Origin of the sequence: Pseudoflavonifractor phocaeensis, from assembly GCF_016901735.1 — a bacterium.
Classification (GTDB): Bacteria; Bacillota; Clostridia; order Oscillospirales; family Oscillospiraceae; genus Pseudoflavonifractor_A.
Genome location: NZ_JACLZC010000015.1, coordinates 1 through 51,377 on the forward strand (window position 1 = coordinate 1; position 51,377 = coordinate 51,377).

Consider the following 51,377-nt stretch of genomic DNA (forward strand, 5'->3'; position numbering starts at 1 on the left):
CTCCCCGCCCTCGTTCACCGGCCGGACCTCCACCCCCAGCGCCGGGAACACTTCCTCCAACAGCGCGCAGGTCTCCACCCAGTCCCGTCCCAGCCGGGACAGGTCCTTCACCACCACACAGTCGCCCTTCCCCTGCCGGAGGTAGGCCATCATCCCCTGAAACCCCGGCCGCCGGAAATGGACGCCGGACACCCCGTTGTCCCGGAACACCGCCGCCTCCTCCAGCCGGTCCCGATGCCCGTCCAGATAGCCCCGCAGCAGCGCCACCTGCACCTCCAGGCTGTCCCCCGCCGCAAGGCCGTTATCCGCCGCCGACAGCCTGGCATAGAGCACCGCTCTCCTCCGCCGCTCCGCCGGAGGTTCCGCCTCCGCCGTCCTTCTCCTGCTTTTTCGCGCCATTGTCACCCCTCCTTATCCGATGCAACAGTCTATTCCCCGCCTTTCCCGCATAGACTGCCGGGAAAGGTGGGATGTGAAGTGGAACCTATCACCCTGGAGGAGCTGGAACGCCGGCTGGACGGCGGCGAAGAGGGGCGCCGGCTGGCGGCGGAGCGGCTTGGCGTGGACGGCCGGCTGTGCTGGGACGGCGTGACGGTGACCCTGGTCTTTGACCCGGAGGGCCCCACCCTGGAACAGCTTCTGGAGGACGCCGGTGGACCGGCCTGAAAAAATCTGGCGGTGCGCCTCCTACCTGCGTCTCTCCCGGGAGGACGGCGCCCCGGGAGAGAGCGAGAGCATCGCCGGACAGCGGGCGCTGATCGACTGTTTCCTGGCCCAACGGCCTCAGCTGCGCCTTACGGCGGAGTTCGTGGACGACGGCTGGAGCGGCGTGCGCTTCGACCGCCCCGGCTTGCAGGCCCTGCTGGACCAGGTCCGCGCCGGCGCGGTGGACTGCGTCGTGGTCAAGGACCTCTCCCGCTTCGGGCGCAACTACATCGAGACGGGCCGCTATCTGGAGCGTATTTTCCCCGCTCTGGGGGTGCGCTTTCTCTCGGTGACGGAGGAATATGACAGCCTCGCCTGCCGCCGGTCGGGAGACGGTCTGCTGCTGGCCTTCCGCAGCCTCATCAACGACGCGTACAGCCGGGACCTGTCGGTCAAGGCCAGGGCACAGCGGAGCGTCCGCCGTCAACAGGGGGTCTATCTGGGCCCCTGCCCCCTCTACGGCTATATCCGGGACCCGGCCTGCCCCCAGCGCCTCGCCCCCGACCCGGAGGCCGCCGCCACCGTGGCCCTCCTCTTTTTCTGGAAGCTGTGCGGCGCCAGCGAGGGCGCCATGGCCCGCTGGCTGGAACATCTGGGCGCCCCCTCCCCCCTGGAGTATCACCGCCTCATGGGCCGCAGCCTGTACACTCCCTTCCAGCGCCGTCCCCGGGCGGCCTGGTGTCCCCAGACGGTGGGGCGTATCCTGCGGGAGGAGACCTACGCCGGCGTTTTGTCCCAGGGCCGGTCCTATACCCCCAATTATAAACTCACCCGCCGTCTCTCCCGCCCGCCGGAGGCGTGGAGCCGCACGGAACACGCCCACCCGCCCCTGGTATCCCCCGCTCTTTTTGCCCGGGTCAGCCAGCTTTTGGGCCGGGATACCCGAGCCGCCCCGGGACGGTCCGCCCTCTATCTCCTCTCCGGCCTGCTGCGCTGTCCCTGCGGGCGGTGGATGGTCCGCCGGCCGGTCCAATCGGGCGGACGGCGCTACGTCTACTGGGTGTGTCCTGTCTGCGCCGGCGTGCGGCGGCGGGAATCCGCCCTGCTGGATCTGCTGGGCCGGGTGTTTGCCCTGCTCTTCCGGCTGTGGAGCGTCTCTCCCCCCGCGCCCATGACCATGCCCGCCGGGCACTGGTGGGAGGCCCAGCGGGCCGCCAACCGGCGGCGCATCGGCCAGTACCGGCAGCTGGACCGCCGTCTGGCGGAGGACCTGGCCGCGGGGCGTCTGACCGCCGGCGGGGCGGAGCCCATCCTGACCCTCAACCGCCGCCTGGCGCGGGAGGCCGCGGAGGCCCTGGACCGCCTGGCCGCACCCTCCCCGCCTCCCTGGACGGCGGAGCTTCCTGTCCTCCCTCTGCCCGGCGGCGGGCAGCTCTCCCGGGCGGGGCTGGCCCTGCTCCTGGACCGGGCCGAGCCGGCGGAAGGAGGCGGATGGGTGCTCCGCCTGCGCTGCCGCCGATAACAAAAAAGCGTCTCCACAGACGATCTGTCCGTGGAGACGCAATTTTTTACTGTGTCAGAGGGTCAGGGAGCGACTCAGTCCGCCTGTTGGAGCGACTCAGGCACCTTGTCGATCTTCATGGCTTCTTCCACGCTCATGCCTTTGGCGATGGCTTCCTTACGCATGGCGTTGATGATACGGATCTCCTTCATGCGCTCGCCGGTGAGGGAGTAACCCTTCATCGCAATGAGGGTGGCGGCCCAGGCAATCATGGGGATGACACAGAAGAGGACGATGACCACCACGTTCATGCCCTCGGTATAGGGCGTGGCCTTGGTGGGCAAGGTCTCAAGGCCGATGAAGGACACCGCAACGCCCACCACCGTGGCCGACAGGGAGGACACCAGCTTGTCCACCAGTGAGAAGAGGGTGCCCATGATGCCGGGCACGAAGTTGCCGGTGCGGTAGGTCTCGTAGTCGGCGCAGTCGGCCACCATGGGAATGGGCATATCGGCGGTGGCGTAGTAAGCGCCGTAGCCCACACCAAAGAAGAGGATAAACAAGATGGTATAGAGGTTGATGGTCAGGTGGAACCCGCCCTCAGTGGAGTAGAGAGACAGGGCGAAGGGGTTTTCGGCCTCGGGATCGTTCACAAGGCCCACGCCCTTACACTCGGGACAGGCCACGGTGCCCTCACCCTTACACTCCTTACACTCCGCGCCGTCCACGGCGCCGGTTCCGCCGCAGTCCACACACTGGACCACACCGCTGCCGGCGCACTCCGTGTTGGGACAGGTAATCTGAGGCGTGCGCTGCCACATCATCAGCAGCACAAACACACCGATATAACACACCAGAGCCACCGCCACATAGCGCATCAGGGAGGCCCGCTGGCCGTGCTTCTGAGAGGTGCGGACCGTCAGGCCGAAGAAGGGCACAGCGCACACATAGCCCAGCACCATCATGGGCAGGTAGAGCACGTCGTAGTTGCCCATCATGCAGGAGTAGAGCATGGCCAGCACGGTGAGGTTGGTGGCGATAGACAGCGCCAGCTTGCAGCCGCCGCCGGCAACCATCAGGCGCTGAAGGGGCTTGTTGGAGCGGATGATGGCCAGATACTCGGAGACCTTGACCTTCTCGCTCTTGGAGGCGCCCAGACCGAAGTACTTGGGCTGGTCCTTCTCCCAAATGCCGATGATGGCCAGGACGGTCAGAATCACGGAAACCACGATGCCGATGGGGGTCATGGCGGCGAACCAGCTCTGGTTGTAGTCGCCGAACATGGTGTCACCGGCCAGGATGGGACCGATAAACTGCATCACGCCCATGCCGGCCAGAGAACCCACGGTGTTGAAGATGGTGAACAGGGGGCGCTGCTTGGGGTCGTCGGTCAAAACGGCTTGGGCGGCGCGGGTAACGGAGGTCTGGAAGGTATAGCCGATGACCCACACCGCGTACAAAAGCACGAAGGCCACATAGCGCAGCCACATCATGCTCTCCGGGATAAAGGGGGTCAGGATATAGAGCGCAATCACGGACACCGCCATGGTGATACAGCCGATGGCCATAAACGGGCGGAATTTACCGAATTTACCGTTGGTACGGTCCATCAGCGCGCCGATGATGGGGTCGGTGATGGCGTCAAAGATGCGCATGCCGGTCACCATGAAGGACGCAAAGACCATGCCCAGACCCAGGACCACGTTGCCGAAGGTGGCAATATAGGTCAGAATCAGAACGTAATAGACGTTGGTGGCGCCGTTATTCAGCGGGAACAGCACCAGCTGATAGGGCTTTGCCCGGTTCAGGGTTCCTCCCGGACTTCCGGAAGGAGCGGACTCTTTTTTCATCGATAACTCTCCTTTTCCTCTCTGGCGGGTTATGAATACGGCAAGCTCCCCCACCCCGTCCTGGGGCGGGGGAGCGCTCAGGTTTTTGCTTTGGCCGGAAGCGCAGTGGAACTGCTGCCTCAGGCGGTTTCCTTCACGGACTTGGTGAAGCTACCGATGATGAGGAACACAATGCCCACCAGCAGGCAGACCCACGCGGCCACGCTGACATAGAAGATGTTCCAGCCAGCGGTGTTGTTGGCGTTGTAGGAGAACAGACCGGCAATCAGCATGACGCGCTGAATGGCGGCGCCGCCCAGGGTGTACATATAGAGGGCGATGGCGCCCAGCACGGCGGCGGCGGAGATCAGGTCGGAGTTGCCGCGGCGGTTGGGGAGATAGGCGGCCACGGCCACCAGGATGACGCCGATGATGCCGGCCACCGCCAGAACGGTGATGTTGGGCAGGGCGTTGTCCACGGTCATGGTGCTGCTGACGATGGTGAGAATCACACCGGCGATGCCCAGGATCGCGGCAAGCACATTGCAATAGAAGGCAGGTCCTTGATTCTTGATATTCATATCATTCCCCTCCTTACTTCTTCTTGCCCTTGGAGGACAGGACGTACATAGCGGCACTGGCCACCATCAGCACGGCGGAGATGCCGCCCACGGCGTAATAAGTGGCACGCCACCAGGTCATCTGGCTCTCAGTGTGGGTGGTGGCATTGTAGCGGTTCATCAGATGGCTCTCGGTCCAGGCATAGATGTTCTTGTGGACCGCATCCTTCAGCTTGAGCTGCAGGTTGGCGTCGCCGTCGATCAGGTGGGCGTTCAGGCCCACGCCCTCGATCAGGTTCTGGAACAGGTTGGAGCTCTCCAGGGTGGTGGCGCCGTAGAAGCCGGACTGGCCGCGGGTGTCGAAGCAGGTGGTGCCGGAGTTCAGCACGGCAGTCCACAGGTCCACGTCGTCATAGATGTCGGTAACAGCGTAGCCGATGAAGCCCCACTCGTTGGCCAGGATCTCGGTCATCAGGCCCTCGCTGGTGGTGCACTCGATGGAGCCGATCTTAGAGAAGGAGGTCATCAGGCCGCGCATGCCGGCGTCATACTCCTCGGTATCGTACTTGGTGGCCTCAAAGGCGATCTGATAGGCGCGCAGCTCCACCTCGCGGGCACGCTGCTCGGTCATGTAGGGGGACACGCCGCCGCGCTCGGACTCCTGGTCGTTGAAGGCAAAGTGCTTGGGGGCGGCGACCAGGCCATACTCCAGCGCGCCGATGGCAAACTCCATGGCGGCCACGCCGGACAGGACGGGATCCTCGGAGTAATACTCGCCGTTACGGCCGTTGTAAGCGTGACGGTGGGTGTTCAGGCCGGGGCCCCACAGGATGTTGATGCCGGTGAAGAGGGACTCGATGCCGGTGAAGACGCCCAGCTCGTACATGAGCTCGGGGTTAAAGGTAGAGGCGCCGATGGGGGCGTTGGCAAACACCTCGGGATGCCAGCTGCCGTTGACGTCGCTGGCGGGGATGGCCCAGGGGGCGTTGGGGTCCTTGGAGGCGTTGAGGGCCACGGCGATGCCGTTACCGGCGTTTTCCGTCATGTAGGTCTCCACGGTGCCGATGGAATCCGCGCCGGGGATGGACGGGCCGCCGAAGCTGAAGATGTACATGGCCTCTTCCAGCGTCAGCTGATCCAGCAGCTGATCCCACTTGGGATCGTCATAGGGCACGCCGTACATCTCGTAGAACTGGATGCCGTTGTCCGCGCCCCAGACAATGTCGGAGGTGTCGTCGCTGGTCTGGAGGGTATAGGTCTTGCCGTTGAGGTTGTTGATGAGCTCCTCATTGGTGAGGGTCATGGCGTCATAGGACTTGGGGTAAGTACCGGCCCAGTCGGTACGGGACAGGTAGGTAACCTCGCCGGGCTGATAGTAGTTCCAGTCGGCATAGGGCAGCTGGTTGTGGATGGGATAGCCGGTCTTGGACACGGAGAACATGGTCTTGGAGATGAAGTCCTCGGTGATGTTCACCATGTAGGCCTGCTGGGCATTGCCGACGCCCACCATGCGGGTGGCGTCCATGCCCTGGGCGGCCATGATGTGGTTCAGGGCGTCGTGGGCGCCGTTGCCCACGGAGAAGTAGTAGTCGCCGGGATCCATGATGTAGGTGCCGGTGGTGCCGTCGCCGTTGTCATAGGTCTCGTCATAGCTGGCGATGTACTGGAGGTCCACCTTCACGGGGATGACCTCGGACTCGCCGGGCTGCAGCTCGCTGCTCTTCTCAAAGTTGAGCAGCTGGATGGCAGACTTCTCTACACCGCCGGGGGTGTAGGGCGCCTGGCCGTAGATCTGAACGGGGGTCTTGCCGGCCACGTCGCCGGTGTTGGTCACGCGGACGTTGAAGGTGGCATAGGCGTTGGGCGCGCCGGTCTCGGGATCGGTGCTGATGTCAAACTGGGGCTCGCCCTCAAAGGCGAAGGAGAAGTCGGTGTAGCTCATGCCGTAGCCGAAGCCGTAGGTGACCTCGTTGTCGTAGTTCCACTCGGTGGTGGAGGCATAAGCGCCGGTGGGATCGGTGGCGTTGCCGGTGCCGGCCACGGCGTCATAGTAGCGGGTCTCGTAGTAACGGTAGCCCACGTAGATGCCCTCGGCCTCGATGGTGTAGGCGCCGGGCACGAAGCCCAGCACGCCGCCGGTACGGGTGATCTCTTCGGCAGTGTTGGTGTAGTACATCTTGCCCATGTTCTGCATAGCGGGGGCAGACATATTGTAGGTGGTGAAGATGTCGAACAGGCCGCCGGAGGGGCTGACACGGCCGCAGAGGATGTCGGCCACGCCCAGCATGCCGTAGCAGCCGGGGGCGCCGATCCACATGATGGCGTCAACCTCGGGGTCGTTCTTCAGCGTGCCGATCTCTACGGAGGAAGAGCTGGAGATCAGGACGATGACCTTGTCGGAGCACTGCTTGGCCAGCTCCACGGCGTCCAGCTCGTTCTGAGTCAGGGAGAGGGGCTCGTCATGCTCGAAGTCCAGGCCCTCGGCGATGCCGCCGGGCAGGAAGTCCTTGGACTCGGCGCTGGGACGGCCGAGCACCACGATGGCGGCGTCGCCATACTGGGCAAAGCTGTCCTGATAGCTGCCGTTCACGGCGGCGATCTCCTCCACGGAGGGCTCGCCGGGGTTGTAGACCTCTTCGGCGTTCTCGTTGTTGGCGTGGTTGTAGGTCTCGTTCAGCTTGTCATAGATCTCAACCATGGTGGGGTTAACATTGAAGCCCGCGCCCTCAAAATCGAACTCCTCACCGGTCCAGGACTCCATGGTCTTGTTGACGCTGGTGGCGACCTCACGGGAGGTGGCGTTGGTGTTCTGGGTGGTGGTGATGGTGTTGGCAAAATCCGTCCGGTTCTGGCTCAGCGCCTGCTCCAGGCTGATGTAGGGGCCCTGGGCCTTTACACCAAAGCTGGAACCCAGCAGGTTTACGTGGGAGCGGATGCCCAGCAGGGTGACATTGGAGCCACTGGACAGGGGCAGGACGTTGTTGTCGTTCTTCAGCAGCACCGCGCCCTCGGCCACCTCACGGCGGTTGAGGTCCATGGCGGCCTGGATGAGAGCGGTGGAGTTGCCGGTGCCGTCCTCATTGAGGAGCTCGGCCGGCGGAGCAAACTTGTCGTACAGAGGGTTCTCCTCGGTGTTCTCGGAGACGGTCACCTCGCTGAGGGTGCCCAGGTAGGTGTCAATGGTGCCTGCGTTGGCCTCCAGGATGTTGCCCAGAAGGATGGAGAAAGCCAGGATGAAGCACATCAGGCTGCTCAGGCCCCGCCACAACGCTTTTCTTTTCTTCTTTTCCATAATTACGAAATTCCTCCTCTTTAACTCTGATTTTTTCTTCTTCCGCTTCGTCGGGCAGGCATCAGCTCCTCTCTCATGTCCCGTTTGGCGTGTCCTTTGGATCACACCCAGTTCTGGCTCTTGCTCTTCCCCTTCTGGAGGGTATAGGCGGGGTTGGGGGTATCCACCTTGCGGATGAAGGAGGTGTCGCGGCAGTCGCCTGCCACAGCCTCCAGATTGTTCTCCCCTTCCAGCTTCACCTGGAATTTGAAGATCCGCTGTCCGGTCTGCTCGCCCACCAGCTTTCCGTTCTGGTAGAGGGCCACCTTGGGCTGGTTGGAATAGACCTTCACCTCGGTCACCGCCTCGGGACGGTCCACATAGCGGCTGCCGCACAGGTGGACGAAAGGCTCGTCGCTCCACCAGGCCTTGTAGATATAGAAGCTGTCCTTCTTGATCTTCCGGTCAAAGGTGACCAGGCCCTTGTGGTTCATGCCGGGTTCGCCGCCCTGATCCCGGGCGTCGGCGGCAAAGTCGTACATGTTCCACACATGGGTGGCCCACAGATAGGGATGCCGCTCGAAGCACTCCAGCATATACTCGTGATAGATGGCCTGATACTCCTCGGTATGATCGCCCCGCTTGGGGTGGGAGGAGTGGAGGTTGGTCATGGCCTCGGCGCCGTACTCGGAGTAGCCCAGACAGCGGTTGGGGTACTTCCAGTGGAAGAACTCCATCCACAGATCGTTGAGCTTCAGGCCGGGTACATACCAGCCCAGGTACAGGTTCCAGGAGACGATATCGGAAATATGAGCCACCTTATTGAAGGGACCGCACATGGCGTAGCAGGCCAGGGTGGTGGGCCGGGTGGGGTCCATCTTGTGGCAGAAATCGTTGAGCTTGCGGTGGTTGTCCAGCATGTCGGCCTTGTCCTTGGTGGAGATGGTGATCTCATTGGACAGGCCCCAGGTCACGATACAGGGGTGGTTGTAGTTCTGGACGATGAGCTCCCGCATCTGGTCAAAAGTGTTCTGCCGGCCGTTGTTCATGTGGGAGGAGATATAGGGGATCTCGGCCCACACCACCAGGCCGTACTCGTCGCACAGGTCATAGAAGAACTGATCGTGCTGATAGTGGGCCAGACGGATGGTATTGGCGCCGATCTCGCGGATCAGGTCCATATCCTCCTGGTGCTCGGCCTTGGAGATGGCGTTGCCCATGTCCCGGCGGTCCTGATGGCGGCAGACACCCCGCAGGGGATAGGACCGGCCGTTGAGGAAAAAGCCCTTGTCCGGGTCCATCCGGAAGGTGCGCACGCCAAACCGGGCGCGGACCTCGTCCTTTACCGCGCCGTCCCGCTCCAGACGGGCCACGGCGGTGTAAAGATAGGGGTCATCCAGACCGTCCCACAGATGGACCTTCGGAATGGTCAGGGTCACGTTGGTCCCCGCTCCGGCGGCCACCCGCTTTCCGGCGGCGTCCAGCAGCTCCACGGTCACCTTGGCGCCATCCGCGCTGTGGAAGGTCTCCACCTGGACCTTACCGTCCTTGCCGTCCACGGTGGGGGTGATCTTCAGACCCTCGCTGCCCCAGTAGTCCATATCAAAGTGGTCCTTGTTGACCGTCACCAGCAGCACGTCACGATAAATGCCGCCGTAGAAAGTGAAATCGGCCACCTGAGGATAGACGGTGTCGTTCTTGCTGTTGTCCACCGCCAGGCGCAGCTCGTTCTGCTCAGCCAGCAGATCGGTCACGTCCGCCCGGAAGGTGGAGTAGCCGCCGTCGTGGTGGCAGACCCGCTGTCCGTTGAGCTCCACGTCGGCGCTGGCGTTGACGCCCCGGAACTCCAGGTAGACCCGCTCCTCACCGGCCTGGAACGCCGGCTTGGCAAAGGTCTTGCGGTAGTGGCAGGTACCGCGGTAGTAGTCATTTCCGCCGTCCTGTCCGTCAAAATTGTTCCAGGTATGGGGGATGTTGACAGGAATCTCCTTCCCGTCCCGACCGGTAAAATGCCAGTCCTGATTCAAATTGACAATTGTCCTCATGGTACGCTCTCCCACCTTTTCACACACTCCATCTCGTTTCGCCGCCGCGTCCTCTGTGGCTTTTCACAAGTTTGCGGGGCCATAATGCAGTTTTATTGTAGGGTTTTTTTCCGAAAAACGCAAGTGATTTGACTTAAGTGGTCATCATTCGTGCCTAAGTGGTCAACAGCAAATTCTATGCCAAAACAGAAACCGGACCATACGGTCTCCATATGGTCCGGTTTTGATTTTTCCCATTCTACCCGCACTTTATCCTATCTTTTTGCCCATCTCTCCCTCTTTTATCGGTCTTTTATACAAAAGAAAAGTTGTTTTTTCGTCATTATGACGGTGTTCCCCCTCCATCCGTCCCGTTGAGCGGAATGAGAATCCGCAGGTGAAAACACCCGTCCTCCGCCTCCACCGTCAGGCAGCCGCCGTACTTCCTGGCGGTGTGCCGGATGCTCTTGAGGCCGAAGCCGTGGTAGCCGTTGTTGGGCTTGGTGCTCACCGGCAGTCCGTCCTGGAAGGTGAGGGAGTGGCGGAGGGGATTGGACACATGGATGATGAGAAACTGCCGCTCGGTATAGACCTGGACGTCGATGAAGCGCAGACCCGGGTCCTGAAAATCCTTGATGCTTTCGATGGCGTTGTCCAGGGCGTTGCCGAAGATGGCGTACAGATCCACCGGGTCCATAAAGCGCAGACGGCTGCCGTCCGCCACACAGTTGACCTTGATATGCTTTGCCTCGCACAGCAGGCTTTTCTCCGTGAGGACGGTATCCAGCACCTCATTGCCGGTCTGGACGATGGCCTCATAAATGCGCACCGAATCCTCCACCTCCCGCAGGTATTTTTCCCGCTCCTCCGGTCCGGCAATGGTGCGCATGGCGGCCACCTGATGCTTGAGGTCATGACATTTGCGGTTGATGAGGGCGATGTTCTCCTTGGCCAGGCTGTACTGCTCCTTTTGCTGGTGCCACAGCCGGTCCAGCGTCTCCAGCTCGTGGCGCATGGCGCTTTTTTTGAAAAGCTCGTTTTGCAGATAGAGCACCGTCACGCAGTAGCACTGGACCAGCAGCACGGTGACCGTCCGTCCGCTGTCCACCGGCTGGTATTTGACGGTAAACATCATGTTGAACAACAGCTCAAAAATCACCAGTAGGAACAGCGCCGAGATAAACTGCCTGGGGCCCACGTCGTAGTGTCCCTTATGGGGCATCCAACGGGCGATGGTAAAACCGATGGCTCCATAGAAAACAAGACCCGCCAAAAGGCCGGTCAACGGCCCCGCCGGCGAGGGCAGACGGATATACTCCGCGCCGTCCTTGACCAGCAGCATCAGCTCGGTGCCGACCTGCTGAATAATCAGCGACCAAATGCCGCAGTACATGGCCTCCTGGGCCCGGAGTTCGCCGCAGGCGAGGAAAAAAAGGCTGGCAAAGAGATAGTAAATGGCAAGGTCCAGCAGGCTGGCCTGGGGGATGAGCCGCCCCAGGGTCACGGATACCGCGATTACCGCCGTCACAAAGACCGCCGCCCGGAGTCTTGGCCGTTCCCGCCGCTCCAGCGGCAGGCAGAAGAGCATGCAGCAGACCATCAGCGTGACGGAGGTCCATGCTCTTCCCATGGTAAAGCCTTCCAGCTTCATTGCGCGCCCGCACCTCCCATGTAGTTGGTCAGCGCCGTCAGAAAGGCGGTCTTGCTCCGCCGGCTGATCTCCAGCTCTTCGCCGGCCACCAGGACCGTGTCCCTGCGGATCTCGGAGACGTGGCGGAGGTTGACCAGGTACCAGTGATTGCAGCGGACAAAATGGTGGGGTTCCAGCTCCTTTTCCGCACTCTGCATGGTGCCGCGCAGGGAAAAAATCCCCTCGTCGGTATGGTAGTGGAGCACCCGGTTCTGGACCTCCACATAATAGATCTGCCGGGTATCCAGCCGTTTGACCCCCTCGTGGAGGGCCAGCAGGATCTGCCCCCGCTCCCGCTGCCTGGCCTTGCTGATGGCCCGTTTGAATTTTAAGGAAAAGGTGGTATAGTTGACCGGCTTGAGGACAAAATCCAGCGCTCCCACCGAGTAGCCCTGAATAGCGTATTGCGCCATATTGGTGACAAACAGAAGGACCACGTCGCTGTCAAACTTCCGGATCTCCTGGGCGGTGGACATACCGTCGGTGCCGGGCATCTCGATATCCAGAAGGATGATGTCATAGATGGGCCGATAATGATGCAGGATCTCCGTACCGTCCCGAAATATGGCGACTTCGATCTCTTCGCCGTTCTCCTCGCCGTACCGTCGGATGAAGTCCTGCATCTGTCCGAGATAAAGTTCCTCGTCCTCAACCACAGCGATCTGGAGCATGGCGTTTCCTCCTTCGGCTGCGCCGGAGCGCGGCACTGTTTTTCTGTTCCAGCCGTGCCCCAACAGGAGAGCACGGTGTAATTTGTTATCTATTATAACAAATAAACCCTCTCAGGTAAAGTATCCTTTGCGCATTTTGTCTCTATTATCGCAGCTGAGTAGGACCGTGAAATGCCGCAGCGGGCAGCCACCTCCCGCTGGGTCAGGGGTTTGGCGCCGTTGAGTCCGTAGCGCAGAACCACCACCGTTTTTTCCCGCTGGTCCAGACAGCGCTCCACGCAAAGGCGCACCTTCCGGCAGGCGTCCCGGGTGTCCAGCTCCTCCAGCAAATCGTCCTCCACCGCCAGGGTGTCCAGAATGGAGAGGCTCCCCCCCTCTCCGTCGGCGTCCAGGCTGTCGGAGAGGGATACCTCCCCTTGCAGCTTTTTCTGGGCGCGAAAATACATCAGGATCTCATTTTCAATGCACCGGGAGGCATAGGTGGCAAGGCGGACGTTTTTGTCCGACTTGAAGGTGGTGACTCCCTTAATGAGCCCGATGGTGCCGATGGAGATCAGGTCGTCCTGATCCCCGTTGGGGGTGTAGTACTTTTTGACAATGTGCGCCACCAGGCGCAGGTTGTGCTCGATGAGCCGGTCTCTGGCCTGGGTATCGCCCTCCGCCATCCGGCTCAGGCAGTCCCGCTCCTCCTCCGCCTTGAGCGGCCGAGGAAAGGAGCCGCTCTCCCCACCGCTCAGGCGCAGCGTGACAAAGAGGCTGTTCAGCGCCAATACGATCCACGCCGGTATCATACAATCATCCCTCCCGTATCCAGCTTGACGGTCGATTCCCGTCCTCCCATCCTATTCCACACCGGCCAGTCCCTATGTTCGCCCCAAAGACACAAAAAGCCCGCCTGCACATCGTCGGATGCGCGGCGGACCTTCTTCCTTGATTTTCCTTTATTCCTCCACCAGATAGGGCTTGAGCTGCTCCAGCAGCGCGTCGCACGAATCCGTGTGGATGTCCATACGGACGGGCTTGGAGATGTCCAGGCTGAAAATCCCCAGCATGGACTTGGCGTCCACCAGAAACCGGCCGGAAATCAGGTCGATCTCATAGGGGCAGGGGGTGATGATGTCAACAAAAGCCTTGACTTCCTCCACAGTGTTCAGGAATATCTTCCTGCTTACCATATGACACTCTCCTTATGGGCGGTACCGGCACAGCTCCGGCGCCGCCCGCTTCGCCCCGGCCTCCCGGCCGGATTACAGGTACTCCTTGAAGAACTTCTCCACGGCCACCACAGCCTCATCCTCGTCGAGGCCGGCCACGGTGACGGTGATGGTATCATTGCAGCGAATACCGAGCGCCATCAGGGACATCAGCTTGGTGATGTCAGCGGTCTTGCCGTTGAACTCCACCAGGACGACACTATCAAACTCCTTGGCGGCCTTGACCAGGGCGCCAGCGGGACGGGCGTGAATGCCCACGGGATCGGTAATGGTGTACTGGAACTGCTTCATTTGAATCTCTCCTTCATAATTGGCGTTTGTCCATTGGACGTCCGCCCATCGTGGGGACGGACACGCACAGGCCGCGTTTTCTTTTGCACCGGGGCGCGGCTTCTTTTCCTTGCCGCCCTCCCCTGGATGCAGTCGCATCATATCATATCCCGGCCCGGCCTGCAATAGCATTTTGATATAAATTTATGTCCTCAAAGAACCCTTTCTGCAATGATTTGCCATAAAGAGTGGCAAATTTCATGATAAGCACAATCAAAAATCTTCTTTGGAAGTCTCTTCCGCGCCTTATCCCTCCGTCCTCCCGTCTTTGTCTATCCCTAAAATTCATGAAAATTCCCCTCCTTTTTTATTAGAAATAGAAATTTTTTATGATTTCACTTGGAAGGATTTACGATGCGTCAAAAAATAGTATATAATTTTTTATGTATGGGAAAACAATCGGAATCAAACGACTGGAGGAGATCCAATGAATTTAACCGATGTCATCTCCATGCTGGGCTCCATTGCCACCTTCCTCTTCGGTATGTCCATCATGACAGATGGCCTGGAAAAGCTCTCCAGCGGCCGCCTGGAACGGATCCTGGAGCGTCTGACCAGCAATGTATTCAAAGGCGTGCTGCTGGGCGCCCTGGTCACCGGACTGATCCAGAGCTCTGCCGCTACCACTGTCATGTGCGTGGGCTTCGTCAACGCCGGCGTGATGAAGCTTCGCCAGACTGTGGGCATCATCATGGGTGCCAACATCGGCACCACCGTCACCGCGCAGCTTTTGGCACTGGGCGATATTTCCTCCGATAACCTGCTCATGCTCTTCCTCAAGCCCAGCTCTCTGGGCCCCATCCTGGCTGTGGTGGGCATCGTCCTCTACCTCTTCCTCAAGGGCGGCCGACGGCAGATCGTGGGCCAGATCGCCCTGGGCCTGGCCCTCCTCTTCATCGGTATGAACACCCTGGAGCGCTCTCTGGCCCCCCTCCAGACCCTCCCCGCCTTTCAGGAGCTCTTCGTGGCCTTCTCCAATCCCCTGCTGGGCGTGCTGATGGGCGCCCTGGTCACCGCCCTGATCCAGAGCTCCTCGGCCTCGGTGGGCATTCTGCAAGCCATGTCCTCCACCGGCGTGGTCACCTTCAACATCGCCTTTCCCCTCATCATGGGCCAGAACATCGGCACCTGCGTCACCGCCCTCATCTCCAGCGTGGGCGCCAGCCGCAACGCTAAGCGCACCGCCTGCATCCACCTGCTCTTCAACGTCATCGGCTCCCTGTTCTTCCTCCTCCTGCTCTACACGGGCAACGCCCTGTTCCACTTCTCCTTCTGGGACGCCGTCATGGACCGGGGCAACATCGCCAACCTCCATCTGGCCTTCAACGTCTGCTGCACCCTTTTGCTCCTCCCCTTCCATCAGACGCTGGTCACCCTGGCCGAGAAGATCATCCCCGGCGACGCCGAGCAGCGGGAACTCTCGGTGCTGGACGAGCGCTTCCTCTCCACCCCCTCGGTGGCTCTGGGCAAGGCCCACGAGTCCGCCGTCCAGATGGGCCATTTCGTGCTGGACAACTACCGCCTGGCCGTCTCCCTGCTCTCTCACTGGGACCCCCGCAAGCTGGACCGCCTCAATGAGACCGAGACTGCCGTGGACAAGCTCCAGGATATGCTGGACAACTACCTCATCCGCCTCTCCGGCCAGTCTCTTTCCCCCGAGGACAGCGACAAGATCTCCGAGCTCCTCCACGCCGTCTCCGACTTTGAGCGGATCGGCGACTATGCCGTCAACCTCTCCGAATCGGCCGCCTATCTCCACGAGCACGACCTGTCCCTCTCAGAGACGGCGCAGGCCGAGCTGAACGTGGTTACCGCCGCCGTGGACGAGGCCATCGTGCGGGCCGTGGACTGCTATGACCGCTACTCCCGGGAGGAGGCGCTGCAAGTGGAGCCGCTGGAGGAGGTGGTGGACCTGATCCATAAGGAGCTGGAGCGCCGCCACATCGAACGGCTCAAGCAGGGGGCCTGCACCGCCGAGATGGGCGCGCAGTTTTTGGAACTGCTCATCAATCTGGAGCGGATCTCCGACCACTGTTCCAACGTGGCTCTGTGCATCCTCCAGGAGACCGCCCCCAGCGACGCCCTGGTCCGGGTGGACTCCCACGCCTATCTCCACGCCCTCCACCACGGCCACGACCGGGATTTCGAGGCGCTGTTCACCCAGTTCCGGGACAAGTACTATGAGATGATGCCCGAGGAACAGACCGCCGCCCGGTAAAGCTGGGTATGGATTTTTCGTCAAATCAGCCGTTGCCTTATTCCACAGACGCAGGACCGCCGCGGGCCTAGATAGCCCCGCGGCGGTCCTGTATGTTTTGGTTCTGTTTTGGTCAGGGATGCTGTTTCACCGCGCCGCTGTCCAGCATGGTCCGAATCTGCTCCTCGCCGTACCCCAGCTCTTTCAGGATCTCCACCGAGTGCTCGCCCAGCATGGGACCGGGGCGGAACTCGGGCAGGCCCATCTCCTGGCTTCTCAGGCAACTGCGTACCAGCATGGAGGATTTGCCGTTGGGATACTCCATCTTATATACGAAATCGTTCACAATGGCCTGGGGATCGGTGAGGATATCGTCATAGCCGTAGAGGATCTCGCAGGACAGGTCGGCTTCGGAGAAGATCTGCTGCCACTCCCGCGCCGTTTTGGTGGCAAAGGCCTTTTCAAAGCGCTCCATCACCGGCTTGCAGATCTCTACCTTGTTGAAATTGGCCCGGGTGGCATAGCGCGGATCGCCGATCATATCCTCCGCACCCAGGAGCTTATAAAAGAGCGCCGCGTCCCGGTTGAAGTTGACCACCTGGGGCATAAACCAGCGGCCGTCGCTGCATTTGAAGGGCGCGCCGAAGGGGCTGGAATTTTCCCGGCGCTTGGGCAGATGGAAGCCGTACTGGGCGCCGGAAACCAGAATGTTGGCCAGCCAAATGGCGGTGCCGTACAGGCTCAGGGAGACCCGGTCGCCTTTGCCCGTCTGGCGGGCGCTGAGCACGGCGGACACGGTAGCGGCCATCATGCCCATGGCGCAGGTTACGTCGCCAAAGCCCATGGGCATATAGACCGGGTAGGTATCCGGACTGTCGCCATAGACGCTCTGGCTGTACAAAAAGCCGCCTCTGGCCCAGAACGCGGTGTTGTCATAGCCGGGACGTCCGGCCTCCTCCCCCTTTTCGCCATAGCCGTCCAGCTGGGCCATGACCAGCTTGGGGAATTTTTGATGGAGGGTGTCGTAGTCCAGACCAGATTTTTTCAGCGCTTCGGTCCGCAGGTTGGTCAAAAACACATCCGCCCCGGCCAGCAGCTTGTACATGACCTCCTGGCCCGCCGGGGTACGGGTGTCCAGGCTGATGGCCCGCTTGTTGGCGTTGAGATTGTCAAAAAGCGGGTCGTAGTCATCATCCGCCGGCGCGCCGATGCCCAGCGGCCATTTGCGGAAATTGTCTCCCCCCTTGGTATTCTCCACCTTGATGACGTCGGCGCCCCAATCAGCCATCATACGCCCGCAGCTGGCCGCCGCTACCATGAGAGAAAGCTCCACTACCTTTACACCCCGCAGGGGTTTATGTTGTTCCATATCTTTACGCCGCTCCTTTCCCACTGTCCGCAAGGTCGGAAATGGCCGTCATACCCGGCCGTTTGCGCCTTTTATCTTACCACAGTCCCCCTCTGCTTTCATGGTAATACTAAACAAAATATCTCCCATACCATCCCGGGTATTTGTGGTTACTATGCACCCCTCCTGTCCACCGCCAATCATCCTGACCAAAAGCAGCGGGAATTGCTCCCCTCCTTTTTGTAGTGATTGCACTATTCAGCATGGAGCGATTTTTTTATAATGAGAACCATCATAAAAAGAGACAGGAGGCCCTCCATGTACGGTTTTATCGCCATTCTGCTGAGTCTGACGCTCTTCATCGTGCTGGCCTTTCGCGGCTACGACCTCATGCTCTCCGCCATCGGGTGCAGCTGCGTCATGTTTCTCCTCTCCGGTCAGGACCCGTTGACCGGCCTGACGGAATACTATCTGCCCGGCCTGGCCGGTTTCATCCGCGACTATCTGCTGCTCTTTCTCTTCAGCGCGCTGCTGGGCCGGCTGATGGGGGACGGCGGCAGCGCCAAGCGCATCGCCCTTTCTATCTCCAGAATCATCTGCAAAAGCCGGAAGGATCAGCAGTTTTTCAGTATGCTTCTGGTGGCGGCCCTCTATTTTGTGCTGTGCTATGTGGGCATCACCGGCTTTGTGGTGGTCTTTACCGTGCTGCCCATCGCCCGCGACCTCTTCCAGCGGACCAATACCCCCTGGCGGCTCTACTGCTGCGGCGGCGCCCAGAGCATCGCCGCCACCTTTCTGGTGGGCTCTCTCCAGGCGGGCAACGTGTACGCCATCGACGTATGCGGCACCACCCTGACCGCCAGTCCCCTCCTCTCCCTCATCGCCACGGCGGTCTTTCAGGCCGTCTTTCTCCTGCTGCTGCGCATGACCGCCCGCAAGGTGGAGCGGGAAGGCGAGGGCTTCCTGCCCTCCGGCGAGGGGATTTTGGCCGCTGAGGTAGATACCGGCCTCTCGGAGGACCGTCTGCCCAGCCTGCCTCTGAGCCTGCTGCCCGCGGTGACGGTGGTCTTTCTGGCCGCCGGATTGGGGCTGCCGGTGGTGCCGGTTCTGTGCCTGGGCTGCCTTTTGACCATTGTGACCTGCTGGTCCAATCTGCGCCCCATCTTGAAAACCTCTCTGGCCCGGGGCGTCATGTCCTCGGCGGGTCCCGTGCTGGGTGTGGCCGCCACCTACGCCATCGGCGTGGTCATCCGCTCCATGGAGGGTTTTTCCTATTTTGAGGTGCTGCTGGGGATGCTCCCCGATCTGGCCCAGGGCTGCGGTCTTGGCCTGCTGTCCTCCTTCATCATGGCCTCGGTCATCGCCCCCATCCCCGCCTTTGGCGGACAGATGCTGGACAGCTTCACTGCCGCCGGCCTGAGCGCCGAGGCCGCTCACCGCATGATGACCATCACCACCTTTACCAGCATCGCCCCCCACAACGCCGGTATCTCCAACGCCGCCGCCGTGCTGAAGCTCCCCTATTCCAAATGCCTGCGGCTCTATCTGTTCTTCACCTACATTCCCGGCATCTGCGCGCTGGCGGCAGCCTGCGCGGCCGTTGCCCTGGGGATCGTCCACTAAAAAGAGAAGAGGGACCCCTTTATGATCCTGGATATCCATACCCACTGCTACCCGGACAACCTGGCCGCCGCCGCTCTGCGCGGCTGGAAGGGGCCGGGGGACGCAACACTGCCCGACGGCACCCTGGCCGGTCTGCTCCACGATCTGGACGACGCCGGCATCGACCGGGCGGTGGTCCTCCACGTGGCCCACAGGCCGTCCAGCGCCCACGGCGTCAACCAGTTTGCCCGTGAAGTACAGGAGGGCTCGGGGGGACGGCTGCGCTGCTTCGGCTCGGTCCACCCCGACGCCCCCGACGCCATGGAGGAGCTGTGGCGCATCAAAGCGCTGGGCCTTCACGGCGTCAAGCTCCACCCCATGTTCCAGCGCTTCGATCCCACCGATTCCCGCTACTTCCCCCTGTACCGGGAGATGGGCCATATGGGACTGCCGGTCCTCTTCCACTGCGGCAGGCATCCGGGGCACCCCATTTCCCTTGTGCCCGACCAGATGGCGGCCATTCTGCCTCACTTTGCGGGCGCCCAGGTCATCGGCGCCCACCTGTGCGGGCTGTGCGGCGCGCCTGAGCAGCTGTCCACCCTGCTCCGCCTCCCCATTTATGTGGACCTCGGCTACTGTGCCCGGTACTTCGATTCTTCCACCCTCTCCCGCTTTTTGGGGCGTCTGGACCCTGCGCGCGTCCTCTTCGGCAGCGACACCCCCTGGGACAGCGCCGGCTTTGCACTGCGCGCCCTGGAGCGGACCGGGCTCTCCTCCCGCGCTTTGGAGCAGATTTCCTTCCAAAACGCCGCCCAGCTGCTGGATTGGCCCGTTTGACCCTTCTTTTGGCCGAATAAAGCCGCAAAAAACCTCGTGGAACCATTCCGGACGGCTCCACGAGGTCTCTTTTTTCCTTATTTCCCCTGATAGGCCGGCGTGCGCTTTTCCAAAAAGGCGCCGACGCCCTCGGCCTTGTCCTCGGTGCTGCACAGCACGCTGAGGGCCAGCATCTCGGTGAGCATCCCCACGTCCTGGCTGGCGGACAGGGACGCCTGCACCACCCGCTTGGCGATGCGCAGGGCCACCGGTCCCTTGGCGATGAGCTTGGAGGCCATTTTCCCGGCCTCGGCCAGCAGCTCCGCCTGGGGCACGCACTTGGTGGCAAGGCCGATCTGCACCGCCTCCTGCGCGCCGATTTTGCGGCCCAGCAAAATGACATCCTTGGCCCGTCCAAGCCCCACCAGCCGGGCCAGGCGCTGGGTGCCGCCCGCGCCGGGCAGGATGCCCAATCCCGTCTCCGGCAGGGCAAAAACGGCGTTTTCCGACACCACCCGGAAATCACAGGCGATGGCGACCTCACATCCGCCGCCAAAGGCGTACCCGTTGACCGCGGCGATGACCGGCTTGGCGCAGGATTCGATCTTATCCAGGGCCTTCTGCGCCGCGCCGCCCAGACAGTCGGTGGATTTTTTGACGGCCAGGCTGCCGATGTCCGCGCCGGCGATAAAGGCCTTGTCCCCCGCCCCGGTCAGGATCACCACCTTTACCTCGGGGGCGGTGTCCGCCCAGGTAAAGAACTCGTTGACCTCCCGCCAGGAAAGGTCATTCATGGCGTTGCGCTTTTCGGGGCGGTTGGCGGTCAGCACGGCCACCCCCTGCGGGTCGATTTCCAGCTTGAAATTTTTCAGTTCCACAGACGAACAGCTCCTTTTCTCATAGGTTGGGACGGGCGTTTATATCTCCTCCGGATGGGGCCTGAGCGCACAGAGCATCACCTTTCCGGTGGAATTCCGGGGCAATTCCGGCAAAATTTCCACTTCCTTCGGGGCCTTATAGTGGGGCATATGCTCCAGGCAGTAGGTTTTGATCTCCTCTCCGGTCAACCGGCTGCCGGGCAGCAGGACCACGCTGGCCTTGATGCGTTCGCCCCACTCCTCGTCCGGAATTCCGTACACCACCGCCTCGGCCACGTCATCGGTGAGCTGCATGATGACGTTGGTCACCTCCATGGGATAGATATTTTCCCCGCCGGAGATGATCAGGTCGTCCTTGCGGCCCCGCAGGTAGAGAAAGCCGTCCTGATCCAGCCACCCGATGTCCCGGGTGTGATACCAGCCGTCCACCAGGACCTGCTGGTTCAGGGTGGGATCGTCGGTAAAATAGCCCTTCATCTGTCCGGGGCCCCGCACCACGATTTCCCCCTCCTCCCCCGGCGGGCACACCGTGCCGTCCGGCCGCTGGATGCGCACCTCTACGCCCGGGATGGGCTTGCCCACCGACGAAAGGTGCTTGCCGTTGTCGGAAAAATGGTCCTCCGGGCTCAAAACGGTGACGATGGAGGCCATCTCGGTCATGCCGTAGGACTGGTAAAAGTCACAGTGCAGCTTTTCGATGGCCTCCTCCAGCAGGGCCTTGGACATGGGACAGGTGGAGTAGTTCAAAAAACGCAGATGGGAAAAATCATACTCCTTGAACTGGGGCGATTCCAGCAGGCGCTTGAGCACCACCGGGATCACGCTGATCCCGGTGACCTTTTCCCGGTCGAAGGCGGCCAGATACTCCCCCACCTCAAAGCGGGACATCAAAACCAGGGTCCCGCCTACGGCAAGGGTCAAATAGGCGCCCACACAGGCGATGTGGAAAAGCTGGCTGGTCATCTGGAAAATGCCGCCGGCGGAAAAGGCCAGAACGGAAGAACAGTTGCGCAGCTGCTCCAGCAGCGCCCCGTTGGTATGGACCACGCATTTGGCCCGCCCGGTGGTCCCGCTGGTATGGACCCGCAGCGCCGGCGCCTCCGGGTCTGCCGGTCCGGGTACAAACCGCTCCGCCGGCGGCGCGCTGTCAATGGCGGCCTGAAAGGGGGACACCCCGCGTTCATCCGGATTGATGAGATAAAAGGTGATGTGATCCTTCGTCCGCTCGTAGACCTTCTGCCCCCAGTCCCAGCGCTCATAGCGGGCAATGGCGTGGCGAACCCGGTTGAACTCCAGAAGATCCACCAGCTCCTCCGGCGCAAACCGCCAGTTGATTTTTACCGCCACCGCGCCCAGCTTCAAAATGGCGAACTCTGCCACCAGGAACTCCGCGCAGTTCCTGGAAATTACGGCCACCGGGTCCCCCGGCTTGACGCCGTCCCGCCGGAGCACCTGGGCAAAGCGGCATACCTGCTCGTAGAACTCCCGGTAAGTGAGGCGCCGGTCTCCTGATACAACGGCCAGACGCTCGGGATAAAGCTCCACCGAGCGGTCGATGATCTGCCCAAGGCTCGTACACCCTTGAAAATAACCATTTACGTCTTTTTTCAATGTCGGAACGCATCCTTTCTCATCGGTTTCCCCTGGACATCCTTCGGCAGGCAAGGCGGATTTCCCCACCTTCATGGTCTAAGTTTAGCGGAAAGCGCGGGGGTACTCACCATTATTTCGTCCAAAAAGCCGCCGCTTTCTCGGCGTAAAACTTGTAGGTAATGACCATAGACACTTCTCATCACCGAAAAAAACGGACGATAGCTATTTTGCACATGAAAGAGCAAAAGAGAACTGCCCCCTTTTGGATGAAATGCACTGTGCTCTTCGCGCCTCCTTTGATAAACTAAATCCGTACTGATACACGGGCCGAAGGGCCTTCATTTCGTAAGGAGGATCTATCATGAAGCCATTGGAAGGGATCACCGTAGTCGAACTCTCAACCTATATCGCGGCGCCATCCTGCGGGCGCATCCTTGCCACTCAGGGCGCCCACGTCATCAAAGTCGAAGCGCCCGCCGGCGATGTGGAGCGGAAATTCGGTCCCACTCTCTTTTGTCCCGCCACCGAGGAGGAAAACCCCATTTTTGACACCATCAACGGCGGCAAGGATATGGTCATGCTGGACTTGAAGCAGCCCGGCGATATGGCCCGCTTTCACAAGCTGCTGTCCAAGGCCGATGTATTCCTCACCAACAACCGCCCCAAAGCCCTCAAAAAAATGGGGCTGGACTATGAAAGCCTCAAGGAACAGTATCCCCAGCTCATTTACAGCATCATCCTGGGCTACGGCGAAAAGGGACCCAAGGCCGATTTCCCCGGCTTTGACGCCATCGCCATGTTCGCCACCGGCGGTTTTATCCAGGATATGATGGTGGAGGCCCCGGGCAATTACCCCACTTACCTGCCCATGGGCTTCGGCGACCTCATCTGCGGTACGGTCCTCTCCGGCGCCATCAGCACCGCCCTGCTGGGCCGCGCTCAGAGCGGCAAGGGCGACTATGTCTCCATTTCCCTCTATGGCGCCGGCATGTGGCTCTTCAGCATCATGTCCACCGGCACCCAGTTTGGCTATAAGTGGCCCCGGGGCCGCTATCAGGGCGGTCCCATGGGCGTTCCCTACAAGACCAAAAACGGCGACTGGATCCTCCCCGTGGTCAACGAGTACGAGCGCTACTGGAAGTCCTGGTGCGAGGCCGTCCACGCCGAGGAGATGATCGACGACGAGCGGTACAACACCAAGCAGGCCACCTTCGACCCCGTCCGCCGGGAGGAGGCCATCCGTATCTTCGAGCAGAAGGTCGCCCAGCTCGACGGAGACGAACTGCTCAAAAAGCTGGAGGAGGCCGACATCATCGCCAGCAAGCTGGGCCATTTCAGCGACAACCACCGGAGCGAACAGGCCCTGGTGAACGGCTTTATGGCCCCCATCACCTATCCCAACGGCGACGCCATCACCCTGGCCCAGCCGCCGGTCCGGATGGGCTGCCTGGAGCCCTCCCAAGCCGAACACGCCCGGCCCATCGGCGCGGACAATGACAAGGTGTTCCAGGCCTTCGGCATCGAGTGACCGCCGGCATATCCGGCACACAGACAGATAAAGGGGTGACCGCAGTTATGATTAAAACCAAATTTACCGAGCTTTTCGGCATCGAAAAGCCCATCGTCCAGGGCGGCATGCAGAACATCGGCTGGCCCAAGTTCGCCTCTCTGGTGTCCAACGCCGGCGGCATGGGCACCATCAACGTGACCTGCTGGAGTACCCCGGCGGAATTCGACGACGGCGTCAGAGAGATGAGGGATCTGACGGATAAACCCTTCATCGTCAATATCTCCCTGGTGCCCGACCTGACCAAGGGTCCCGAAATCATGAAGTACATCGAGGTGTGCGCCAAGTACCAGGTGGCCGCCATCGAATTTGCCGGGGCGGACCCCAGCGAATTCATGCCCGCCTGCAAGCAGGCCGGCATCAAGATCATCCATAAAAGTCCCAATGCCCACGTGGCCAAACGGATGTGGGAAAAGGGCGCGGATGTCATCACCATCGCGGGCTATGAGGTGGCCGGCCACCCCAGTCTGGACGGCATCGGCACCTTCGTGATCGCCAACAAGGTGGCCGCCGAGTGCGGCTGCCCCGTGCTGGCCGCCGGCGGCGTGGCCGACGGAAAAGGCCTGGCCGCCGCCCTGGCGCTGGGCGCCTCCGGCGTGGTGATGGGCACCCGCTTTGTGGCCACCGAAGAGTGTCCCATCAGCCAAAACCACAAGGACTGGATCCTCAGTCACGGGGAAAAGGACACCGTTATCGTGCAGAAATCCATCCGCAACGCCATCCGGGTATCCAACAACATGGCCGCCAAGCTGACCGCCGAGATGGAAAAGCGGGGCACCACCCTCCAGGAGCTGATGACCGTCATCGCCGGGCGGATCAGCCGCCAGTGCTATCAAAACGGCAACGTGGACGGCGGCCTCTTCGCCGTCAGCCCGGCCATGGGCCTCATCCAGGATATCAAGCCGGTGGCCCGGCTCATGGACGACATGATCGCCGAGGCCGAGGCGGTGGTGGCGGACATCCAAAGCCATATCGTTTGAGAGGAGGATCTTTATGGATTACACCACCATCCTGGTCCGGGTGGAAAACCGCGTCGCCACCGTGACCATCAACCGCCCGGAGGTCAGAAACGCCCTGGCCCGGGAGACTTACGGTGAGATCGCTTCCGCCATGGCGGAGCTGGGCGCCCGCAAGGATGTGGGAGCCATCGTCATCACCGGGGCCGGCAAGCATTTCTCCGCCGGCGGCGACATCAAGCGCTTTAAGGAGCTCATCGACACCGGCGTCTATCTGGACCCCAACCAGATCCTCCGCGCCGATGCTATGGCCACCGCCATCCGTGAGTGTCCCAAACCGGTCATCGCCATGATCAACGGCACCGCCACCGGCGCCGGCCTGAGCTGCGCCCTGGCCTGTGACTTCCGGGTGGTGTCCCCCAGCAGCAAGCTGGTCATGGCCTTCGTTAACCTGGGCCTCAGCGGCGACACCGGCAGCATTTATAACCTGATGCGCCTGGTTGGGCCGGAACGGGCCGAGCTGTTGATGATGACCGGCGAACCCTGCCCCGGCGAGGAGTGCGTGCGGATCGGTCTGGCCAGCCAGCTGGCCGAGGAGGGCCATCTGGCCGAGGCCGCCTATGCCCTGGCCGCAAAGCTGGCCGCCAAATCCACCGACGCCCACGCCGCCCAGAAACGCATCCTGCGGCAATTCTTCTACGACCGGCTGGAGGAATACTACGCCAAGGAGGCCCTGGAAATCGCCTGGTGCGCCAGACAGCCCGATTTTGCCGAGGCCGTCAACGCCTTTCTGGAGCGCCGCCCTCCCGTCTACAACCGGGAGGGGTAAGCGTCAGCCCGTAAGCTAGGAGGAGTGAATGATGTCCCAAAACTACCGTCCTCTCGAAGGCGTCAAGGTGGTGGAGCTCTCCACCATGGTGGCGGCCGGCTCCTGCGGCCGGATGCTGGCCGACTGGGGCTGTGATATCGTCAAGGTGGAGACCGCCGGCGGCGATATGTTCCGCAGCTTTCCCAAAACCTTCTTTGTGCCTTGCACCATGGACGAAAACCCCCTCTTTGACAGTCTGAACGCGGGAAAGCGGGGCGTGGTCCTGGATCTGAAAACCCCGGAGGGCATGGAGGCCATGCACCGGATGCTGGCCGATGCCGACGTGTTTCTTACCAACACCCGCCCCAAGGCCCTCCAGCGGCTGGGGCTGGATTATGGGACCCTGAAAGCACGCTATCCCAAGCTGGTGATGGCCAGCATCAACGGCTTCGGCGAAAAGGGACCCAAGGCCAACGATCCAGGCTTCGACACCGTGGCCTTCTGGGTCAGCAGCGGCTTCAATGCCGACATGATGGTGGAGTCTCCCGAGAGCTACCCGGTATACGGCGCGGCCGGTCCCGGCGACATCATCACCGCCATGGGGCTCTGCTACGCCATCGTGTCCGCCCTCTACAAGCGGGACCGGACCGGCGAGGGAGATTATGTCACCACCTCCCTCTACGGCACCGCCCTCTGGTGCTTCCACATCATGGCCGTGGCCACCGAAGAGCAGTACGGCTACCAGTACCCCAAGACCAGGGAAAACAGCGCGCCCACCGCCTCCCCCTTCCGTACCAAGGACGGGGAGTGGGTCATGACCACCATCCTGCAAATCGAAAAGCAGTGGCCCATCCTCTGCAAGGCCCTGGGCGTCCCCGAGCTGGGCGACGATCCCCGCTACTGCACCGCCGTCGCCCAGCGGGACCCGGAGGTCCGCAAATACCTGATGCAGCGGTTTGCGGAGATCTACGCCACCAAAACCGCCGACGAGTGGTGCAAGATCCTGACCGAGGCCGATATCGTCAACGACAAGCTGGCCCACTACAAAGACATGGAGCACAGCGAACAGGCCTGGGCCAACGGGTATATCCACGAGGTCACCTGCCCCAACGGCAAAAAATCCATCCTGGCCCGTCCCGCCATGCGCAGCTATAAAATGGGAATCCCACCCTGGAAGCGGGGGCCCATGCTGGGAGAGCATACCGAAGAGGTCCTGCGGGAATATGGCTACTCCCAGGAGGAGATCCAGGCCATGGAGGCCAAGTCCGCCGCCGTCCAGCTGGACACCTCGCAATATCAGCACCTGGACCAGGTCTGAGCCAGCATCCATTGACACACAAAAATGGAGGGCCGCCGTGTGGCGATCCTCCATTTTTCGTGGAATATGCCGTTATTCCTCCAGCTCCCCCGGCTGGAGCTCCTCGTCCTTGCTGATGTGGGCGGAGAACATATCGGGGTTGAGCAGCTCCAGAATCTTGAAAGAGATCAGCAGCCGCAGCCGGACCTCCGGGTTGTTCAGGTCCACATCCAGCAGATCCCGGATGCGGGCGATACGGTAGATCACGCTGTTGCGGTGCATATAGAGCAGCTTGGCCGTCTGAGAGATGTTCCGCTCATTGATGAGGTAGGTCCGCAGCAGGTAGAGATTGCTGCTTTTATAGTTTTTTGTGTCCATCAAAAGGGACAAACGCTGAAAATACATCTTTTCCAGGGGAAAGTGAAGATAGTTGGAGTAACATTCGATCATGTGGTAAATGCTGTGGTCCCGGTAAAAATGGAGATCCTCATTGGGGCGGTACTTCTCGCCGTACTGCATGGCCACGCAGGCCTGCCAATAGGCGGTATGTACGTCCGCGCAGGAGGAAAAGGTTGAGCTGAACGCCGCCTTGCCGCCGCAGATGGGCAGCAGGGCCATAATCTTCTGAAATCGTTCCGCCCGCGCCTCCTTTTCCAGGAAGGTCTGTTCCCCACTGGAAAAGATCAGCACCAGCCCCTCCTTGTAGATGGTGGCCACCACCTTGCTGCAGATGCTGCGCATCCGCATCCGCATATAAAGCGCCTGCTCCTCGGTGTATTCCTGGAAACGCACGGTGCAAAGGCAATAACAGCGTCCTTCCTCCAGACCCAGCACCGCCGCCCGGTCCTCCATGTATTCCGGCCCCTTCCGCCAATTCTCAATGAGATCCACCACACACTGGTCGATCCGGTTGACCTTCCGGTGGCTGGAATTGACCATGCGGAGGATGTACTTTTCCAGACTGTTGGAAAAGATCTGCACAAGATCCATCATGCCCTGGCTGGGGCTGCTGCCCATGAAATAAAAGGCGCAGGTATACTGGATGCGCTGGGCCACCACAAAGGTCTTGACGATAAAAGGAAAATTCATATAGTTCGGCGCGTCGATGAAGGTGGGGCGGGAATAGGTCAGGGCGTGCTTCATATACCCCATCTGGGCCAGATCGTCGGTGACCTCTTTGGGGAAAAAGCCCCGCTCTATGATATCCCTGAGCTTTTTGTTCGGAATATCCGCCCGCTGGCTATGGGCCACCACGTTGTAGGACGCGTCCCATATCAGGAAAAAGTTCTCCTTGAATACCCCGTCGCTCAGATCCACCAGGGCCTGAAAATCCTTTCCCACTAAAATGGCCTCTTCCAGCTGCTGCTCCCAGACGCGGAAGCGGTCAAAGATCTCCAACAAGTGGTTCATCAGCTCACAGAGGGTAATGCCGTCCCAACGGATGGGAAAGCAGTGGATATCCCGGGGGAGCGCGTCCGGCTCCAGGGGTGCGCCGTCCTCCTCCAGACAGAGGAGCGCTCCGCCTCCGCCCGGCTCCAGGCGGGCCAGACGCAGCTGACTGGCGGTACAGACATAGAGGACCTCCGGACACAGGACGGAGGCGTCCCGGTCAAGGAAGCGCACCTGGGCAAGCGGTATGCTCTGCTCGCTGCCCGGATGGATGGGCAGACCATAATCTCTCAGGCATTCCAACACAATGTTTATGGTCAACTTCATTCCAAAAAGCACCTCCCGAAATAATATCCATCAATACTATATCTTACTTCTTTCAAATTTGCAAACCTCTTTTGTTGCCAAATTATTCCGTAATTGCCCTTTTCTCAGAAATTATAGCCTCTTTTTAATGACAAATATTATATTCTCATCTTGCCGGCACGCATTGGCGTCATTGGACACTTTGACCAATATGGCGCATGAATTTAACCGTCTTTTTCGTATTTACGACCGTGGGCGATTGATGGGGATACTGATATGATACATACATGGATGGAGCGGACAAAACCCACCGGTACGGCGGAAAAACTGCTTTTTCCGCCGCAAATCCCCGGTTTGTCTGCTCATACGGACTGGTTTGAATCAAAATAGAAGGAGGAACATGCTGTGCTTGATCTGAATGGTACTGGTCTCATTATGACCGAGGAAGAGAAAGACATTGTGGCTATGGTGCACGAATTTGTCCTGAAGGAAGTGCGGCCCAAAGCCGCCGAGCACGACCGGACCGGCGAGCTGGATTGGGACGCCTATAACAAGGCCTTTGAAATGGGTCTGATCTGCGCCGACCTGCCGGCGGAATACGGCGGACAGGGCATGAGCGCCGTCACCGGCGCCTGGATTCGGGAAGAGCTGATGTACGGCGACGCCGGCTTCGGTCTGACCTGCGGCACCAACAACCTGGGCATTAAGCCCGTACTGATCGCCGGCACCGAGGAGCAGAAGAGATGGTGCGTGGAGACCCTGATGAGCGACAAGCCCGGCCGCGACCCCCGCTGGCCCCAGAAGCGCAGCGGTTTTGCCGCCTTTGCCCTCACCGAGCCTGACGCCGGCTCCGACGCCGGCGCCTGCCGCACCACCGCCGACAAGACGCCCGACGGCAGCGAGTACATCCTCAACGGCCGCAAATGCTTCATCACCAACGCCTGCTATGCCGACTTTATGTGCGTGGTGGCCTCTGTGGACCGCAGCCTGGGCTACAAGGGTCTGACCATGTTCCTGGTGGACGCCCACCTGCCCGGCGTGTCCATCGGCAAGCACGAGGATAAAATGGGCATCCGTCAGTCCGCCACCTGCGACGTTATTTTCGAGGACGTCCACATCCCCGCCTCCGCCATCATCGGCAAAGAGGGCGAGGGCTTCAAGATCGCCATGAAAACCCTGGAGCAGGGCCGCGCCGGCGTAGGCAGCGGCTGCGTGGGCATCATGCGCGCCATCCTGGAGGAGGCCGCCAAGTACTCCCAGGTCCGTGTCACCATGGGCAAGCCCATCTGCAAGCAGCAGGCCATCTCCTCCAAGCTGGCCGATATGCAGATCGCCATTGAGACCAGCCGCGCCATCGGCATGAAAGTCGCCGCCCTGCTGGACGCCGGCGATCCCGCCGCCGCCGCGCTGGGCCCCATCGCCAAGTGCTACTGCTCCGACGCCCTCAACCGCGTGGCCACCGAGGGCGTGCAGATCCTGGGCGGCTACGGCTACATGCGGGACTATCCCATGGAGAAGTATATGAGAGACGCTAAGATCTTCCAGATCTTTGAGGGTACCAACGAGATCCAGCGCATGGTCATCAGCGGCGACGTAATCCGCAAGTACAAAGTGAAATAACCCCGGTCCCACACTGGCCCCGTCCCGCAAGGGGCGGGGCCTAATTTCAAAATAAGGAGGTCTCACCCATGTTGGATCAATCGGCGGTCGGTCTGTCTGTCCAGCAGAAGTTTTCCTATACCTGGCGCGACATCATACTCTACAATCTGAGCGTAGGCGCCGGTCAGGACACCTTGGAGTATGTCTACGAGCAGGGTCTCAAAGCCATCCCCACCTTTGGCGTTATCCCCTGCGCCGCCACCTTCGGCACCGAGCCCTATACCGCCCAGCCCGTCATGCCCACCAGCAAGATCGAGGGGCTGCGCAAGGAGGGCACCCTCCATATGGACCATAAGCTGGTCCTCTACCGCCCCATCCCCACCGAGGGGACCCTGACCATCAACAAGGTCATCACCGGCGTCTATGACCGTGGCGAGGGCAAGGGGGCCAAAATTCAGGTGGAAATCAGCGCCGCCGATGAGACGGGCGAAACCCTGTTTACCAATACCATGGGCTACCTCAACCGCTGGGCCGGCGGATTCGGCGGGGAAAAGCCCCCCGCCAGCACCGTCCACATCCCCGACCGTTCTCCCGATCTCACCGCCTACGGCCAGTACCCGGCCAACGCGCCCCTGCTCTATCGCCTGACGGGCGACACCTTCCCCCTCCACGCGGACCCGGCCTTTGCCAAAAAGAGCGGCTTTGACCGCCCCATCGTCCACGGTCTTTGCAGCCTTGGCTATGCCTGCCGGATGCTCACCGCCCTTCTCTTCCCCGGTGAGCCGGAGCGGGTCATCTCTCTGGAAAACCAATTCCGCAGCGTCGCCATGCCCGGCGATTCCTTCGCCCTCCAGGTTTGGTTGGAGGAGACGGGCAAGGCCTATTTCCGGATGGTGGGCGACAAGGACGGCAAGGCCATCCTGGATTACGGCTGCATTACCTACCGCTGATCTCCTTCTTTCCGCCGGCCAGCACACCGGCAGGGTCCCGTCCCTGCCGGTGTTTTTTGTCCCCGGCAGAAACGGCAAAAGCGCCAGGCCCCGGGTGATGGGCCCCGGGACCTGGCGGACGAAGGTAAATTGTCAGAAGGTAAGACCCAGTGTGATGAGGATACCTCCAAAAATAGCGGTGAGCAGGGTGCATACCACGGAGATCATGAAGTTGTTGATATAGGCGTCCTTATAGCTCAGCTTGCACATATAGAAGGTGTTGGCCAGAGCGGAGCTGTGGGGCAGCGTATCCAGACCCACGGAGGACATGGCGCACAGACGATGGAGGGCGCCGATGGGAATTCCCAGACCCATAAAACGGGTGCCCAGCATTTCCAGCGCCAGACGCTGGCCGGTGGAAGAGGAGGCGGAGAAGCCGGCGGCCACATTGATGGCGATGATGACCTGCACCACCGGAGGACCGGGGATGCGGTCCAGCGCGCTGAGGATGTAGTCGAAGCCGGCCACGGAGGCCACCACGCCGCCAAAGCCGGTGGCGGAAGCCAGGGCCACCAGAGCGGTGTTGGTATTCTGCACGGCGGTGAGGGCGCCGTTCTTCAGGTTCTTCAGGATATTCTTGGGCTCAAAGATCAGGTAGGACACCGCGGTGGCGCAGGCCAGGGAGACCTCGGCGGGCGCCTTGACCACGTTGAGCACCACAAAGAGCACGATAGAGGGAAACAGGCACTTGAGCAGGGGGAGGTTATACTCCTGCACATCCTTGCTCTTGTCCCAGGACTGGAGGAGGGCGGTACCGGTGGGCTCGAAGCCCTCGCCGCTCTTCTCAGCCCGGCGGAGCTGGAATACCACCCAGGCCACGCACAGGGTCAGGCAGAACACCGCGCAGATGCAGCCCAGCACGGGAGCCGCAAAGGCGTCGGTCCCGAAGAACTCCATGGGGACCAGGTTGGTCAGCTGGGGAGAGCCGGGCAGCATGGCCACCGTAAAGGTGGAGGAGCCGATGGCGCCGCAGGTGTAGAGATGCCAGGGGATGTTCAGCTGCTGGAAAAGGTCCTTGGCGATATACAGCACGGTGAAGGTGACCACAAACACGCTGATGCCGCCGTAGCTGAACACCGCCTGAATGGCCGCCAGGCAGAGGACGCCGGCCAGCTTCTCGTGGCCTTTGAACTTCTTGGCCAGACGGGCCAGGGCAAAGGCGATGGATTGGGCCGCGCCCACATCGCCCAGGGATTTGGCAAACAGGGCGCTGAAGAAGAACATCAGAAAATAGCTGGAGTACGCGCCGGCAAAACGGGGCATATACGCTTCCGTCAGGGAGGTCATGACGTTGACCCCGGAGAAGAGCGCCACGATCGCAACGGCAATGATACTGACGACGGTCACATGGTAGCCTTTGAAAATGGCCAGGATGAAAAATGCCGTAGCCAGCAAAATTCCGATCAGACTTAATACTTCAGGACTCAAAATTTTCCCTCCTCAATTCTCTCTGTCAGGTTGCGTCTTTTGTCACGGGATGGTTATTTCGCAACAATCGCCCCCTTCTCCGCCATGGCGCTGATTTCCGCCTCCGAATAGCCCAGCTGGGTCAAAATCTCCCGGGAGTCCTGTCCCAGGGCGTGCGCCAGCTCATACGGCGGGAGACCGCCCTCCTCCAGCGCCACGCAGGGCCGGGCCAGCCAGTACTGCCGACCGCTGGGACAGGTGACATGCTCCACATAGTGGTTCACCCGCGCCTGCTCGCTGGCAACGGCGTCTTTGAAATGCGCCAGACGGCTGTGGACAATATCGGCCTTGCTCAGCCGTTCATCCCAATAGTCGGAGGTATTGCTGCGGAATTGCTGCTCCAGGATCTGAATGAAGGGACCCCGGTTTTCCAGCTTTCCCACATCGGCCGCGGTGTGGAACCGGGGGTCAGACGCTACCTGGGGGATCTCCATGGCCTCACAGAAGGCGTCCCGGTAGCGCTCCCACTCCATGATGTTGATCATGATCCACTCCCCGTCTCCGCACTCATAGGGCAGGGTGATGGGGCGTCCTTCAAAGCGGGTTTTGGGGTACTTATAGCTGTACGGCGCCTGTACCGAGGTATTCATCAGGCTCATGACCCAAGTGGCCACGCCGAAGAGAGAAACGGAGACTTTGTCGCCTCTCCCCGTGCGCTCCCGGGCGAACAGGGCCGCGCAGATGCCGCCGGCCAGCATGGTGCCGCAGCTGTTGTCCCCCACGCCGCCGGGGGCGTAGATGGGATAGGAGCCGGGATTGTCGATCCGCATGTCGGCCATAAAGCCGCTCTTGGCCCAGTAGGCCACCGTATCAAAGCCGGGGCTGTCGGCGTCCGGCCCCTCCTCGCCGTAGCCGGTGACATAGCCGCAGATGAGCCGGGGATATCTGGCCTTCAAGCTCTCATAATCCAGCCCCATCCGCTTGAGGGGTTTTGGGCGGTTGTTGGTAAGAAAGACGTCGGCAGTGGCCAGCAGCTTATGAAAGGCGGCCATGGCGTCCGGGTCCTTCAGGTCCAGGCAGAGGTTTTTCTTGTTGGCGTTGGGCACGTCAAAAACCGGGTTTTCCTCGTCGCTGGCCGGACCGTTGAAGGTCTTTCCATACTTTCTCCAAATATCCATTTTGGGGCTTTCCACCTTGATGACCTCGGCGCCCCAATCGGCCAGGACACGGCCGCCGCTGGGCGCGGCCACATAGGTGGCAAGCTCCACCACGCGAATCCCTTCCAGAGCTCTCATAAGCTACCGTCCTTTCCCCTTAGATCCGGTTTTCACGGATCATCTGCTTTGCGATGACCAGCCGCTGGATCTGATTGGTCCCCTCCACGATCTGGGTGATCTTGGAGTCCCGATAGAGCTTTTCCGCCATATATTCCTTCATGACGCCATAGCCGCCCATGATCTGTACGGCGTCGGTGGCGTTTTTCTGGTAAGCGTCGGCGGCGTAGCACTTGGCCATGGCCGCCTCCTTGGAGCAGGGCTGTCCGGCGTCGATGAGGGCGCAGGCATTGTACACCAGAGCCCGCGCCGCGCTGGTGCGCATCTGCATATCGGCCAGCATCATCTGGATGGCTTCAAACTTCCAGATGGGCTGTCCGAACTGGACCCGTTCCTGGGCGTACTTGACCGCCAGGTCGATGGCCTGCTGGGAAGCGCCCACCGAGGAGGCCGCCACCAGCGGGCGGGAGAGCTCCAGCACCTTCATGGCGTTGGCAAAGCCGGTCTCCTCGGTGCCCACCAGGTTTTCCACCGGGATCTCCACGTCCTGGAACGCCACCTCCGCGGTGATGGACAGGCGCATGCCCAGCTTGTCCTCCTTTTTCCCCACCGTCACGCCGGGGCGGTCCCGTTCCACGATGAAGGTGGCCAGCCCCTTATAGCCCTTGCTCAGGTCGGTGGAGGCCACCACCAGGAACACGTCGGCAATGGACGCGTTGGTGATGAACATTTTGTTGCCGTTGATGATATATTTGTCACCCTTTCGGATGGCAGTGGTACGGACCGAGGCCGCGTCGGAGCCGGCGCCCGGCTCGGTCAGGCAGAAGGAGGACATGCCGCCTTCCGCCAGAATACCGGCATAATACTCCTTCTGGGCCTCCGTACCGGCAAACATGACGATCTTGGCGCCCATGTTGGTGATGTTGAACATGGAGATATAGGTGCTCTCCACCTTGGCGCCCTCTTCCAGCAGCATGGCCGTGGTGGTGGTGCTCAGTCCCAGACCGCCGTACCGCTCCGGTACCTGCATGACCGTAAGCCCCATATCCTTGCCCATCTGCACCAGCCGGTCGGGGTATCCGCCGGCCTCCTCAAACTCGTGGACGTGAGGCTTGATCTCCTTGTTCATAAAGCTGCGCACCATGGTGACCAGCTCCTGCTGCTGGCTGTCCATATGAATCAATCCGCGCATGGCGTTTCTCCCTTTCTGCACAAAGCTGCGGTTTATTTCACCATGGCGCTGACGCTGGCGATCTGCGCCTCGGCCTGAGCCATGATCTCGTCGATGATCTCCTGACAGGACTTGACGTTGTGGATCAGGCCCACGGTCTGCCCAACGGGGAAGAGGCCCTTCTCCACTTCGCCGCTCTGGTAGGCGGCCTTGCTGTTTTTGCCGGAGATGACCGCCATCAGCTCCTGGAGAGTGGCGCCTTTGCGCTCCATCTCCAGGCACGCCTGGGCGCTGGCGGTGTTGGCCACCCGCACCATGTTGCGGATGCTCCGCTGGCAGGTAATGGTGTCTCCCTCGCTGTGGTCCACGATCCACTGCTTGTGGGCGGCGCTGATGACCGCCTCCGTGCTGGCCACAAAGCGGGTACCCATGACCACGCCGGCACAGCCCAGACCCAGCGCGCCGGCCAGCCCGTAGCCGTCGGCCACGCCGCCGCCCAGCATAACGGGAATATTCAGCTCGTGAGAGACCCGGTCGGCCAGCACCATGCTGCTCAGCTCCCCCATACCGGGGTGGCCGGCCACCTCATAGCCCACGATGGTCACCAGATCGGCTCCCACCGACTGGGCCTTTTTGGCGTGCTTCAAAGCCGCCATCTTGATAATCAGCTTCATCCCATACCCCTTGATGATGGGGGCGAAGGGGGTGGGGTTTCCTCCGGCCAGCTCAATGATGCCCACCCCCTCCTCGGCGCAGATGCGCAGATAATCGGCGGTCTTGTCGCCGGGGTTTACGTCCGGCGGGATGGATACATTGACGGCAAAGGGCTTTTGGGTCAGCGCCTTCATCTGACGGACCGCCTGGCGGAAGTCCTCCAGCTCAGGATAAATGGTAACGTTAATGGTGCCCAGTCCGCCGGCGTTGGAGACGGCAGACGCCAGTTCCGGCGTTCCAAGATGCTGCATACCACCCTGCATAATGGGGTGTTGAATGCCCAGCAGCTCCGTCATTTTTGTTTGGATCATACGTAGGGTACCTCCTCCAAATAAATCGCGGCGAGCGAATCTTACGAGTGTATTGTAAATTTGGGTGGCGCTTCCCACAACGTGATTGTATACAAAAAGAGCCCGGTTTCATTTGCCTAAACCTGTGCATATCAACCATGTTCGTTCCGTGTGGGTTTGCATCACGGAAAACCAGACGCCGGCCCGTATTTTTGTAGCTTCTGACGGTGCAGATCAGCCGCCCTTGGGGTATAGTAATGCTGCTAAAACCATTCGCTGACAGAAAGGAAGAGACAACCATGAAATATGACGCACAGCTGGTCACGGTCACAACAGAACACCATATCGCCACCTTGACGCTGAACGATCCCCCAAAGATGAACGCCCTGTCCATCCCCATGGCCCAGGCGCTGACCGCCGCGCTCCGGCAGGTCTGGCGGGACCCGGAGGTGCGGGTGGTGGTGCTGCGGGGCGCGGGGGGCAAATTCTGCGCCGGCGGCGACCTCACCTCCATGAAACGGCGTGTGGACGCCTATCGGGAGGGACGGGAGCCGGAATCCGACACCCGCGCCAATATGTGGTGTCTCAACCAGGTCATCCTCACCATCCGGGACCTTCCAAAGCCGGTCATCGCCTGGATCGAGGGGGCGGCCGCTGGCGGCGGAATGAGTCTGGCCTTGGCCTGCGATTTCTCCCTGGCCGAGGAGGAGGCCAAAATGGTCTTTGCCTTTGCCGGCATCGCCCTGGCGCCCGACATGGGGGCTTCGGTGATGGCCCCGCCCCGGATCGGCTTCCCCCGTGCCACCGAGCTCTTCATGACCGGCCGCCGGTTCAGCGGCCGGGAGGCCGCCCAGTGGGGACTGATTACAGCGGCTTACAGCGCCGAAGAATTGCCAGGCGCCGTGGCCGTACTGGCCCGGCGCCTGGCCGCCGGACCGGCCCAGACCTACGGGGAGATCAAGCGCCGGATGAATGAGACGGTATTTTCCGGCCTTTCCGCCGGGATGGCTCAGGAGGTGGAGGGCGCTGCCCGGCTCACCCGGACGGCGGACCACGCCGAGGCGGTGGACGCCTTTTTGGAAAAGCGCAGACCGGTATTCCATGGCCGGTAAACCTCCCCGCAAGCCCAAAAAAGCGTTGAAAGAGACGGCCCATTGCCCCATCCTTCAACGCTTCTTTGTGATACTCAGATTCAGTTTTTTCCAAAATACCCTTGCGCACGGACCGGTTTCAAAGCATGAATCGCAGCGCCGGGCGGCATCCTCCACCCGAACGGCGCGGATGGCGTTCCTTCTCTCACCAGTCCTCTGACCACCGGTATGATAAGATGAAAAACCAGGCGGGAGAGGCTCCATACCTCCTTTCCCGTCTGGTTTTTGTGCTCCCGCCCTGATCCGGCGGAAAAAGAATCCGGTCCCGGCGCGGCGTCCCGGCTATCATAAGAAAAACGCGAGAGGAGCGATGATGATGAGATACTATGAGACGCCCCGCATTTCCATTGACCGGTTTGTGGAGGAATATGAGTTCCTGAACAACTTTTATCCCTGCCGGATGGAGCTGGACAACATCGTCTATCCCAACGCCGAGGCGGCTTATCAGGCCCAGAAATGTACCGATACGGAAGAAAAACGGGTCTTTTCCCAGCTGGACCCCATGGCCGCCAAGCGACGGGGCCGTGCCCTCTCTCCCCCGCCGGACTGGGACCGCGTCAGACGGAGGGCCATGGAGCGGGTATTGCGGGCAAAGTTTCTCCAGAACCCGGAATTGGCGGCGGCTCTTTTGGATACCGGCGACCGTATGCTGCAAGAGGGGAACGGTTGGCATGATCTCTATTGGGGCGTGGACCTGAAAACCGGAGCGGGCGAAAACCATCTGGGCCTGCTCTTAATGGCCCTGCGGGCGGACCTGCGGGCGGGACGTCTCGTTCCGGCGGCCGCCAATCTCTACCACCGCGCCGCCTTTCCCGGTCTGCGGATCTGCCTGGAGGACAGGGACATCACCTGTTCAGACTGTGCCTGCATCGTCAACGCCGCCAACGAGACCTTGTTGGGCGGAAGCGGCGTGGACGGCGCCATCCACCGGGCGGCAGGGCCGGAGCTGCGGGCGGAATGCCGACTGCTGGGCGGGTGCCGCACCGGCGAGGCCAAGCTTACAAAGGGCTACCGGCTCAAAGCCGCCCACGTCATCCATACGGTGGGACCGGTCTACGGCGGTCCGGACGGCGACGAGGCCCTGTCCGCCTGCTACCAAAACGCCCTGGAGCTGGCGGCGGCGCATCACATCCCCACCATCGCCTTCCCCATCCTCTCGGCGGGAAAATTCGGCTATCCCCCCCAAAAGGCCGCGGAGATCGCCGTTGCCGCAGTCCGGCGCTGGCTGGAGGCACATCCGGAATCCCCCATGACCGTCACCTTTTCCTGCGTGCAGCCGGCCCTGTATGCCGCCATGGAAAAGACGCTGTCCCGCCTGGCCCGGCGCGGATCCTCCGCCCTCACATCAGACCCAGTCCCTTGACCACCAGCATGATAAAGTCCTGCACGTTGGTCACAATGGTGGTGGCCGACAGGCTGCCCCGGTCCAGAAGCTTATTGACCACAAACTCATCCGCGTCCACCGTGTAGAGGAACACCGGCCGGACGGTCCCATCCTCCATGACCCGATAGGAGGGGGTCATATTGCCCGTGGCGATGGTGTGGAGCATGGTGGCCAGACAGATCACCGTGGTGGCCTTTTTCACCAGGCCCCGCATGGCGGTCTGGCCCTGGTAGGCGTCTCCGATCACCTCCGGCAGGGGGCCGTCGTCCCGGATGGAGCCGGTGAGGACCAGGGGGACGCCGTGCTTGACGCAGCTGTAAATGATGCCGTCCTGGATGTGATAATCCTGGATGAACCGGGGGATGGAGCCGCTGCGCCGCACCCGGTTGATGACGTCCAGGTGGTGATAATGTCCGTTGGGACAGGAATGCTGGGTATAGATGTCCTGCCCCAGGGCGGTATGGAACATGGACCCCTCCAGATCGTGGGTGGCCAGGGCATTGCCCGCCATCAGACCGTCCACATAGCCGTTTTCCACCATGCACTGCATGGCCCGGCGGGCGTCGGCGTCAAAGGAAAAGGCGGGTCCCATCACCCACAAAATGTTTCCGTGCTCCTTCTCGTAGCGCAGAAGCTCAAAGAGCCGGTCGTAGTCCCGGGCGTAGGAGGTCTCCCGGCTGCGGCCCTGCCGGAACACGAATTGGTCGTCCGGCCGGGCGTCGGGCGCTTCAAAGCCCCTGGTGTGGAGGTAAATGCCCTCCTGTCCGTTCTCCGTCCGGCCCAGGATGACCTTGTCCCCTCCCTTCAGGTTCCGGTTTTCCACCACCCGCAGCACCCCGTCCTCTCCGATGACCACGCTGGCGTCCATACGGCTCTCGCGGGGCAGGACCCACTGTCCGTCGATCTTGAAGTATTCCGGATACATGGAGGTACTGTGGTAGCCCTCCGGCGCCACGCCAGGAAGGGTCACCCGTTCCCACTTGACCTCCGGCGCGTGGGCGAGCTCCGGGCTGGTGAAATCCGGCGCGTGATAGGCAGGAAGTGTAAACATATATGATCTCCTTTACTGTTATTTTTGTGCCGCTTCGGCCCGCTGATAGACGCGGTCGCCGTTGATGTAGGTCTCCTCCACCCGGATCTGCTCCAGCGTTTCCGGGTCTGCCGTCAGGATGTCTCCGCTGAGCACCAAAAAGTCCCCGAAATATCCGGGCGCCAGCACTCCCCGCCGGGGGAAGCCCGCCGCCGCCGCGGCCTCCCTGGTGTAAAGCCGGATGGCGGTTTCCATGTCCACGGCCTCGTCCAGGCCGCAGTCGGTGCCGTCATAGGCCCGCCGGGTAACCGCCAGCTTCAGGCCCGGAATGGGATCGGAGGGCGTCGCCCAGAAGGTGGCGGGCGCGTCGGTAGAAAAGGCCACCGGAACGCCGGCCTTCCGCCACTGGCGGATGGGATAACACTGCCGGGTGCGCTCCGGCCCCAGGTTGTCCACATAGCTCTTGGACTCGGCGTAGAGGAACACCGGCTGGGTGACAAAGGGAATCCCCTTCGCCGCCGCCTTTTCCACACTGTCCCGGCTGGGCTTGGTGGCGTGCTCGATCCGCACATAGGGAATACCGGCCGGGGTCCAGGGCGTCTCCCCACAGACCCGGTCTACCATCCGGGCAATGGCCCGGGCGCCCATGGCGTGGAGGGAGAGCTGACAGCCGTGGGCCTTACAGAAGGACACGGCGGAGTCCAGCAGCCGGTCGTCACAGACGGAAATGCCGTACGCCTCCTCCGAACCCTCGTAGGGCGCGTCCATCCAGGCGGTACGCCCCGAAACGCTGCCGTCGCTGATGAGCTTTAAGCCGGCGGTGAAAATCTGCCTGTCCCGTTGGGCTCTGGCCCCATCCCAGACAAATCCGGGCGCTTGGGAAAAAAAGTCCCACATATAGTAGAGGCCCGCCTGCTGCCGAAACCCTTTGGCCGCCGCCTTTTCATAGATGGGAAAGCAGTCCTTTCCGTCCAGCGTCCCCATATCGCATACGGCGGTGACGCCCTGGGCGGAGAGCACCTTCCCCAGCTCCACCAGGTTGTCCACCTGCGCTTCCTCATCCAGCACCGGCAGCAAAGGCGCGATCAGATTCCGGGCGTTTTCCTTCAAAACGCCGGTGGGCTCGCCGGTCTCGTCCCGCTCGATCTCACCCCCCTGGGGGTCTGGCGTATTGCGGTCGATGCCGGCCAGCCGGAGGGCCATGCTGTTGACGCAGCGGATATGGGCGCAGGTGCGCAGGATGGATACCGGCGCGTCGCTGCATCCCCGGTCCAGGTCGTAACGGGTCAGGGGCCGCTGCTCCGCAAAGGAGTGCTCGTCATAGCCCCAGCCCTCGATCCACTGCCCCGGCTGCTGGACGGCCCGCCGGTTGCGGATGGCCTGTACCAGGTCCTCGATGGAGCATATCTCAGGGGGCATGGCGGTAATCTGCTTGCGAAAGTCCGCCAGCATGACCGGGTGCATATGGGCGTCCACAAAGCCGGGGATCACCCGCCGGCCCTTCAGGTCCACCGCTTCCCCCTCCACGGGCGGCATCTCCCGCCGCGGCCCCACCCACTGGATGACCCCGTCCTTCAAAATCATGCAGTCGGCATATGGCCGGGCGTCGTCGGCGGTAAAAATATCGCAGTGGTAGAAAATACGGAAATGCGCATCGTTCATGCCAGTCTCCTCCCCTTCTCATGGCGCGTACAGAAAAGACCCCCAAGGACTTTCGCCCCTGAGAGTCCACACCGTCTGTAATTAAGTATAGTTCTCCAAAAAAGATTTGTCAATCGGCGTCTTTTTTCAATGATTTTCCACAAAATGTATTGACAAGAAAAAAGAAGTGGTTTTATAACGAATATGTGCGTATAATTATACAACCCGGAAATCACGGAGAGGCTGGGAGCAAACGCTCTCGGCTTTTTTCTATCAAAGGCCGCCCTCAGGCGCGTCGGGAAGGAGCAGCAACATGAGCATGGCAGAAGAAATACGCAGGCGGGCGGAGGAGCTGTGGCCAACCATCGTACAAGACCGCAGATACCTGCACCAAATACCGGAAATCGGTATGGATTTGCCCCAGACATGCGCCTACCTCAAGAAGCGCCTGGATGAGATGGGCATTCCCTGGCAGGTCTGCGGGGGACCCCTGCCCCCGCAGATGACGGCGGATTACATGGCGGCCGGCTTTCCGGAAATGAAGCGGGCGGAGGGGATCACCGCCCTGATCGGCAGCGGCGCGCCCTGCATCCTCCTCCGGGCGGATATGGACGCCCTGCCCATCCGGGAGGAAAACGACTTACTCTTCCGCGCCCAAAACGGATATGGACATATGTGCGGGCACGACAGCCACGCGGCCATGCTGCTGGGCGCAGCGCAGATCCTGAAGGAGCGGGAGGACCGCCTCCCCGGCACCGTCAAGCTGCTCTTCCAGCCCGGCGAGGAGACCGGCGCGGGCGCACGGATGATGGTGGACTGCGGCGCGCTGGAAAATCCCAAGGTAGACGCCGCCTTCGCCCTCCACGTCCAGCCCCTGGAGGAAGCGGGGCGGCTCAGATACAGCATGGGGGTCACCTCCGCCTCTCTGGACACCTACATCATAAAAATCAAGGGCAAAGGGGGCCACAGCTCCATACCTCAGTGCTGTATCGACCCGCTGATGATTGCAAATCAGGTCTATCAGGCGGTCAACCTCCTGGTGGGCCGGGAGACCAATCCCGCCGCCATGGTGGCGCTGACCTGCGGCGTCATGCGGGGCGGCAGCGCGGTGAACATCATCCCCGACCAGGCCGAGCTGCACATCGGCGTGCGCACCCTGGACATGGGGGCGGCGGAGCATCTGGCCAGGCGTATCCCGGAGCTGACGGAGCATTACGTCCGGGCCTGGCGGGGCGATGTACGGATCACCGAATTCCACACCCCCTGTACCTACAGCCGGGAACCCCTGTGCCGGGAGCTGGCGGAGGCGCTGGGCCAGATCGTGGGTCCGGAGCGAATGGCGGTCATCCCGCCCATGACGGGTACCGAGGATTTCGGATACATCACCCGGGAGGTGCCGGGGATGTTCTGCTTCCTGGGGGCGGGGGCCCCGGGCAGTCCGCCGCTGCACAGCCCCAATATGGTGCTGGACGAGCGGGTCCTTTCCCTGGGCGCCGCGCTCTATGCCAATGCAGCCGCTGCCTGGCTGGCCCGCAGGCAAAATTCAGGAGAGGAAGAAGGAACATAACCCATGAAAGCAAGCCGCAAAGCAAACGGGGGCTTCCGGATGCCCCATGTGTTTATCATCCTGCTGGTCATGATGCTGGCTGTGGTGATTCTGTCCTACCTCATCCCCAGCGGGTCCTATACCCGGGTGGTGGACGAGGCCACCAACATCACCGTGGTGGTGCCGGGCACTTTCCAATATGTGGAAAATGAGACGCCCATCACCTTTATGAACTACTTTGAGGCGGTCTACCAGGGCTTTGTCAACGGCGCCTCCATCATGGCCACCTTGTTCATCAGCTCCGGCGTCATCTACCTCCTGGAGGTGAACGGCGCTTTCAGCGCGGGGATCAATATCATCCTGCGCAGGACAAAGGGCCGGGAATTTTCGGTAATTTTCCTCTTTTACAGCATTTTTGTCCTCTTCGGCGTCCTGGGCTTCGGCGAGGCCGCCTATCCCTTCTACCCCTTGGCGGTGTCCATCGGATTTTCCCTGGGCTATGACCGGGTGGCCGGCGCCGGTATGGCCATTGTGGGCAGTACCGTGGGCTTTACCTCCGGCCTCATCAACGTCTTTACCACCGGCGTGTCCCAGCAGATCGTGGGCCTCCCCCTCTTTTCCGGCATCGGCTTCCGGACGGTGGGCCTGGCGGTGTTTTATGTGATCGGCCTGGTGGGCCTCTATCGCTACTGCAAAAAAATCAAGCGGGACCCCTCCCTCAGCATCGTCAGGGAGGAGTATGAGGCCCAGAACGGACAGCAGTCGGACGGAGAAGCGGACATGGAGGAGATGACGCCCGCCCGCGGGCTGGGCCTGCTGGCCTTTCTGGCCGTCATCGTGGTGCAGGGCGTGGGCTGCATCAAGCTCAACTGGTCTTTCCCCCAGATCGGCGCCATCTATGTCATCCTGGGCGTCTTGCTGACCGTGATCTTCCGCATCAATCCCAGCGAGGCCTGCAATCTCTTCTGCCAGGGCGCGCTGCGGGTCTTTGCCGCGGCCTTCGCCGTGGGTCTGGCCCAGTCGGTGGTGGTGCTCATGAATCAGGCCCGCATCATGGATACCATCGTACACGCCATGTCCGTCCTGCTGGAAAACAAGGGGGCGATCCTGGCCCTTCTCATCATCTTCCTGTTTGTGACCCTCTTTAACTTCCTGGTGGTATCGGGCAGCGGAAAGGCGGTCATCATCATGCCCATCCTCCAGCCTCTGGGCGAGCTGCTCAACATCAACCAGCAGATCCTGGTGCTCACCTATCAGTACGGCGACGGCATCACCAACAGCTTCTGGCCGGGCAGCTCCCTGGTGCAGCTCTCCATGTGCGGACTGGACTACGGCTCCTGGCTGAAGTTCTGCTGGAAGATCTATCTCTCCTTCATCGTAAGCGCCTTTGCCCTCATCATGGTGGCCAACGCCATCGGATACGGCCCCTTCTGACCGCTACGCCCGGACAAAGCGGCGGCTTTCCTCCCGCCCGGTGACGCGGAAGAGCGCCACGGCGTATCCCGCCCCGCAGGGGGCCTCATGGCTGAGCAGACGGGGGGCGACGGACCGCCCGTCCAGCGCCCCCGCCATGATCTGAAACGCGCGGAGCCCGCACCCCGCCGCCTGCCGGTCCTCCGGAGGCGTTTCCATGAGCAGTTCCACAAATTCCCCCGACGCCAGCGCCGCCGTTATCCGTTCCTCGCGCTCCGGCGTACTCCCGTCCTCCTCCCGCCGGCGGGCCAGATTGCCGCTGGCCACCAACAGCGCGCGGCGTCCCAGAGCCTCCGCCGCCTCGGCCGCGCATTTTCCCAGCCGGTAATGGGCCGCCGGCCCGCAGCCGGACACCCCGATACGCACGATGGGACAGGTGACCCCCGCTTTGTGGAGAAAGTACAGCGGGACCGTCACCCCGTGGTCCAGCCATCCCGCCTGGGAACCAAAGACGCCGGTTTTGAGTCCCGCCCGCTGGGCCCGGCTGGCGATCACTTCCCGCAGCTGGGTGTCGTATCCGGTCTGGAGCCGGACCTGGGGCGCGCCGAAGTCCGACAGATCCCCCGCCGCGCCGCCCCCTGACGACAGGTGAAAATAATCCTCATATAGGCCCGTATGAGACGAGACCACCATGAGTACGTCCGGCTCCCACCGCGCCGCCTGGGCGGCCACGGCGCGGATGGCGCTCTCGGTGTCAGACAGCGCCCGCTCCCGCCCTCTGCCCACTTCGGGCAGGAGCGCCGGAGGATGGGGCACCAAAATTGCGCCGAGCATCGGCATTGTTCATCACTCCCAATCAAATCCAAACCCGTTTGTTCCCAAACCCGCGGACCGGAACAAGCACTCCTTTTTATTGTACGGTATCATGCTTCCCCTTACAAGGAGGAGCCATTCTATGACAACGCTTTTTGTGCAAAAAATTATCGCTTCTCTTTTGGCGTCCGCCATCTGGTTTTCTCCTTGCAAGGGAATGCGCCAAATGGTATCCTAGGACTATCCCAGAGAGAAAAGGAGGAGTATCGATGGACAATGAAATGGAGATGGACAACATCGTCTCCCTGACCGACGAGAACGGCAACGAAGTCCGCTTTGAATTTCTGGATCTGGTGGAGTATGACGGGGGAGAATACGTCGTACTGCTGCCCGAGGGCGACGACAGCGGCGAGGTGGTGATCCTGAAGCTCATCGAGACCGGCGACGAAGAGACCTATGCCGGCGTGGAGGACGAGGAGATCCTGCACGAGGTTTTCCAGCGGTTCAAGGAAAAGTACAAGGATCAGTTTGACTTTGTAGACGAATGAAAAACGGTCTCCCAAGGGCTTCACGCCCTTTGGGAGACCTTTTTTGTCTGTTAACGGGGCAGGCGCCCCTGGCGGACCACACGCCGCTTCATCAGCCCGTGCCGGTTGCAGCAGAGATAGAGCATCCCGCCCCCCTGGAAGCGGAACCGGCATTCCGCGTTTCCCTCCGGATAGAGCTTCACCAGCTGGAGCTTATCCGAGGTCACATAGGCCAGGAAGGAAATAAAGTGGGTTTTGGTCATGGGGTGCCGGACGGTGACGAAGGTCTCGTCCTCCACCTGCTCCATGGTGATTGCGTGGTCCTCGTCCGCCTCCTCGGCCTCCAGGGCGGGGAGCGACACCCCGCAGCAGCTCACCAGCGCCTCTCCGGTGGCGTGGATCACGTTGCCGCAGATGGGACAGACGTAAAATTTCGCCCGGAGCAGGTTGGCCGACTTGTTCCGGTTGACCACCGTGTCCCCCGAAAGCAGCTCCATCACCGACACCCCCAGCGCCGCCGCCAGCGGCTCCAAAAGCGAGATGTCCGGAAAGCCCTTGGCGGTCTCCCATTTGGATACGGTTTTGCTGCTCACGTCCAGGCGCCGGGCCAGCTCCGCCTGGGTCAGGCCCCGCTCCTCCCGCAGCCGCTTGATGGTGCTGCCCGTTACATATGCGTTCATGTTTTTCCTCCGACTCTTGTTTTTTTGCATCATACCAGCAAACGGCCCGCCGCGCAACCTACGCTTCGTAGACGCCTTGACGCCTTTGCCGCCGGGCCCTATAATAGCCTCAGCGATTTGCGGAAGGAGGAAGGGATTTGGCGGAACAAAAAGACAAAGAGACAGGAAAAAGCCTCCTGTCTCTCCACGCTGCCGTGATGCTCTTTGGTCTTTCCTCGGTGCTGGGGCGGTTTGTGGACGCGCCGGCGGCGGCGGTGGCCGGCGGGCGGGTGGTCTGCTCCTCCCTGGCCTTGCTGCTTCTGGCTCTGGTGAGAAAAGAGCCGTTGCGGCTGCGCACATCCGGAGATCGGAAGCTGGCCATATTTGCCGGCCTGGTGCTGGCCATTCACTGGACCACCTTCTTCCAGTCCATCCAGACCGCCTCGGTGGCCATCGGCACCATTACCTTTTCCACCTTTCCCCTTTTCCTCACCTTCCTGGAGCCTCTCATCTTTCGTGAACCTCTCCGGCTCCGCAATCTGGGCACCGCCGCTCTGCTCCTGGCCGGCATATTCATCACCGTTCCGGAATTTTCGGTGGAAAACCGGACCACTGTGGGAATTTTATGGGGACTGGTGTGCAGTCTGGCCTATGCCGTTTTGTCCCTGGCGAACCGCCGCCTCTCCCGGCGCTATCCGGCCAGGACCATCTGCCTCTATGAACAGGGCACGGCGGCGGCGGCGCTCCTTCCGTTCCTCCTCTTTACGCCGGTCCAGTGGACCCCGCGGACCGTCGCCGGCATTGCCGCCATCGGCTTTTTGTGCACCGCCTTCGCCCACTCCCTCTATGTCTCCGCCCAGCGCAAGGTGAGCGCGCAGACCGCCGGCATCATTTCCGGTCTGGAGACGGTATACGGCATCCTGTACGCCCTGCTCTTTTTGGGGGAAGTGCCCAGCCTCCGGGAAATCGCCGGCGGGCTGGTCATTTTAGGCGCCGCCCTGGCCGCCTCCCTCCGCCCGGCGAAGGAGCGGCCTCAACACGCAGCATAAAACACTCCGCCCCCCGGCAAAGTGTTCGTCTTTGCCGGGGGGCTTTGCCTTTACTCCTTTGGACCAACGGCCCGCCGCAGGCCCTCCAGATCCGCCTGGTCCGGGTGGCTCAGCGCCCGGTCGAAGTTGTCCAGCAGCATCTGCCGCTTGCCGCTCTCCTCCATGGCCTCGTAGCGGCGGCGCACGCCGGCGGGCATCCTGCCCTGGCACATATAGCGGCCGATCACGCGGGCTCCGGCGGGCAGCGTCTCCTCTACCCGGCGCAGAATCTGCGCAAAATACTCCGGCGCGCCGCCAAAACCGGCGGTGCCGAACAAAAAGACCTGCTGATTGGTCACAGTGCGCAAAAACGCGGCGGTCTCCCCGTCACAGGTGCCCTTATCGGTCCAGAAGCCCACATAGAGCACCTCCGCCTCCAGCGCCCGGGCGTCCGGCCCGCCGCAGTAGAGGCAGTCCTCCGGGGGCAAAGTCTCCTTCAGGGTCTGGGCCAAACGGCCGGTATTGCCGGTCTTACTGCTGTATACAATGGCGTATTTCATAACTCGTTCCTTTCATAAATACAGGAAACCCCCCGATGGGCCAGCATCCCGCCCAGGCAGGCCCGGTTGCAGCGCACACAGCGCCGGATGGCTTCCGTGTTTTTACCCAACACCTTGTTGGGCCAGTTGGGGTCGGCGATGAGCTGGCGGCTCATGGCGGCGCACTGGATGCGCCCCGTCCGCAGCTGCGCCTCGATAAAGTCCGGGTCGGTCAGTCCGCCCACGCCGCAGATGGGCTTGTCGGTCAGCGCCCGCACCCGGTCGCACAGGGGCAGAAAGCAGCCCTCCCCGCCAAACGCCGGGTGAGCGGCGGGCGGAATGGTGTCGCTCAGGTCGCCGTGGTCGGCCAGGGTCACATGGAAGCTGGTGACACCGGCCGCCTCCAGCAAAGGCACAAAGACCGGCAGCTCCTCTTCGGTCACCCCGGCGTTTCCGTAATGGGGCGCTTCCAGACGGACGGCCAGCTTATAGTCGATGGGCAGGTCCGGCGCGCACGCCCGCACCGCCTCCACGGCCTCCACCGCAAACCGGACCCGCTCCTCCGGTCCGCCGCCGTAGCCGTCGGTCCGATGGTTGAACAGCGAAGAGCTGAAACTGCCGCACATCCGGTCGCCGTGGACCTGCACCATGTCAAAGCCCGCCTGCCTGGCCAGCGCCGCCGCCGGGCCAAAGGACCGGGTGATCTCCCGCACCTTACGGGCCGGCAAGCCGGTAATATAGGGCCCCACAGCCTCGTTGAGCAGGGTACGCAGCTGGGACTTGGAGATGCGTCCCGTCATCAGTCCGGGCAGATGGCGGACCATGGCCTTCCAGTCGGCGTCGGACTGGTGGAGCTGGGCGCAGAGCATACAGCCCTCCTCATGGACCGCGTCGGCCAGACGGCGGAACCAGTCAAAGCCTTTTCGATGATAGAGCGAGGGACCGAAGCCCCCCTTTCCCACCGGCACATCCCCCACGATTATCATGGCGCAGCCGCCGGCGGCAATGGCGCGCAGACGCTCCAGCTGGGTCTCCGGGGGAAGGCCCAGGGTGGTGGGCGCGAAAATCACCCGGTTTTTCAAGGTCAGTCCGCCGTAATCCAGGGGACTCGTCAGGTATTGGTACATTTCTCTTGTGTGCCTCCTTGGGCCGCCTTATCCAGCAGGGACATCAGCTGCGCCCGCTCCTCCGGCGTCAGTGGGGCCAGGTGCTCCCTGTCCCAGTCAAAAAAGACCTGATGACTCACCGCGAAGGCCGCCGCGCCTTTTTCGCTCAGCGCCATGCGGTAGGCCCGGCCGGATTTTTCCCGGGTCAGAAAGCCGTCCTCCACCAGCTTGAGGATGCTGCGCTGGGAGTAGCCCCAGTCCAGCCGGAGATCGGCCGTCAGCTGGGCCTGGGTACAGCCTGGATGTTTTCCCACATAGAGGATGAGGAAAAGGGACCCGAAATGCAGCCCCAATTCTTGCAGCCGGCTGCGGGTCAGGTCCGCAAAGCTGCGGTAAAACACCGTCGCCCGGTAGGCGAAGGTATCAAACATGGGCTTCACCTCTTTTCTTGACTTTGTCAAGTATATACAGTTTACTTGATAAAGTCAAGTCCAAATCAAAAAAACCGTGCCGGTCCCAAGGACCGGCACGGCGTCCGTCAGGGGATGCGTAGCTCGGCCAGCCGCCGGCGGCAGAGGCGCAGCGTCAGCGCCGCCGCCGCGCAGCAGCCCACCCCCTCCGAAATGGGAAAGGCCAGCCACACCAGAGTGTCCGCCCCCGCCAGCCGGGAGAAACACCAGGCCAGAGGCAGCACCACCAGAATCATCCGCAACAGCGAGATGAGCAGGGAAGAAAGACCGCTGCCCAGCGCCTGACAGGCCCCTTGCAGGGTGATGTTGGCCCCTGCAAAGAAAAAGCCCACGGTGATGATGCGCAGCGCCGTGACGCACAGCGCCACCGCCTGGTCCGAGAGGGAAAAGCACCGGACAATGGGCCCGGCCCAGCATTGGAGCAGCAGGAGCCCCGTCCCCATGATGACCGACGCCACCACCAGCCCCCAGCGGATGGCCTGCCGGATGCGCTTCTCCTGCTTTGCCCCGTAATTGAAGGAGATGATGGGGATGGAGGCGTTGTTCAGGCCGTATACCGGCATAAAAATAAAATTTTGCAGCTTGAAATACACCCCGTAGGCAATGACCGCCGTATCCGAAACGCCGCTCAGGATCAGATTCATCCCATAGGTCATCACCGAGGTCAGCGACTGCATCAGGATCGCCGGTCCCCCCACCCGGTAAATCTCGGCAATCACCGCCCGCCGGGGCCGCAGCAGGGACGGCCGGAAGGGGATCTCCCGGTTGTACCGGAAGTGGAGGAATACCACCACCCCAAAGGCGGCCCACTGCCCGATGACGGTGGCCACCGCCGCGCCGGTCACCCCCATGGCAGGGGCCCCCAACAATCCGAAAATCAAAATGGGGTCCAAAATGAGGTTGGTCACCGAGCCCACCAGCTGGCCCGCCATGGCGGCGGTGGTCTTGCCCGTGGCTTGCAGCAGTTTTTCAAAACACATATAGCCGATGGTGCCCGCCGAACAGACGGTGACGATGCTCAGATAGGAAAAAGCAAACTCCAGCACCACCGGGTCGGCGGTCTGGCTCTCCAGATAGGCCCGGGCGCCCAGCAGGCCAAAGAGCAGCGCCGCGCCGTAGTAGCACAGGCTCACCGCCATGGCGTTTCCGGCGATGCGTCCCGCCTGCTCCGGGTCCCCTCTCCCCAGACTCTTGGAGAGCGAGGCGTTGACCCCCACGCCGGTCCCCACCCCCAGGGCGATCATCAGCATCTGGATGGGAAAGGCCAGGGTCAGGGCGTTGACCGCCCGGTCTCCGGCCTGAAGCACCTGGGCCGTATCGGGAATGTAGGAGACAAACAGACTGTCCACCACGTTATAAAGGGCCTGGACGATCATGGAGAGCATCATGGGCACCGCCATGGTGAGGAGCAGCCGCGGCACCGGCATGGTCCCCATCTTGTTCTCACCTTCGGACGGACGGCCCTCTCCCGGCCGGACCCTCCCGCTTTTTTCCCCTCTCACCGCTGTCCTCCTTGTAAAACACACAAAAACGCCCCATTTCTTAGCGGGTATCCCGGCTAACAAATGGGGCGTTGCTTTTTATTCCGGTTGGGCCGCCTCTTCCGCCGGCGCGGGATTGGTAATGGCGTGGAGCAGCATCTGGCAGCCGTGGCGCAGAAATACGTCCCGGTCCACCTCCAGCGTCTGGCCCAGGTAGGCGTCCCGCTGACTGGCCATGCGCACTATGCCCTCCAGCGCCGACCAAAACAGCAGCACCAGCTCTTCCGCCCGCAGATCCAGCCGGATCAGGCCCTCCTGCGCGCCCTGACGGAGAAAATCCGCCAGCAGCTGGCCGATGGACCGCCGTACCCGCAGAATGTCCCGCACCTCCTGGTCCAGATGGGCGTCCTCCTGCAAACCCGCGCCGCCGTTCACCAGCACGCCGCAGGCCTCCGGCCGCTCTCCATAGTAGCGCACCACCGCCGCGCACATGCCCTCGTACGCCTCGTACCAATTGGCGGCGGTGTCGATGGCCTCCTGCAATTTGCGCTGGAGCAGCACCAGGCCGCTGAGGAAAATCGCGTTGATGATCTCCTCCTTGCTCTGGAAATAGACATAGAGGGTCGCCTTGCTGTATTCCGACTCCCGGGCGA

The 51,377-nt window shown here is 61.5% G+C and carries 44 protein-coding genes; 17 read left to right on the top strand and 27 right to left on the bottom strand.

Annotated elements, in window-relative coordinates; translation table 11 throughout:
• On the bottom strand, positions 1 to 399 hold a 399-nt coding region (locus tag H7U37_RS05025), incomplete at its 3' end, for a recombinase family protein (RefSeq protein WP_204874105.1).
• Positions 400 to 477: 78 nt separating this feature from the next.
• Between H7U37_RS05025 and H7U37_RS05030 the strand changes: the two genes are divergently transcribed.
• Positions 478 to 666 (top strand): hypothetical protein, encoded by a 189-nt coding sequence (locus H7U37_RS05030; RefSeq protein WP_204874107.1) that lies wholly within the window; start codon positions 478 to 480, stop codon positions 664 to 666.
• Entirely contained in the window at positions 653 to 2,167 is a 1,515-nt protein-coding gene (locus H7U37_RS05035) for a recombinase family protein (protein WP_204874109.1), read from the top strand. The genes H7U37_RS05030 and H7U37_RS05035 overlap by 14 nt, the downstream gene beginning before the upstream one ends.
• Positions 2,168 to 2,241: 74 nt before the next feature.
• On the opposite strand, the gene H7U37_RS15650 is transcribed toward H7U37_RS05035, so the two are convergent.
• From H7U37_RS15650 to H7U37_RS05080, 9 genes are all read right to left on the bottom strand, one after another.
• Positions 2,242 to 3,996, bottom strand: coding sequence for an MFS transporter (locus tag H7U37_RS15650; RefSeq protein ID WP_243414239.1), 1,755 nt, complete (start codon positions 3,994 to 3,996; stop codon positions 2,242 to 2,244).
• Positions 3,997 to 4,115: 119 nt separating this feature from the next.
• Complete coding sequence (locus H7U37_RS05045; protein WP_204874111.1) at positions 4,116 to 4,556, bottom strand: hypothetical protein; 441 nt, start codon at positions 4,554 to 4,556, stop codon at positions 4,116 to 4,118.
• A gap of 13 nt (positions 4,557 to 4,569) precedes the next feature.
• The gene (locus H7U37_RS05050) at positions 4,570 to 7,827 is read right to left on the bottom strand and encodes a glycoside hydrolase family 3 C-terminal domain-containing protein (RefSeq protein ID WP_204874113.1); all 3,258 of its coding nucleotides are present in this window, start codon (positions 7,825 to 7,827) and stop codon (positions 4,570 to 4,572) included.
• Positions 7,828 to 7,928: 101 nt separating this feature from the next.
• The gene (locus H7U37_RS05055; RefSeq protein ID WP_204874115.1) at positions 7,929 to 9,851 is read right to left on the bottom strand and encodes a glycoside hydrolase family 2 protein; all 1,923 of its coding nucleotides are present in this window, start codon (positions 9,849 to 9,851) and stop codon (positions 7,929 to 7,931) included.
• A gap of 322 nt (positions 9,852 to 10,173) precedes the next feature.
• Positions 10,174 to 11,481 (bottom strand): ATP-binding protein, encoded by a 1,308-nt coding sequence (locus H7U37_RS05060; RefSeq protein WP_204874117.1) that lies wholly within the window; start codon positions 11,479 to 11,481, stop codon positions 10,174 to 10,176.
• Positions 11,478 to 12,191: a LytR/AlgR family response regulator transcription factor gene (locus H7U37_RS05065; RefSeq protein ID WP_204874119.1), complete on the bottom strand. Its 714-nt coding sequence runs from the start codon at positions 12,189 to 12,191 to the stop codon at positions 11,478 to 11,480. The genes H7U37_RS05060 and H7U37_RS05065 overlap by 4 nt, the downstream gene beginning before the upstream one ends.
• A 92-nt stretch (positions 12,192 to 12,283) precedes the next feature.
• A complete protein-coding gene (locus H7U37_RS05070) occupies positions 12,284 to 12,982 on the bottom strand; it encodes a sigma-70 family RNA polymerase sigma factor (RefSeq protein WP_204874121.1) in 699 nt (232 codons plus the stop codon).
• A 150-nt stretch (positions 12,983 to 13,132) separates the two neighbouring features.
• Entirely contained in the window at positions 13,133 to 13,366 is a 234-nt protein-coding gene (locus H7U37_RS05075; protein WP_204874123.1) for an HPr family phosphocarrier protein, read from the bottom strand.
• A 72-nt stretch (positions 13,367 to 13,438) separates the two neighbouring features.
• Complete coding sequence (locus H7U37_RS05080) at positions 13,439 to 13,696, bottom strand: HPr family phosphocarrier protein (protein WP_204874125.1); 258 nt, start codon at positions 13,694 to 13,696, stop codon at positions 13,439 to 13,441.
• Between the two features lie 466 nt (positions 13,697 to 14,162).
• Here H7U37_RS05080 and H7U37_RS05085 point away from each other — a divergent pair, with 466 nt between their 5' ends.
• Positions 14,163 to 15,953, top strand: a complete 1,791-nt coding sequence (locus tag H7U37_RS05085; protein ID WP_243413748.1) for a Na/Pi cotransporter family protein — start codon at positions 14,163 to 14,165, stop codon at positions 15,951 to 15,953.
• 112 nt (positions 15,954 to 16,065) lie between these two features.
• Here H7U37_RS05085 and H7U37_RS05090 read toward each other — a convergent pair whose 3' ends face one another.
• Positions 16,066 to 17,301 carry a CaiB/BaiF CoA transferase family protein gene (locus H7U37_RS05090; RefSeq protein ID WP_204874127.1) on the bottom strand — a complete coding sequence of 412 codons (1,236 nt, stop codon included), beginning with the start codon at positions 17,299 to 17,301 and terminating at the stop codon, positions 16,066 to 16,068.
• 297 nt (positions 17,302 to 17,598) lie between these two features.
• Here H7U37_RS05090 and H7U37_RS05095 point away from each other — a divergent pair, with 297 nt between their 5' ends.
• Both H7U37_RS05095 and H7U37_RS05100 read left to right on the top strand, forming a co-directional pair.
• Positions 17,599 to 18,903 (top strand): hypothetical protein, encoded by a 1,305-nt coding sequence (locus H7U37_RS05095; RefSeq protein ID WP_204874129.1) that lies wholly within the window; start codon positions 17,599 to 17,601, stop codon positions 18,901 to 18,903.
• 21 nt (positions 18,904 to 18,924) lie between these two features.
• Entirely contained in the window at positions 18,925 to 19,719 is a 795-nt protein-coding gene (locus H7U37_RS05100; RefSeq protein ID WP_204874131.1) for an amidohydrolase family protein, read from the top strand.
• Between the two features lie 77 nt (positions 19,720 to 19,796).
• On the opposite strand, the gene H7U37_RS05105 is transcribed toward H7U37_RS05100, so the two are convergent.
• Together H7U37_RS05105 and H7U37_RS05110 are read right to left on the bottom strand one after the other, a co-directional pair.
• Positions 19,797 to 20,576, bottom strand: a complete 780-nt coding sequence (locus tag H7U37_RS05105; protein ID WP_204874133.1) for an enoyl-CoA hydratase-related protein — start codon at positions 20,574 to 20,576, stop codon at positions 19,797 to 19,799.
• Between the two features lie 39 nt (positions 20,577 to 20,615).
• A complete protein-coding gene (locus tag H7U37_RS05110) occupies positions 20,616 to 22,187 on the bottom strand; it encodes a class I adenylate-forming enzyme family protein (RefSeq protein ID WP_204874135.1) in 1,572 nt (523 codons plus the stop codon).
• Positions 22,188 to 22,530: 343 nt separating this feature from the next.
• Here H7U37_RS05110 and H7U37_RS05115 point away from each other — a divergent pair, with 343 nt between their 5' ends.
• From H7U37_RS05115 to H7U37_RS05130, 4 genes are read left to right on the top strand one after another with little or no spacing between them, the layout of a single operon-like run.
• The gene (locus H7U37_RS05115; RefSeq protein ID WP_204874137.1) at positions 22,531 to 23,697 is read left to right on the top strand and encodes a CaiB/BaiF CoA transferase family protein; all 1,167 of its coding nucleotides are present in this window, start codon (positions 22,531 to 22,533) and stop codon (positions 23,695 to 23,697) included.
• Between the two features lie 47 nt (positions 23,698 to 23,744).
• Positions 23,745 to 24,716, top strand: a complete 972-nt coding sequence (locus tag H7U37_RS05120) for an NAD(P)H-dependent flavin oxidoreductase (protein WP_204874147.1) — start codon at positions 23,745 to 23,747, stop codon at positions 24,714 to 24,716.
• 13 nt (positions 24,717 to 24,729) lie between these two features.
• The gene (locus H7U37_RS05125) at positions 24,730 to 25,521 is read left to right on the top strand and encodes an enoyl-CoA hydratase/isomerase family protein (RefSeq protein ID WP_204874149.1); all 792 of its coding nucleotides are present in this window, start codon (positions 24,730 to 24,732) and stop codon (positions 25,519 to 25,521) included.
• Positions 25,522 to 25,552: 31 nt separating this feature from the next.
• The gene (locus H7U37_RS05130) at positions 25,553 to 26,818 is read left to right on the top strand and encodes a CaiB/BaiF CoA transferase family protein (RefSeq protein WP_204874150.1); all 1,266 of its coding nucleotides are present in this window, start codon (positions 25,553 to 25,555) and stop codon (positions 26,816 to 26,818) included.
• A gap of 72 nt (positions 26,819 to 26,890) precedes the next feature.
• Here the strand turns inward: H7U37_RS05130 and H7U37_RS05135 are convergent, their stop codons facing one another.
• On the bottom strand, positions 26,891 to 28,513 hold the full coding sequence (locus H7U37_RS05135; RefSeq protein ID WP_204874151.1) for a PucR family transcriptional regulator: 1,623 nt from the start codon (positions 28,511 to 28,513) through the stop codon (positions 26,891 to 26,893).
• Positions 28,514 to 28,897: 384 nt separating this feature from the next.
• On the opposite strand from H7U37_RS05135, the gene H7U37_RS05140 reads away from it, so the two are divergent.
• The gene (locus H7U37_RS05140; protein ID WP_338049782.1) at positions 28,898 to 30,112 is read left to right on the top strand and encodes an acyl-CoA dehydrogenase family protein; all 1,215 of its coding nucleotides are present in this window, start codon (positions 28,898 to 28,900) and stop codon (positions 30,110 to 30,112) included.
• 68 nt (positions 30,113 to 30,180) lie between these two features.
• Entirely contained in the window at positions 30,181 to 31,041 is an 861-nt protein-coding gene (locus H7U37_RS05145) for a MaoC/PaaZ C-terminal domain-containing protein (RefSeq protein WP_204874152.1), read from the top strand.
• Positions 31,042 to 31,173: 132 nt separating this feature from the next.
• On the opposite strand, the gene H7U37_RS05150 is transcribed toward H7U37_RS05145, so the two are convergent.
• Genes H7U37_RS05150 through H7U37_RS05165 form a run of 4 tightly spaced genes read right to left on the bottom strand, consistent with a single transcriptional unit; the run spans position 31,174 to position 35,957 of the window.
• Entirely contained in the window at positions 31,174 to 32,508 is a 1,335-nt protein-coding gene (locus H7U37_RS05150; protein WP_204874153.1) for a GntP family permease, read from the bottom strand.
• 53 nt (positions 32,509 to 32,561) lie between these two features.
• Positions 32,562 to 33,782 (bottom strand): CaiB/BaiF CoA transferase family protein, encoded by a 1,221-nt coding sequence (locus tag H7U37_RS05155; RefSeq protein ID WP_204874154.1) that lies wholly within the window; start codon positions 33,780 to 33,782, stop codon positions 32,562 to 32,564.
• A gap of 19 nt (positions 33,783 to 33,801) precedes the next feature.
• Complete coding sequence (locus H7U37_RS05160; protein WP_243413510.1) at positions 33,802 to 34,953, bottom strand: acyl-CoA dehydrogenase family protein; 1,152 nt, start codon at positions 34,951 to 34,953, stop codon at positions 33,802 to 33,804.
• A gap of 32 nt (positions 34,954 to 34,985) precedes the next feature.
• Positions 34,986 to 35,957 (bottom strand): NAD(P)H-dependent flavin oxidoreductase, encoded by a 972-nt coding sequence (locus H7U37_RS05165; protein WP_207751946.1) that lies wholly within the window; start codon positions 35,955 to 35,957, stop codon positions 34,986 to 34,988.
• A gap of 278 nt (positions 35,958 to 36,235) precedes the next feature.
• Here H7U37_RS05165 and H7U37_RS05170 point away from each other — a divergent pair, with 278 nt between their 5' ends.
• Together H7U37_RS05170 and H7U37_RS16435 are read left to right on the top strand one after the other, a co-directional pair.
• The gene (locus H7U37_RS05170; protein ID WP_204874155.1) at positions 36,236 to 37,048 is read left to right on the top strand and encodes an enoyl-CoA hydratase/isomerase family protein; all 813 of its coding nucleotides are present in this window, start codon (positions 36,236 to 36,238) and stop codon (positions 37,046 to 37,048) included.
• Positions 37,049 to 37,403: 355 nt separating this feature from the next.
• A complete protein-coding gene (locus tag H7U37_RS16435; RefSeq protein ID WP_204874156.1) occupies positions 37,404 to 38,450 on the top strand; it encodes a macro domain-containing protein in 1,047 nt (348 codons plus the stop codon).
• Here the strand turns inward: H7U37_RS16435 and H7U37_RS05180 are convergent.
• Both H7U37_RS05180 and H7U37_RS05185 read right to left on the bottom strand, forming a co-directional pair.
• Positions 38,428 to 39,522, bottom strand: a complete 1,095-nt coding sequence (locus H7U37_RS05180; protein ID WP_204874157.1) for a putative NPN-dependent ornithine cyclodeaminase — start codon at positions 39,520 to 39,522, stop codon at positions 38,428 to 38,430. The genes H7U37_RS16435 and H7U37_RS05180 overlap by 23 nt on opposite strands.
• Positions 39,523 to 39,540: 18 nt before the next feature.
• On the bottom strand, positions 39,541 to 41,163 hold the full coding sequence (locus tag H7U37_RS05185; protein WP_204874159.1) for an amidohydrolase: 1,623 nt from the start codon (positions 41,161 to 41,163) through the stop codon (positions 39,541 to 39,543).
• Between the two features lie 298 nt (positions 41,164 to 41,461).
• Here H7U37_RS05185 and H7U37_RS05190 point away from each other — a divergent pair, with 298 nt between their 5' ends.
• Positions 41,462 to 42,709 (top strand): M20 metallopeptidase family protein, encoded by a 1,248-nt coding sequence (locus tag H7U37_RS05190; RefSeq protein WP_243414241.1) that lies wholly within the window; start codon positions 41,462 to 41,464, stop codon positions 42,707 to 42,709.
• A 3-nt stretch (positions 42,710 to 42,712) separates the two neighbouring features.
• Positions 42,713 to 44,122, top strand: a complete 1,410-nt coding sequence (locus H7U37_RS05195; protein ID WP_204874162.1) for a YfcC family protein — start codon at positions 42,713 to 42,715, stop codon at positions 44,120 to 44,122.
• 3 nt (positions 44,123 to 44,125) lie between these two features.
• On the opposite strand, the gene H7U37_RS05200 is transcribed toward H7U37_RS05195, so the two are convergent.
• Positions 44,126 to 44,941 carry a class III extradiol dioxygenase subunit B-like domain-containing protein gene (locus tag H7U37_RS05200; RefSeq protein ID WP_204874163.1) on the bottom strand — a complete coding sequence of 272 codons (816 nt, stop codon included), beginning with the start codon at positions 44,939 to 44,941 and terminating at the stop codon, positions 44,126 to 44,128.
• A 242-nt stretch (positions 44,942 to 45,183) separates the two neighbouring features.
• On the opposite strand from H7U37_RS05200, the gene H7U37_RS05205 reads away from it, so the two are divergent.
• The gene (locus H7U37_RS05205) at positions 45,184 to 45,462 is read left to right on the top strand and encodes a DUF1292 domain-containing protein (RefSeq protein ID WP_243414242.1); all 279 of its coding nucleotides are present in this window, start codon (positions 45,184 to 45,186) and stop codon (positions 45,460 to 45,462) included.
• A 50-nt stretch (positions 45,463 to 45,512) separates the two neighbouring features.
• Here H7U37_RS05205 and H7U37_RS05210 read toward each other — a convergent pair whose 3' ends face one another.
• A complete protein-coding gene (locus tag H7U37_RS05210; RefSeq protein WP_204874164.1) occupies positions 45,513 to 46,121 on the bottom strand; it encodes a helix-turn-helix domain-containing protein in 609 nt (202 codons plus the stop codon).
• A gap of 137 nt (positions 46,122 to 46,258) precedes the next feature.
• Between H7U37_RS05210 and H7U37_RS05215 the strand changes: the two genes are divergently transcribed.
• Positions 46,259 to 47,149, top strand: a complete 891-nt coding sequence (locus H7U37_RS05215) for a DMT family transporter (RefSeq protein WP_243414244.1) — start codon at positions 46,259 to 46,261, stop codon at positions 47,147 to 47,149.
• Positions 47,150 to 47,199: 50 nt separating this feature from the next.
• Here the strand turns inward: H7U37_RS05215 and bilS are convergent, their stop codons facing one another.
• The 5 genes from bilS to H7U37_RS05240 all read right to left on the bottom strand — a co-directional run.
• Entirely contained in the window at positions 47,200 to 47,688 is a 489-nt protein-coding gene (gene bilS / locus H7U37_RS05220; RefSeq protein WP_204874165.1) for a flavodoxin family protein BilS, read from the bottom strand.
• Positions 47,685 to 48,794 (bottom strand): bilirubin reductase, encoded by a 1,110-nt coding sequence (gene bilR / locus H7U37_RS05225; RefSeq protein WP_204874166.1) that lies wholly within the window; start codon positions 48,792 to 48,794, stop codon positions 47,685 to 47,687. Before bilR ends, bilS begins: the two co-directional genes overlap by 4 nt.
• A complete protein-coding gene (gene bilQ / locus H7U37_RS05230) occupies positions 48,779 to 49,204 on the bottom strand; it encodes a bilirubin utilization transcriptional regulator BilQ (protein ID WP_204874167.1) in 426 nt (141 codons plus the stop codon). The genes bilR and bilQ overlap by 16 nt, the downstream gene beginning before the upstream one ends.
• Before the next feature lie 107 nt (positions 49,205 to 49,311).
• Entirely contained in the window at positions 49,312 to 50,745 is a 1,434-nt protein-coding gene (locus H7U37_RS05235; protein WP_204874168.1) for an MATE family efflux transporter, read from the bottom strand.
• Positions 50,746 to 50,823: 78 nt separating this feature from the next.
• Positions 50,824 to 51,377, bottom strand: a 554-nt coding sequence (locus H7U37_RS05240) for a TetR/AcrR family transcriptional regulator (RefSeq protein ID WP_204874170.1), incomplete at its 5' end; no start/stop codon positions are given.

Excerpts from the sequence above, each read along its gene's own strand:
- H7U37_RS15650 (WP_243414239.1), bottom strand. The coding sequence starts at position 3,996 with ATGAAAAAAGAGTCCGCTCCTTCCGGAAGTCCGGGAGGAACCCTGAAC.
- H7U37_RS05045 (WP_204874111.1), bottom strand. The coding sequence starts at position 4,556 with ATGAATATCAAGAATCAAGGACCTGCCTTCTATTGCAATGTGCTTGCC.
- H7U37_RS05050 (WP_204874113.1), bottom strand. The coding sequence starts at position 7,827 with ATGGAAAAGAAGAAAAGAAAAGCGTTGTGGCGGGGCCTGAGCAGCCTG.
- H7U37_RS05055 (WP_204874115.1), bottom strand. The coding sequence starts at position 9,851 with ATGAGGACAATTGTCAATTTGAATCAGGACTGGCATTTTACCGGTCGG.
- H7U37_RS05060 (WP_204874117.1), bottom strand. The coding sequence starts at position 11,481 with ATGAAGCTGGAAGGCTTTACCATGGGAAGAGCATGGACCTCCGTCACG.
- H7U37_RS05065 (WP_204874119.1), bottom strand. The coding sequence starts at position 12,191 with ATGCTCCAGATCGCTGTGGTTGAGGACGAGGAACTTTATCTCGGACAG.
- H7U37_RS05070 (WP_204874121.1), bottom strand. The coding sequence starts at position 12,982 with ATGATACCGGCGTGGATCGTATTGGCGCTGAACAGCCTCTTTGTCACG.
- H7U37_RS05075 (WP_204874123.1), bottom strand. The coding sequence starts at position 13,366 with ATGGTAAGCAGGAAGATATTCCTGAACACTGTGGAGGAAGTCAAGGCT.
- H7U37_RS05080 (WP_204874125.1), bottom strand. The coding sequence starts at position 13,696 with ATGAAGCAGTTCCAGTACACCATTACCGATCCCGTGGGCATTCACGCC.
- H7U37_RS05085 (WP_243413748.1), top strand. The coding sequence starts at position 14,163 with ATGAATTTAACCGATGTCATCTCCATGCTGGGCTCCATTGCCACCTTC.
- H7U37_RS05090 (WP_204874127.1), bottom strand. The coding sequence starts at position 17,301 with ATGGAACAACATAAACCCCTGCGGGGTGTAAAGGTAGTGGAGCTTTCT.
- H7U37_RS05095 (WP_204874129.1), top strand. The coding sequence starts at position 17,599 with ATGTACGGTTTTATCGCCATTCTGCTGAGTCTGACGCTCTTCATCGTG.
- H7U37_RS05100 (WP_204874131.1), top strand. The coding sequence starts at position 18,925 with ATGATCCTGGATATCCATACCCACTGCTACCCGGACAACCTGGCCGCC.
- H7U37_RS05115 (WP_204874137.1), top strand. The coding sequence starts at position 22,531 with ATGAAGCCATTGGAAGGGATCACCGTAGTCGAACTCTCAACCTATATC.
- H7U37_RS05120 (WP_204874147.1), top strand. The coding sequence starts at position 23,745 with ATGATTAAAACCAAATTTACCGAGCTTTTCGGCATCGAAAAGCCCATC.
- H7U37_RS05125 (WP_204874149.1), top strand. The coding sequence starts at position 24,730 with ATGGATTACACCACCATCCTGGTCCGGGTGGAAAACCGCGTCGCCACC.
- H7U37_RS05130 (WP_204874150.1), top strand. The coding sequence starts at position 25,553 with ATGTCCCAAAACTACCGTCCTCTCGAAGGCGTCAAGGTGGTGGAGCTC.
- H7U37_RS05135 (WP_204874151.1), bottom strand. The coding sequence starts at position 28,513 with ATGAAGTTGACCATAAACATTGTGTTGGAATGCCTGAGAGATTATGGT.
- H7U37_RS05145 (WP_204874152.1), top strand. The coding sequence starts at position 30,181 with ATGTTGGATCAATCGGCGGTCGGTCTGTCTGTCCAGCAGAAGTTTTCC.
- H7U37_RS05155 (WP_204874154.1), bottom strand. The coding sequence starts at position 33,782 with ATGAGAGCTCTGGAAGGGATTCGCGTGGTGGAGCTTGCCACCTATGTG.
- H7U37_RS05160 (WP_243413510.1), bottom strand. The coding sequence starts at position 34,953 with ATGCGCGGATTGATTCATATGGACAGCCAGCAGCAGGAGCTGGTCACC.
- H7U37_RS05165 (WP_207751946.1), bottom strand. The coding sequence starts at position 35,957 with ATGATCCAAACAAAAATGACGGAGCTGCTGGGCATTCAACACCCCATT.
- H7U37_RS05170 (WP_204874155.1), top strand. The coding sequence starts at position 36,236 with ATGAAATATGACGCACAGCTGGTCACGGTCACAACAGAACACCATATC.
- H7U37_RS16435 (WP_204874156.1), top strand. The coding sequence starts at position 37,404 with ATGAGATACTATGAGACGCCCCGCATTTCCATTGACCGGTTTGTGGAG.
- H7U37_RS05180 (WP_204874157.1), bottom strand. The coding sequence starts at position 39,522 with ATGTTTACACTTCCTGCCTATCACGCGCCGGATTTCACCAGCCCGGAG.
- H7U37_RS05185 (WP_204874159.1), bottom strand. The coding sequence starts at position 41,163 with ATGAACGATGCGCATTTCCGTATTTTCTACCACTGCGATATTTTTACC.
- H7U37_RS05190 (WP_243414241.1), top strand. The coding sequence starts at position 41,462 with ATGGCAGAAGAAATACGCAGGCGGGCGGAGGAGCTGTGGCCAACCATC.
- H7U37_RS05195 (WP_204874162.1), top strand. The coding sequence starts at position 42,713 with ATGAAAGCAAGCCGCAAAGCAAACGGGGGCTTCCGGATGCCCCATGTG.
- H7U37_RS05200 (WP_204874163.1), bottom strand. The coding sequence starts at position 44,941 with ATGCCGATGCTCGGCGCAATTTTGGTGCCCCATCCTCCGGCGCTCCTG.
- H7U37_RS05205 (WP_243414242.1), top strand. The coding sequence starts at position 45,184 with ATGGACAATGAAATGGAGATGGACAACATCGTCTCCCTGACCGACGAG.
- H7U37_RS05210 (WP_204874164.1), bottom strand. The coding sequence starts at position 46,121 with ATGAACGCATATGTAACGGGCAGCACCATCAAGCGGCTGCGGGAGGAG.
- bilS (WP_204874165.1), bottom strand. The coding sequence starts at position 47,688 with ATGAAATACGCCATTGTATACAGCAGTAAGACCGGCAATACCGGCCGT.
- bilR (WP_204874166.1), bottom strand. The coding sequence starts at position 48,794 with ATGTACCAATACCTGACGAGTCCCCTGGATTACGGCGGACTGACCTTG.
- bilQ (WP_204874167.1), bottom strand. The coding sequence starts at position 49,204 with ATGTTTGATACCTTCGCCTACCGGGCGACGGTGTTTTACCGCAGCTTT.